Below are 54,117 nucleotides of genomic sequence, written 5' to 3'. Positions count from 1 at the left end.
ATGTGGACCGGGCGGCGGCGGCCTATCGCCAGCTGTTGGAGAGCGACCCCGCCAATGCCGACGCCCTGCATCTGCTAGGTCTGACGGAGCGGCAGGCGGGGCGGCTGGATCAGGGGCTGGCACTGGTCCGCCACGCCCTGACCCATGCGCCGGACAAGGTGGAAGCACGCCTGAACCTGGGCAACATGCTGGCCGCCAAGGGCGACGCCGAAGCCGCACAGGCACAATGGCGCGCCGTGCTGGCACTGGACCCGTCATATGCGGCTGCCTGGCACGCGCTGGGAGCGGCATCGGCTGGCCATGGCGGGGCGGGGCGACCGGCCGCCATCCGCGCCCTGCGCCGTGCGGCGGCGCTGACCCCCGATCAGGCGGAAATCCACCATGATCTGGGCCTGCTGCTGCGCCAGGATGACCGCAACGATGAGGCCATCGCCTGCCAGCGCCGGGCCCTGTCGATCCAGCCCGGCCTGCTGGGCGCCTGGATGAGCCTGGGCAACGCGCTGCTGGAACAGGGCGAGACCACAGAGGCCGACGCCGCCCTGAAGCGGGCCATCAGCCTGTCGCCCGGACGGCCGGAGATCTGGTTCAATCTGGGCAATCTGCGCTACCGGATGGCCGACCTTGAGGCTGCGCTAGCCTGCTACCGCCGTTCCGCCCAGCTGGGTCTGGCGGCGGCGCGGGCGCGGGTGGTGGCCGTGCTGGTCGATCAGGGCCAGGATGCCGATGCGGAAGCCGCCCTCGTCTCCTATCTGCCGCTGGATGGCACGGATGTCTCCGCCTGCCTGGAAATGCTCTATCTGCTGCTGGTGCGCGGTGGACGGCGGATGGAGGCGCGGGCGATCTTCACCCGGCTGGAAACCGCACCGCTGGCCGGCCGCATCTATCCGGTGGAATGCCGCACGGCCCTGTCGGCCCTGGACCTGGAAGATGGTGATCCGGCCACGGCCGCCGCCCGGCTGGAAGGCCTGCAGAGCGACAATTGCTGGATGTTCACAATCCGCTCGCTGGCGGCCCTGGAGCGCACGCGCCGGCAGCAGGGCTGGCACTGGCAGCGTCCGGCCAATCCCGATCCCGCCCGGCCGCGTCTGGCGTCCAGCACGCTCGGCAACCGGGGACGCTTTGCCCATAATGTCCTGGAATATGTGCTGCTGCGGCTTTACGCGGAAAAGCATGGCGGTGTGCTGGAGACGCCGGACTGGGTCGGTGGCGCCTATTTCGAGCTGGATGACCCGGCACCCAGCGGCCCGTTGCCGCCCTGGCCCTTCGGCAGGCGGGTGCTGAACGGCTTCGTCACCGGCGAGCGGCAAGGGGATGCGCCGTTGGACCGCGACGCGTTGTCGCCACTGTTCCTCTATGATTATCCAGTGGAATTGCGCGACCGGGTGCGTTCCTGGCTGCGCCCACGCCCGCAATGGGCCCCGTGGATCGATCCGCCGGTGGATGCGCTGCGGGCGGTGGGCAATACCGTCGTCGCCATCCATATCAGGCGTGGCGATTTCCTGCGTTACGGCTATCCGATCACCGAGACCCAGACCTATGTGGACTGGCTGCGCGATCTGTGGCCGACCCTGGACAAGCCGGTGCTGTATCTGGCCAGCGACGATATTCCGGGGGTGCGCGCCGCCTTCCGCGAATTCCGGCCCGTGACCCTGCATGATGCCGGGCCGGCCTGGCCGGGGCTGGAATTCCTGCAGGATTTCCATGTGCTGACCCAGGCCGATATCGTGGGCATCAGTGCTGCCAGCGGCTTCAGCCAGCTGGCCGCCCGCCTGAACGAGCGTGCCCGCCTGTGCGTGGAACCCGACATGGAAACGGGCGGTATCAAGCCGTTTGTGGCGTGGACGTAACCGTCAGGGCTTCCACGACGCGGCCAACCACCGGCCCCCAGTCGCCCCGCGCATCCTGACGGAACAGGCGCATGGTCGGATACCAGAAGGTCTCCTCCCCCCAGGCCAGCCAGCGCCAATCGGGGGAGAAGGGCAGCACCGTCCAGGTCGGCCGGCCCAGCCCGCCAGCCAGATGCGCCGGGCCGGTGCAGGACGTGATGACCAGATCCAGATTGGTCATGATGGCGGCGGTATCGGCGAAATCCCCGATCTGCGGCCCCAGATCGGTGAAGCTGTCCGGCAGCGACCCGATATTGTCCAGGTCCTTGCGCCCCGGCCCCTTCTGCAGCCCGAAGAAGGACACGCCCGGCACGTCCAGCAGCGGGCGGAAGGATTTCAGGCCGGGGGAGCGCAGCCGGTCGGCCTTGAATTCCGGATTGCCGGCCCAGACCAGCCCGACCTTCAGCCCGGAAAACGCCGACAGCCTGTCGGCCCACCGTGCCTGCAAATCCGGCTCCGTCCCCAGATAGGGGACCTGGGCCGGGACATTGTCGATGCGCGCGCCCAGGATATGGGGCAGGGACAGCAGCGACACATGCGCGTCATGGGGCGGCAGCGGCTGGAACCGGCTGACCACCCGGCCCACGCCCGGCATGCTGCCCAGCAGCCGGACCAGCTGGCTGTTGCATTCCAGCACGACATCGATGCCGCGTGCCTGCAAAACCGGGATGTAGCGCATGAATTGCAGCGCGTCGCCCACCCCCTGTTCGTCATGCACGACCAGGGTGCGGCCACTCAGGTCCGACCCGTCCCAGGCCGGCGAGGTGAAGTCCCGCCGGGGAGAGGGGAAGTCGGCCATGCGGCTGCGCCATTCATATTCGGCCAGCCCCTCGGCATAATCGCCCTGCATCAGCAGGCCCACGGCAAGCGCGGTGTGCGCGGCGGCCAGGGCCGGATCGTGGCGCACGGCTTCCCGCGCACTGGCCACGGATTCGGTGATCTTCATCTCCTCCCGATAGGCGACGGAGAGGTTCAGATGGGTGGTGGCGCTGTCCGGCTGGCGGGCGAGCGCCCGCAGGAAGCAGTCCATGGCTTCCGGATAGCGATCCTGATCCTGCAAAACGATGCCCAGATTGGACAGCAGGCCGCCATCGTCGGGCGCGAAACCCAGGGCCGTACGATATGCGGCGATGGCATCGTCCAGCCGCCCCAGCCGCCGCAAGGCCACGCCCATGTTGGTATAGGCATGCACCGACAGCGGCTGCATGCCCAGCAGGTCGTACAGCGCATCGACCGCCGCCTCGGCCTGGTTATCCAGGATCAGCAGCCTTGCCAGTTGCAACCGCGCCTCCCCGGCATGGGGACGCAGTGCGATCAGCTGGCGCTGTACGGCGATGGCGTCGCCATAGCGCTGCATCTGGTCCAGAATATTGACGAGGTTCAGATAGCCATCGGCGAAATCGGGGGCCAGGCGCAGAGCCTGCATTGCGGCGGCCAGCGCATCGGGCAGCCTGCCCAGGCGGCGCAGCGCACTGGCCAGGTTGGAATGATGGACGGCCCAGTCCGGTTCGGCCTTCACCGCCGCCTCCAGCGACTGCGCCGCCGCCGCATAATCACCCGCCTGCAGGCGCAGCACGCCCAGCCGGTGCAGCGCCTCCCCATTGGCCGGGGCCTGTGCCAGCACGGAACGGAACCCGGCTTCGGCTTCCTTGGCGCGACCCGCGTCTTGCTGCGCGATGGCGGCGTTCAACTGGTCGGCAAGGGTGGGCATGGACCGGTTCCGTTGTTGATTCATTGGGATAGGTCATCCTTTCGCGCCGATTATCCTGGCCCGGATCGGGTGCCGACATCCTATATACCCAGTATCCGCATCGGCACTCCCGATGCCATCGCAATCGTCGGATCGGATCGATGGGTGAGAAATTTGGCACAAGCGGTCCGCGGGCGCTGATCACCGGCATCACCAGCCAGGACGGCGCCTATCTGGCATCGCTGCTGCTGGACAAGGGATATCGGGTGACGGGCACGCTGCGCCCCGGCGGCACGATGCTGAACCGTGCCTGGCGGCTGGAGACTATGGGGCTGGCGGGACGGGTGACCACGGTGACCGTGGATCTGACCGATGCCCGCGCCGTCTCCTGGCTGTTGGATGATCATGCGCCGGACGAGGTTTATCACCTGTCGGCGCACAGCTCCGTCCATTCCTCCTTCCATATTCCGGCGGAAACCTTCGCCAGCAACGCGGTGGCCACGACCAACCTGCTGGAGGTGATCCGCACCCGCCATCCCAGGACCCGCTTCTATCACGCCTCCACCTCCGAAATGTTCGGTGAGGCGCCGGAGGTGCCGCAGACGGAAAAGACCTTGTTCCGGCCCCGCAGCCCCTATGCCGTGGCCAAGGTGGCGGCCCACCAGATGACGACGCTGTACCGCATCGCCTATGGGTTGTTCTGCGTGAACGGCATCCTGTTCAACCACGAATCGCCCCTGCGCGGCCCGGAATTCGTCACCGCCAAGATCGTGCGCGGGCTGGTGCGCTGGCAGGCGGGGCTGGAAGATGCGCCCATGGCGCTGGGCCGGCTGGACGCGCGGCGCGACTGGGGCTTCGCCGGGGATTATGTGCGCGGCATGTGGTCGATGCTGCAGGCCGAGGGGCCCGACGATTATGTCCTGGCCAGCGGCCGGACCTGGAGCGTGCGCGACTTCGTCTCCCTGACCGCCAATGCGCTGGACATGCGTCTGCTCTGGCAGGGCGAAGGAGTGGGAGAGGTCGCCATCGAGCTGGATAGCGGCCGCACCTGCGTCACGGTCGATCCCGCCCTGTTCCGTCCCGCCGAAGTGGGCGAACTGCGCGGCGATAGCAGCCGGGCCCGCGAACGGCTGGACTGGACACCGCGTGTGGACCTGCCGGAACTGGTGGCGATGATGGTGGCCGCGGAAAAGGTGCGGCAGGGGCTGGCTTAAGCCTGTCGTGCGATTCACGCTTCAAATGAAGGCATTTGAAGCGACCGCACTTTAAAACCAGACTTAAACAGCGCCCGATATGGTGGGGGTCGATACCGCTATCCGGGTGGGCCCCATGCAGCTTCTCTCGCTCCTGTCATCCGCCACGCCGGCAACCCCGGCGATCCAGGCCAGGGCCGCAACCATGCCTGCCGTCCCGATGGCCGGCTTCGGCCTGCTGGTCGAAGGCATGGTCCGTCCGTTGGAGCCGGTTACCGCCCGCCCCACGACACCGGGTGAGGCCGCCCCACAGGGCCAGACCTCCGACGATGCCGCCCTGGCCGGTTTGATGCAGGCCATGGGTCTGACCACGCCCGTGGCCAGCCCACCGCCGGCCGTACCCACCGCCATCGCTGTGCCTGTGGGTGACGGGGGTGGGGAGATTGCCGCCGCCCCCGTCGTACCGGCAGGGCTGGTGCCCGCCCTCCCTACGGCTGCCGGTGCGCCATCGCCCGCCGCCACCCCGCAGACCCGTTCACCCGTTCCGGCAAACGGCCCTGCGCTGGCGCAGGGGGTGAATGGCCCCACGCCGGTACCCGCTGTCGCCACCGACCCGCAGGCGGCGGCAGCGCCGGATATCATATCGTCCCCCGTTGCAACGGCACCCACGCCGGGCATCGTCGCCATCGCCATACCCGCCGAATTGCAGACCATGGCCGCCGTGCAGGCCGGCGCCGTCGCGCAGCCGGCGGTGAAGCCGACGGCGGTGAAGCCGACCGAGGGCAAGCCGACACCGGTCGCTGATATCGCTGCGAGCCGCTCAGCCCCCCGCACGCGGTCGGCTGCCATGGCGACGACCGACGCCGCCCCCACATCCTCAGCCGTTACGACCGGTGATGCCAAACCGGCTGCCTTGCGTCTGCCGGTGGGTGAGGTCAATGCGGGCGGTGGAGAGGCGGCCCCGGCCACCATCCCCGCCACGCCGCCGGACAATTTCACCCTGCCGGCCACCACACTCAGCAGCCAGGCAATCGGCCGCGATCTCACCGCCCATGCGGTGGCCGGCGCCCGTCCGACGGTCGCCACCCATGCCACCCCCGGCCTGCAGCTGGTCGGGCGGATCGAACAGGCGGTGGCGCAGGAACAGACGACGCTGACCGTCCAACTCGACCCCGAACATCTGGGCCGGGTGGAGGTGAAGCTGGAAATGCAGGATGGCCGCGTCACCGCGATGATCGCGGCGGAGAAGCCGGCGACGCTGGACCTGCTGCAACGCGATGTCCGCCTGATCGAACGCGCCCTGCAGCAGGGCGGCATGCAGGTACAGCCCGACGGCCTGCACTTCTCCCTGCGGGAAGGGGCCGGCCAATGGACCCAGGCCGACCAGGGGCGGCGCGGTGCGCAGCTTTACGGCCAGCAGGCCCAGGCCGATCCGGCCGCCGATCCGCTGGCGCCCCCCGCCATTATCCGCACCGACAGCCTTGTCGATATCCAGATCTGAAAGGTTCGCCCCATGACTACCATTTCCGGCGTCGACGCCAATGGCAATGTGGCGGCCAGCGCCGCCCAGGCCCGCCTTACCACCGACACCCAGTCCTTCCTGCGCCTGCTGACCGCGCAGCTGACCAACCAGGACCCGTTGCAGCCCGTCGATCCGACGCAATGGGTGACGCAGTTGGCGCAGTTCTCCTCCGTTGAACAGCAAGTCTCCTCCAACAACATGCTGACCCAGGTGCTGGGCGAACTGCGCATCGGCAGCGACCGCGCCGACATGGGCTATATCGGCCGCACGGTGGAGATCGTCAGCAATCTGGTCGGCGTGAAGGGCGGCCAGCTGGATGCCAGCTACACCGTTTCGGCCGGGGCCAGCAGCGTCGATGTCCGGCTGCTGGACAGCGACGGCAACCTTGTCCACAGCTTCACCGCCGACAAGTCGGCCGGCACCCATGCCATCACCTGGAACGGGGTGAAGGCCGATGGCAGCATCGCCGCCGACGGCACCTATACCCTGGCGGTGGAAGCCCGGAACGAGAAGGGCGACGCGCTGGAAAGCGAAGTCACCTACCGTTCCAAGGTCACGCGCGTCCGCCGGGAAGAGGCCGACACGCTGTTCGAACTGGAAAACGGCGCCACGGTCGGCCGCTATGACATCGTCTCGGCGGCTTGATAATGAAGGCCGGCGACCGCCGGCCCGGCGCTCATGCGCCGTAAGCCAAGCCGCCGGATGGCGGCGCCCGGCGTCTGAGGGAACAGCATAGCAAAAAAGGGCCGGTGGAACGGGATCGCTCCGTTCCACCGGCCCTTTTCGTTTGCTCAAACACCCTTGCGGCGGTTTTCCTGCAGGATCAGCTTGGTCAGCACCAGATTGCGGGCATTGCCGCCCGTCGCCTCGCCGGCGGCCAGCAGCAGGCGGGCCTGCAAGGCGGCGGGATCGATGATGCCAGGCTGCATGCCACCCTGTGCCCCGATATCATAGAGATCGCCCAGCAGCCGGTCGCGCACACCGGGCAGCAACAGATCGCCGTCACTGCCGGGCGCCAGTTCCACCGCCATCTCCACGGCGACGAAGCCGGTGATGCGCCCCTGGCCCCAAACCGGGACGATCATCGGCGCCACGGCGACGGTGACAGGCCCCATGGCGGGGATGGCTTCCTGTGACGCGGGCAGGGCGGTGCCGGCGGCATAGCCCCCGGCGAAGGCGGTGATGCCTGCGGCGAAAGCCAGACCGGTCAGCTTCCATCTGTTCATGGGGCCACTCCCTAGAAGGGCAGGATCACGTCCAGCACCTGCTGGCCGATGCGGGGCTGCTGCATGTCCATGATCTGGCCGCGCCCGCCATAGGCGATGCGGGCCTCGGCGATCTTCTCGTACGACACGGTGTTGCGGGTGGTGATGTCCTGCGGGCGGATGACGCCGGCGATGCGCAGTTCCCGCAGCTCGTAATTCACCCGCATCTCCTGCCGCCCGGCGATCACCAGATTACCGTTGGGCAGGATGTCGGTGACCACGGCTGCCACCTTCAAACTGATATTCTCCTGCCGGTTCACGGCACCGGTGCCGGTGCTGCTGCCGCTGGAATTCAGGTTGACCAGGTTTTCCGGATCGACGCTGTTGGGCAGGGCGGTTTCCAGCCCGAACAGGTTGGGCACGCCCATGCTTTCACCGGCGCCGCGCGCGCGGGAGGTCTGGTTGCTGATCCGCGCCTGTTCGGCCATGTCGACCTCCACCGTGACGATGTCGCCGACCTTGCTGGCCCGCATGTCGCGCAGGAAGCCGCGCGCATCCGCCTCCCACAGCGAGGCGGCCTGACGCATCGTGTCGGAACGTTCCGGCATGGGCATGGTGACGCCCGTCGCTTCCGCCTGACGGCGCGGATTGTCGATTGGCGTCATGTCGGGCGCTTGGCCGATATGATCGAACCGGGCGCAGCCGGCGAGAAGCAATGGGGTGGCGACCAGCAATGAAGTGAAGCGGAGCTTGGACATCGGCTTTTCCTTCATCATTCAGCAGCAGAGACGGTGCCCGGCCCGGTGACCATCGCGGTCAGGGTGCGGTTGCTGTCCAGGTTCTGCACCCGCACCATTTCGCCGACGCTGCCATTGGCCAGTGCCCGGCCGCGCGCGGTGATCAGCAATGGGCCCTGTCGGTACTCCAGCGTCACCGGCTTGTTCCGCGCCACGGCGGCCTGGACGATGACCGAATTGTCGGGTACCGGCCGGCCGGGCGACAGCACGCGCCGTGCCTCCCGCCCCACCAGTTCCGTTTTGGCCGTGATGGTGCGCTGGCCGATCTGGTCGGAGCGCAGGCGGGCCAGGGTCAGGTCACCCTCTGCGATCACCTCTCCCGGGGAGACGCGGCGGGTGGGAACCGGGATCTGGATTTCCGTCCACAGCTCGCCCTCCACCCGCTGGCGCTTCTCCGGACCCACCAGGATGGCGGCGAAGCGCCTGCCGCTGCGGTCGACATTCAGCGCTTCCACCTGACTGACCGTGCCGGTGACCGGGGTGGCGATGCGTACTTGCAGCTCGCCTTCGCCCAGCGCCGGGCCCATCCGTTCCTGGATGGCGGTGCGCAACAGCGCTTCGGCCGCATCGGCCTGGGCGGCGACGGGCGGGGAGAAGGCCAGGGCAAGGCCCGTGGCCAGGGCCAGGGGGGAGAGCAGCTTGCGCATCATCGCCCTCACCGCATCTGGACCAGGGTGTTCAGCATCTGGTCGCCGGCCTCGACCGTGCGGCTGTTCATCTCATACGCCCGCTGGGCGGAGATGAGGTTGGTGATCTCCGCCACGATATTGACGTTGGATGCCTCGACATAACCCTGCTTGACCGTGCCGAAACCCAGCTGGCCCGGCATGCCCAGGATCGGCACGCCCGATGCCGGGGTTTCCAGATAGAGGTTGGAGCCCACGGCCTCCAGCCCGGCCTCGTTCACGAACATGGCCATGTCGAACTGGCCGACATTCTGCGGCTCGATCTGGCCCTCGATATAGGCCAGCACTTCGCCATTGGCGTTGATCATCACGTCGCGGGTGTTTTCCGGCACGGTGATGCCGGGGCTGACCTCGTGCCCGTCGATGGTGACGATGGTGCCTTCCGGCGACAGCTTGAAATTGCCGGCGCGGGTATAGGCGGTCTCGCCCGTGGGCAGATCGACCAGGAAATAGCCGCGTCCGTCCAGCGCCACGTCGTAATCGCCCTCGGTCTTGGTCAGCGTGCCCTGCACATGCTGACGCGCCACCGTGCCCGGCTTCACGCCCAGGCCCAGCTGGATGCCGGTGGGCACGATGTCGCCCTGGTCGGATGCCGTGGCACCGGGCCGCAGCTGCGACTGGTACATCAGATCCTGGAATTCCGCGCGGGAGCGCTTGAAGGCGACGGTATTGATGTTGGCGATGTTGTTGGAGATGACCTCCACATTCATCTGCTGGGCCATCATGCCGCTGGCGGCGATGTCGAGCGTGCGCATGAGTTTTCTCCTTTTGCTGTTCCCTCAGGCGCCGGGCGCCGCCATCCGGCGGCTTGGCTTACGCGCCACGTGGCGCGGGCCGGCAGTCGCCGGCCTGGGGGGGCGGGCGGTGGCGATCAGGTTGCCGGCCCGCCGATCTTGTTGATGGCGCCGCGCTGGCGGTCATTCTCCGCCTCGGTCAGTTTTGTGGCTTGGCCGTAGGCGCGGGTAAGGTCGATCAGCCGCACCATCTCCACGATGGGCTGGACGTTGGAACCTTCGACGGCGCCCTGAACGATGGTGACGCCGATGGCGGGCAGCGGGTCGCCCGTGGCGGTGACCAGACCGTCGCCGCCCCGCTGCAACCCTTCGGCACCGGGCAGGGAGTAAAGCCCGATACGGCCCAGTTCCACCGACTGGATCTCCTGGCCATTGCCCTCCACCGTATAGGACAGCGTGCCGTCGCTGCTGAAGGTCAGCGGTCCCACATCCTCCGGCACGGTGATGCGGTTGCCGGCATCGTCCAGCACGGGCCGGCCATCGACGGTGACCAGATCACCCTCCGCCGATCGGCCCAGCCGCCCGTCGCGGGTATAACGCGGGCCGGCTGGTGTCTCCACCTGCAGCCAGGCATCGCCGCGGATGGCGATGTCGAAGGGGTTGCCGGTGGTGGTCAGCGATCCTTCGCGCGTGTCGGTATAGGTAGCGCGGTCGATGACGAAGGCGGTGGGGTCGGCCCCACGCCCGGTCCGGCTGACGAAATCGTCGAAGACCGGCCGTTCGGCGCGGAACGCCATGGTGTTCATGTTCGCCACATTGTTGGCGGTGACGTCCAGCATGCGGCGCAGCGCCATCTGCTGCGACAGCCCTACATAGAGCGCGTTTTCCAAGGGCGATATCTCCGGCTTCGCTAGGGCGCTGCCCGTCCGGGGCGCCGCTTTGAACCGGCTTTAATGTGCAGGGGCTAGGTTAAATCCGCGTTCAAGATCGGCTGCGGATGGGGTCATGAGACAGTTTCTGCGCATTCTGCTGACATCGGTACCCGCCGGGCTGTGCATCGCCGCCCCGGCCCTGGCCGACCCGGTGCCCGTTTCCATCCGCGTGGCGGGCGGGGTGACGGAGCTGCTGATCGACAGCGGCGACCTGAAGCCCGACCGCTTCCGCCTGGACCAGTGCGGGGCCACGCTTGCCATGCCGCTGGATCAGGGAATGGATATCAGCGCCGCCAGCGTCGGCGCCGGCCGCATCAAGGGCGTGACGCTGACCAATCCCCACACCCTGGCGGTGGCCACCGATTGCAGCGCCGCCATCTCCATCAAGCGGCGCAACGGCCAGATGGTGATGCGCGTCGCCGCCCCGGTGACACCCGGCCGCAAGCCGACCACACCCCCGCCGCCCACGCAGCTGACCCCGGAAGAAGCGGAATTCGCCCGCAAGGCCGTGGCCGACGGTGCCCGCGATGCCGCCACCCCACCCGCGCGGGAACCGACACCGACGTTGGCGCAGGATCCTCGCCGCCCCGATCCGGCCTGGGGCAGCGCCGCACCCCTGGTCGATCTGGCCGCCTGGCGCCAGGAACCCTATCTGGACAACCGCGACCGGCTGCGTCAGGCCCTGGCCGCATCCGACCATGCCCCGGCCGCCCTGCGCGATCTGGTCCGTTTCCAGCTGGCCTGGAACCGCGCACCGGAGGCCCTGGTCAGTCTGGAGGGAAGTGCCGAGACGGAGGAAGACCAGACATTGCTCGCCATCGCCGCCCTGCTGGCCGATCCGGATGACAGCCGGGCCGACCGGCTGCTGAGCAACCAGTCTTTGCGGGCATCCGACGGCCCGTTCTGGGCGGCATTGCTGCTGCAGCGGCGCGGGCAGGGGCGCGATGGCGTCCGTTATCTGCCGGCCGCGTCGCGGGCCTTGTCCTCCCTGCCGGCCGATCTGCGCCGCGAACTGGGGCTGGACCTGCTGTCGATCGCCGCCGATGCGCGGCTGGACGGCATGGCACGGGCCATCGCACGCGCCATCGAGGCCGATGCCGGCGATCCGGTAGCCCAGGCACAGCTGCATGAGGTGGTGGGGCGGCTGCATGCCGCCGCCGGCCGCGTCTCCCTGGCGCTGGCGCAATGGGATCAGGCGGCGGCCCTTGAAGGTGCGGCGGCCACCCGCGCCGGGCTGGCCGCCCTGGCGATGCGGGTGGAACGCGGGGAACGGGCGGAGGCGGAGCGGATGACGGCACTGGACGCGGCGATCCGCGACTGGCCGGGCACGGCGCTGGAAGCCGACAGCCTGTGGCAGCTGGCATTGCTGGCCCAAAAGCGGGGGGAGCCGGTGACGGCGCTGGAGAAGCTGCGACTGCTCAGCCTGCGCTTCCCCGACCAGCCGCCGCCGGAAATGGCCGCCCGTGCCGATATGGCCGTGCACCTGTTCGACGGGTTGATGGAGACATCCATTTCCCTTCCCGACCGCATCACCGCCTTCCAGCGCCACCGCGACCTGCTGCCATCTGAACCCGCCGGCTGGGCCGTGCGGCAGCGCTTTGCCATGATGCTGGCCGATGCCGGGGTGGAACGCATCGCGCGGGAGGAATTGCAGGCCCTGGTCGTGCAGCTTCCGGCACCGGACCGCCCCGCCATCATCCATGATCTGGCCGTGATGGAACTGGCGGTGGGCGACGCAGCGGCGGCGCTCGCCACCCTGGATGGGGCGGAGGAGGCCACGCCGGACGATGTGAAACGCGGCAAGGAGTTGCGTGCCCGCGCCCTGCTGCTAGCTGGCGACAGCGCCGGGGCCATGGCGATGGCCGGTGACGGCAATGACGGCCTGGCCGTGCGTGCCGACGGGCTGTGGCGGCAGGGCAAATGGGGGGAGGCAGCCAAGAGCTACAAGGCGCTGGCCGCCGGCGGTCCCCTGCCGCCAGCCGATGCCGCCCGCTATGCCCTGGCCGCCATGCTGTCGGGTGATCCGACGGCGGATAGTGTGGTGCAGGGACAGGGCACTGCCTTCGCTGGACGCAAGCTGGGGGCTGACCTGACCCTGCTGGCCCGGCCTGTGCCGGCTGCGGATGCGGGTGAGCGTGACCTGCGCGGTTTGTTGGAAGACGCGGCGGCGGTGAGCAAATTGGCTCGACCAGTCCCCGCCAACTGAAAACCGGGTTTAATCGCGCCTTGTCAGGATGAAGCCTTCTGATCGTCGCCTTGCCCTGGAGATATCGCGATGAACCTGCTCATCGGTGCCGCCATCGTCTTCGCCTCCGTCCTGGGCGGGTTCTTCGCCCTGGGCGGCCATATGAACGTGCTGTGGCAGCCTTTCGAGGTGCTGATCGTCTGTGGCGCGGCGCTGGGCGCCTTCGTGATCGCCAATCCCTGGCAGATCATCAAGGATACCGGCAACAGCCTGCGCGCCCTGTTCCGCGGCACGGCCCATCGAAGGGCGGATTACCTGGAACTGCTGGCCCTGCTCTATACCGTGCTGCGCACCGCCCGCACCAAGGGGCTGATGGGGCTGGAAAAGGATATCGAGAAGCCGGCCGACAGCACGCTGTTCCAGCAATTCCCCCGCACCCTGGAACAGGACCGGGCCGTCATCTTCCTCACCGATTATCTGCGCCTGATGTCGCTGGGTGCCGATCGCGCCATGGAGATGGAGGCGCTGATGGATGAGGAGCTGGTAACGCTCAACAAGGAATTCCACCGCGCGCCCCGCAGCCTGCACACGATGGCGGAGGCGCTGCCGGCATTGGGCATCGTCGCCGCCGTGCTGGGCATGATCAAGGCCATGGGTGCGATTTCCGAATCGCCGGAAATCCTGGGCCAGCTGATCGCCGGTGCCATGGTCGGCACCTTCCTGGGCGTGCTGCTGTCCTATGGAGTGGTCGGACCGCTGGCCAATGCCATGAATCGCATGCGCGACGAGGAGATGAAATTCTTCCATTGCATCAAGGCAGCCCTGGTCGCCCATCTGCACGGATCGGCCCCGGCCGTGGCCGTGGAGCATGCGCGCAAGGTGCTCTATACCGAGGTGCAGCCGACCTTCCATGAAGTGGAGAACGTGACCACCAATGCTGCCCAGCGTCTGGGCGAGCGGCAGAAGGCGGCCTGACCATGGCGACCACCGGACGTCTCAACCGCGCCAGCATCATCATCCGCCGCCGCCGTCATAGCGACGATGAGTGGGATCAGGAAAACGGGTCGTGGAAGATCGCCTATGCCGACTTCACGACCATGATGATGGCCTTCTTCATGCTGCTCTGGCTGGTGAACATCACCTCCCCGGAACAGAAGGAAGGCATCGCCGACTATTTCAACCCGATCAGCGTTTCCAGCAGCAATTCCGGCGCCGACGGGCAGTTGGCGGGGCAGAGCGTGGCCATGGCCAGCGGTGCCTTGACCAGCAGCGCCAGCAGTGCCTGGGAAACCATCCCCGCCGCCCGCGTTCCGGCCCTGTCGCCGCCCGGTCCTGACCCGGTGGTGGTGGATGGCGATCCCGGCGACAATGACGGGCACCAGCCCGTCAACGGCCCCGGCAAGGGCGATCTGACCCTGGGGGAGGTGGCGGCAGGCGATATTCCCGCCGGCCCCGTCCTCGATCCCGGTCTGGCCGAACAGATGGCGCGGGTGGCGGCCGAACAGGCGGCGTTCGAACGGATCGAGGCGGAACTGAAGGCATCGCTGGCCATCGGCGGCGATCTGGCGGAACTATCGGAAAACCTGATCTTCGACATCACGCCGGAGGGATTGCGCATCCAGATCACCGACCGGCCGCATTTCTCCATGTTCGATGTGGCGTCGGTGGATTTGAACGGCCGGGCCGCTTCCCTGTTGCAGGTCGTGGCGCAGGCCCTGGCCACCGTGCCCAACCCCGTGGCCGTGGCCGGCCATACCGATGGCCGCGCCTTCGCCGCCAGTGCCCGCTACGGCAATTGGGAACTGTCGTCCGACCGCGCCAATGCCGCCCGCCGCATCCTGGCCGGCAACGGCATCGCGGCGAACCGGCTGGCACGGGTGGAGGGGTTGGCGGATACGCTGCATTTGTTCCCCGACGCACCGGAAGACCCGCGCAACCGCCGTATCTCCATCACCCTGCTGCGTCAGGTGCCGCTGCCGACGGGTGTGCGCTGATTTTATCCGGTTTTAAGCGTCACCCTTTATTGTTGTCCGTGGTGGGAGAACCCATCGGGCGGAATGATGGCGCCGAAGCGCCCCCGGCCCAGTTGCAAGGACCCTGCTTCAAGCGGTCATCGCAGCGGACAAGATCCCCGAGCCCCGGCCTTTTCAACCGATCAGCCAAGCGGAGTCCGTTCCCATGAGCATTTACAGCGCAATGAATTCGGGTGTCAGCGGTCTGGCGGCGCAGAGTGCGAAATTCAGCGCCATCTCCGACAATATCTCGAACTCCGGCACGGTCGGGTACAAGCGCACCAACGTGCAGTTCTCCACCCTGGTGACCAACAATTCCAGCGCCGGCACCTATTCGGCCGGTGGTGTCGAGGCGTCGCTGCGCACCGAAGTGTCGCGCGCCGGCATCATCACCCGGTCCACGGTGGCCACCGATCTGGCCATTTCCGGCAATGGCTTCTTCGTGGTCGGCACCAATGCCGATGCCCAGAATGTCCAGGGCACCACCCACATGCTGACGCGCGGCGGTTCCTTTCGCCCCGATAGCAGCGGCAACCTGGTGAATACCGGCGGCTATTACCTGCAAGGCTGGGCACTGGACACCAATGGCAATGTCAGCGGCGGCAGCCCGTCGCGCACCAGCTTCGATGGGCTGGAAACGGTCAGCCTGGGCAAGATCACCGGTCTGGCCAAGGCCACCGGCAACATCAATTTCGCCGCCAACCTGCCGGCCAGCATGACCGGCCAGACCCCGGCGGCGGCCCCGTTCTCCACCTCCATCGATTACTATTCGCCGCTGGGCTTCACCAACAAGCTGACGCTGGAATGGCAGCCCTCCACGGTGGCCAACCAATGGACGCTGAACATCCGGGACGGCAACAATGCCAGCCTGGGCACGGTGAACATGGCGTTCAGCAACGGCATCGCCACCACGGTTCCGGCTGGCACCCTGTCCTCCATGACCGCGGGCGGTGGCGTAACGGTGAACAATGGCACCATCAACCTGACCGTCGCCGGCCAGCCGATCAAGCTGTCGATGGGGGAGATCGGGGCCAATGGCGGCTTGACCCAGTGGGGCGACCAGTATGTGCCGGGCGCCTTCGGCAAGGATGGCGCCGGCTATGCGCCCCTGGACCGGGTGGAGATCGGCGATGACGGCATCATGACCGCCATCTATCGTAACGGGTTGCGCCAGGCGGTCTATCAGATCCCCGTGGCCAACGTGACCAATCCCGACGGGCTGCGCCGCATGGATGGCAACGCCTTCCAGGTCAGCCGCGAGAGCGGTGATTTCTATCTCTGGGACGGCGGGGCGGGTTCGGCCGGCACCATCGATGATGGCGCCCTGGAAGCCTCCAATGTCGATATCGCGGAGGAGCTGACCAGCATCATCGAGACGCAGCGCGCCTATTCGTCGAACGCCAAGATCATCCAGACCGCCGACGAGATGATGGACGAGATCACGCGCCTCATGCGCTGATTTTTATTCGATGCCCTCAGGCGCCGGGCGCCGCCATCCGGCGGCTTGGCTCACGCCGCACGTGCGGCGCGGCGGCAGTCGCCGCCGATATGAGAATGGCTGCCGGAAACCGTTTCGGCGCTTGAAGAAAAAGTCCAATCAGAAAGGCAGCGATCATGAGCATCGGCCTCGCCCTGCAGACGGCGCTGAGTGGCCTGCAGGCCAATCAGACCAAGTCGGCGATCCTGTCCCGCAACATCGCCAACGCCACCACCCCCGGCTATACCCGCAAGGAGGCCGTGCTGACGTCGGTTTCCATCGGCGGGGAGGGCAGGGGCGTCCAGGTCAGCGATTTCCGGCGCAGCGCCGATGCCTCCCTGGCGCGGGAAACACGCGTGCAGGCGTCGGCCAGTGCGGCCCAAACCTCACGCGCGCAAATCCTGTCCGTCTATACGCAGACCATCGGCCAGCCGCAGGAGGAACGCAGCTTCAGCGCGGCCTTGGCCACCCTGGAACGCGCCTTCTACGGGCTGGAGGACCTGCCCGAAAGCCCGACGCAGCAGCGCGCCGTGGTCGATGCCGCCATCAATCTGGCCAGCCGGCTGGGCGATGCCAACAAGGCCATCGCCAATGCCCGCGAACAGGCCGATGCCGGCATCGGCGATGCGGTGACCAGCATCAATGGTGCTTTGAAGCGGCTGGAAGATCTGAACCGCCAGGTGGCGGTGCGCACCGGCAGCGGCCAGGACATCTCCGAGCTGGAGGATGAGCGCGACCGGCTGCTGGATGGCTTGTCGGAACAGATCGGCATCCAGTATTTCACCCGCGACGCCAACGCCATCGTGGTGATGACCACGGGCGGGGTGACCCTGCTGGACGAGAATGCGCGGGAGATCGAGTTCACCCGCACCCCCGTCATCGGCGCCACCGCCAGCTATGCCGGCGGCGGCCTGTCGGGCCTGACGGTCGACGGGGTCGATATCGCCCCCGGCAGTGGCTATCCCAACCCGGTCAAGGGTGGGCGGCTGGAAGGTTTCTTCGCCGTGCGCGATCAGGCGATGCCGGAAATGCAGCGCCAGATCGACGAGGTGGCAAGCGTGCTGGCCGACCGGTTCCAGCAGGCCGATGCCTCGGCCGGCACCACCGGCACCGGCCTGTTCACCGAAAACGGCGCGCGGCACAACCGGGCGGCGGGCAACATCACCGGCATGGCCGGCCGCATCCAGGTCAACGACCTGGTCCGGCTGGATGCCGGCGGCGACCCGGCCCGGGTGCGCACCGGCCTGCATGCGGCGGGCGGTGATGTCGGCGACACGACGCAGGTCCGCGCCTTCCTGGGCGTGTTCTCCACCAGCGTCAGTTTCAGCGTATCCGCCGGCCTGATGACCAGCGGCACGGTGAGGGATTTCGCCAACGCCGCCATCGGTCAGCAGCATGCCGTCCGCGCCTCGGCCGAGAACAGCGCCAAGTCGCTGGACATCCAGTTGGAGACGGTGCGCGCCACCCGCGAGGGGCGGGAGGGCGTGAATATCGATGAGGAATTGCAGGAACTGATCGTGCTGGAACGCAGCTATGCCGCCAATGCCCAGATCATGCAGGTGGCCAGCCGCATGCTCGACAAGCTGTTGGAGATCTGATCATGACGCTCAGCACCGTTTCCACCCTGTCGCTGGCCCGCCAGACCCGCAACAATGTGCGGGTCACGCAGACCGAGATGCAGACCTTGCAGCAGGAACTGTCCACCGGCCGCAAGATCGACGTCGCCGGCAGCCTGGGCAGCCGCGCCGCCGCCTTGCTGGACCTGCGCAATGTGCGCAGCGAGATCGACCAGTTCCAGACGGCGATGTCGTCGCAGGCCGCCCGGATGACGGCGATGCAGGACGCGATGAGTGCCATGCGCGAGGCCACGACCAAGGTCCGCGATCTGGCCCTGACCGCGTCGGGCGGCGGATCGGACACCACCAATGCCGTCATCGACGACGCGGCCAAGGATGCGCTGCGCACCGTCACCAACATGCTGAACGGATCGATGAGCGGGCGCTTCCTGTTCGGCGGCACCCGCTTCGACCGTACGCCCATCCAGGCGGCCGACCAGGCGGCCCCGTCCGGCCTGTCGCCCAACGCCGCCATCCAGCAGGTGCTGACCGCTGCCGGGCCGCTTAACTCCGCCGCCGCCGTGGACGCGATGATCGACGGGCCGAACGGGCTTTCGGCCCTGTTCAACGACACGCGTGTGCCGGCGGCAGGCAATTTCTCCAACACCTTCTTCCATGGCTCCACCGATCCGGTGGTGGCGCGGGCGGAAGGGTCGGTCACCGTCACCTATGGTGCCACCGCCGGCGATCAGGCGGTGCGCGACCTGCTGAAGGGCCTGCATCTGCTGAGTGCCGTGCCGGCCGAAAGCATTCCCGATGCCGCCTATCAAAGGCTGGCGGAGCGGGCCTGGAGCATGGTCGGCAACGCCATGGAGCAACTGACGGAGACGCAGAGCATCCTGGGCCTGGAGGAACAGACCATCGGGCGCATGCAGGACCGGCTGGAGGTGGAACAGACGCTCGTCTCCACCCAGATCGTCAAGCTGGAGGAGGCGGACCCGTACGACGCGACCCTGCGCCTGGACGTGCTGCGCAACCAGCTGGAGGCGACCTTCGCCGTGACCAGCAGCCTGGGCAAGCTGTCGCTGGCGAATTATCTGTAGGGGCTGCCAGGATCATCTCTTAATCCCTTCCCCGCGAAAGCGGGGACCCAGGGGTCACAGGCTCAAACATCCACGCTGCATCGATGTACGCGGCCGCCAGGTTGGGCTTGTGATCCTCGGCCCCGGTTTCGGCCGGGGAGGCGACAGAGGCAATTCCGATACCCTCGTCCTCAATCTTCGCCATCCACGACCGGCGGGGGCTGCAGCCAGCTCGCGAACCAAGTTGGCAGCAGCACGCTGATCCCCTGGACGCCGAACCCGAGATTAATCCAGTCGATCGGAGGGTTCGGATGCCAAAACCAGGGAAGGCCGGCCGTGGTCATGTAGAAGCAGCCCAGCATGGCCGCGATCGTCATCGTGACGCCCGACATGGCATGGGCGCGGGCCTTCACCATAAGTTCCCGCTCATCCAGGGGATGATGCACGGTCGCGGTGAAGCGCGGGCCGAACACCCGGAACATATGCGCGGCAATGATCGCGCCATAGAAGGAAAGCCAGCCGATCCAGAAGCCGGGCACCAGGACGTTGGGTACCATGGCCATCAGCACATAGCCCACAGCCAGCGCCGCAATCACCAGTAACGGTGTCCAGCGGAACGCTCGCGGCTGCATCTTCATGAAGATGATGCGGTCGAGCCTGATCGCATAGACGAGGTGATCCATTTTCTGCAACAGGGTGGTCATGGCGATCCTTCTCCCGCCGCGGCGGCGCGGCGCAGGGTGTCGGCAACGGACTCGAAGGGACGAAAGGAAAAAAGCATTTCGACCGGCACACCGAAATAGGCGGCGATCTTCATCGCCAATTCCAGGCTGGGCTTGTAATCGCCCCGCTCCAAATAGCCGATCGTCTGGTTGTTCACGCCCACCGCTTCGGCCAGGGCACGGCGCGTGACCCCGCGCTCGGCCCGGAAGACGGCAATGCGATTATACAGATCATCCACAGGAATATCATTCATCAATGTCGATCTGTTGTGTTTACACAACGATTCGCATTGACGTCAACATGTTTGTGAACTGGCTATCGGCTCCCTCAAACACTGAGAAGGGGCCGCCCCGTAGGTCGGCCCCTCTTCTACCACCCAGCGACAAGCCGTCTGGGAATTCAACTCGTCAATGATGATCCCTTGACCAGATCATTGATCTCCAGCATCGACCATCCGATCAGCAGGGTTTTGTCCGGCAGTGCCAGTTCCCAGGCTCGCTTGATCATGCGGCGTTGATCGGCCGGCAAGTGATCCTAGAAATGGTCGGCAATGCTATGGAGCAGTTGACGGAAGCGCAGAGCATCCTGGGCCTGGAGGAACAGACCATCCAGCGCATGCAGGACCGGCTGGAGGTGGAACAGACGCTTGTCTCCACCCAGATCGTCAAGCTGGTAGAGGCCGACCCGTACGACGCGACCCTGCGCCTGGACGTGCTGCGCAACCAGTTGGAAGCGACCTTCGCGGTGACCAGTAGCCTGGGCAAGCTTTCGCTGGCCAATTACCTATGATTGGTCCTGTCCGTTCCTGGCTTCCGCTCATCGTCGCGCAACGTCAGGACCGACACGCCGGTCGCCGTCACCGCAACCGTATGTTCGAACTGCGCCGACAGCGATCCGTCCTGGGTCCTGACGGTCCAGCCATCCTCCTCCGTCCGCACGCCCCGCCGGCCGCGGTTCAGCATCGGTTCGATGGTGAAGACCATGCCCTCGCGCAAGGTCAGGCCGGTGCCCGGCCGGCCGAAATGCAGTATCTGCGGTTCCTCATGCATTTCCCGGCCGATGCCATGGCCGCAATATTCCCGTACCACGGAATAGCCGGCTTTCTTGGCATGCCGTTCGATGGCATGGCCGATATCGCCCAGCTTCGCACCCGGCCGGACGGTCTTTATCCCCGTCCACAGCGCATCATAGGTGGTCTGGACCAGCCGCCTGGTAGCGGGATCGACAGCGCCGACCAGATAGGTCTTGCTGCTGTCGGTGATATAGCCGCCCTTTTCCAGGGTGATGTCGAAATTGACGATGTCGCCATCGCGCAGCACGGTCGATGCCGACGGCACGCCATGGCAGACCACGTCGTTGACCGATGAATTCAGCACGAAGCCATAGCCATACTGGCCCTTGCTGGCGGGCCGTGCCTGCAAATCAACAATGATGAAGCGTTCGACCAGATCGTTGATCTCCAGCGTCGAGCGGCCGATCAGCGGCGTCCTGTCCAGCAGGGCGAACACCGATGCCAGCAGCCGGCCGGATTGGGCCAGCAGCGCCAGTTCCCAGGCTTCCTTGATCATGCCGCATCGACGGCCAGTGACGGGGCCGACACGCCAGCGGCATTCAGTTCCCGCTGCATGATCTCGGTGAAGCTCAGCGTGGGATTGGTCTCGCACAGCATGCCGATCTTGATCCAGAAGGCGGCCTGGGCGTTGATCGACCGGCAGGTGACCTTGCTGACCCGGCGCAGCTGTTCGTGCAGGTCATCCTCGATATTCACGATGCCCATCGCAGGTCCCTTATATGAAACATATATGGACCATATATAGACCGCTCGCAAGAATGCCAAGCGCCGCGTCGGGCCGGGGGAGGATTCTGCCGTCACCCCGGCCCTTTCCACGGGTGCGAACCGGCGGTTCTACCGGCCGGTTTCCATGATCCTGGACGCAAACCGCCATGGAAAGGTTGAACGCCGCCGATGGGAGCCCGGTGGAGGGCGGCCCCATCGATCAATTCGCTTGTCAGGCGCTGGCACCTGCAACCGTGCGAACACCCGCGCGGATCAGTGCGGCGGGGATCGCGGGAACGGACTTGATCATCGCCGGCTCTGCGGCATCGCGCTCATCCTCCGGCGGGGCTTCGAACTTGTAGCCGCGGCCATAGACGGTCTCGATATATTTGTCACCGCCCGTGGCCTCCGCGATCTTCTTGCGAAGCTTGCAGATATAGACGTCGATGACCTTGTCCAGCGGGTCGGACCCGGACAGGGTGTACACCGTCTCGTAGATCTTCTCCTTCGACACGACGCGGCCGACATTCAGCGCCAGGACGCTGAAGATCGCATGCTCGCGGTGCGACAGGCGCAGGCGCTGCCCATCCACCGCCGGATCGCGGCCGTCCAGGAAGACGGTCAGGCGGCCCACCGTCAACTCGGGCGAGCTGTGGCCATGGGCGCGCCGGCGCACGGCATGCAGCCGCGCCTCGATCTCCTGCGGATTGATCGGCTTTACCAGCACGTCATCGGCACCGGCCCGCAGATGCTGGATGGTGGACGTGACGCAGCGGTGACCCAGCAGGCTGACGATGATCACCTGACCCACCACCGCCCGCAGCCGGGCGATGAAGGCTTCGGGACCGGCCGCACTGCTGACCAGGATCGCGTCGTAGTTCTCCAGGGAGCCATCCTTCTCGGCAACCAGTGTCTCCACGCTGTCCTGCGTCTGCTGTTCGCAGCGGACGCCGACGCGGCCGATGGCGCGGGAGATTGCTCCGGCGATGGTCTGATCGTTCTCGATCAACAAGACTCGCATTGCCCCAACTCCTGATTTGAGTAAAATTCTACAGGAATTTTACAAGATCGACGGAAGCAGAAGAAAAACTTCTAATTTATTTGTATTTCCGTACCATATTCGCCTTTCATTCTGCTCACAAAGAGCAATGACTACCCACAACGGCGCAGTCAAGACGAGATCGACTCAGATAATTAAATGGATATTAACGCGCCCCTTGGGTAAGTCTTGGAAAAGCCGCTTTAACCCTGTCGTGCCATGATCCCTCCGTTCACTAATCTTAAGGGGTCGGAAATGGTTGAGCGCCGCCATATCCGTGGCTTTCTCGCCTTGATTGTCGCCGGGTTCGTGGCCCTGCCGGGGGCCGCCCAGGCCCAGATGCGCATCAAGGATCTCGTCGAGGTGGAGGGGGTGCGCGGAAACCAACTTCTGGGCTATGGGCTGGTCGTCGGGCTGAACGGCACGGGTGATCGCCTGCAGAACTCGCCCTTCACGCAGCAGAGCCTGGAAGGCATGCTGGAACGGCTGGGCGTCAATATCACCGGCCTGAATGTGAAGACCCGCAACGTCGCGGCGGTGATGGTCATGGCGGAACTGCCGCCCTTTCCCCGCCAGGGTACCCGCGTGGATGTGTCGATTTCCACCATGGGCGATGCCAAGAGCCTGGCCGGCGGCAACCTGATCGCCACGCCGCTGATGGGGGCGGACGGGAAGATCTATGCCGTGGCCCAGGGTCCCGTCGCCACGTCGGGCTATTCGGTTGAGGGTGCGGCGGCCAGCGTCACCAAGGGCGTGCCGACCTCCGGCCGCGTGGCAAATGGCGCCATCGTCGAACGCGAAGTGGATTTCGATCTGGACAGCCTGGCGCGTGTCCGGCTGGCCCTGCGCAACCCGGATTTCCTGACCGCCAACCGCATCGCAGCCGCCGTGAACCAGAGCCTGGGCGGCAGCGTCGCCCGCGCCACCGACCCGACGACGGTCGATGTGATGGTGCCGGTGGCTTACCAGGGGGACATTGCCGGCCTGCTGACCCGGATCGAAACCATCCAAGTGACGCCCGATCAGGTGGCCCGTGTGGTCATCGATGAACAGTCGGGCACCATCGTCATGGGCGAGAATGTCCGGATCAGCACCGTCGCCATCGCCCAGGGCAATCTGACGGTGCGGGTGCAGGAAACCCCGCAGGTCTCCCAACCCGCCCCCTTCACCCAGCAGGGCCAGACGGTGGTCGTTCCCCGCACCCAGATCGCCGTGGACGAGGGGGAGGGCAAGCGCCTGAACGTGCTGGAGGGCGGGGTATCGCTGAATGAACTGGTCAATGGGCTGAACCGGCTGGGCGCCACGCCGCGCGACATCATCGTCATCTTGCAGGCGATCAAGGCGGCCGGTGCCCTTCATGCCGAACTGGAGGTGATGTGATGGAAATAGCTGAAATCCAGCCGCCCGCCCGGCCCCTGCCGGCCGCCGGTCCCCTGACGGGCACGGCCGCGACCGAGGCGGCACGGAAATTCGAAGCATTGCTGCTGAGCCAGGCGTTGAATTCCATGTTCGAAGGCGTATCGACCGAGGGCATGTTCGGCGGGGGTTATGCGGAGGAAGTGTTCCGCGGCATGATGCTGGACAGCGTCGCCGAGAGCATGGCGTCCAGCCCCGGCGGCTTCGGCATTGCCGGCCACGTCCGCGCCCAGATCGCCCAGTATGACCAGTCGCGGGAGGGCTGAGGCATGAATGTCGGTTCACTGTCGCCGGACATGCGCCGGCATCTGGCCGAGGCGTTCGAGGTGTTGACCGCCTTGCTGGAGGAGGAAACCAGCCTGGTATCCAAGGCCCAGTCCGATGGGCTGGAGCTGTATTTCAGCACCAAGCGCAAATTGTTCGAACAGCTGGGCATCCTGCTGCGCGAGGCCAACCGCGCCCCGCCACTGCCGGTGTTCGCCGCCGATGGTGACGAGGGGGAGGCGGAGCCGGTGGAAGACCCCGCCCCGCCGGAACGGGTGCGCACCGCCGCCGCCCGCCTGTGCGCCGCGACCCGCGCCAATACCATCGCCCTGCAGGCAGCCCAGGAGGCGGTGACCAATGTCGCCAAGCGCCTGGGCCGCGTCGCCGAACGCCAGCGCGCCGACGGCGTCTATGGCCGCAGCGGCAGCACCGCCCGGCGGGCCATGCCGGGGTATGGGCGGATCGATCATAATCTTTGAGGGCACCTTCGCTGCCGCACTCTCTACCGTCACCCCGGCGAAGGCCGGGGTGACGGTAGAGAGTGCGGAGACCCTCACAGCCCAAAACTGCGCGAGGATGAAAGCAGGGTAGGGAACAGTATGAGTTCACCCCACCCTAAAGATGTATACCCTTGTAACAGCACCGCTTTTTAAGCGGATTTAATCTCCCGCTGCCACAGTCGAGACAGCTCCCGGGCTTGGACCACAGATGTCCCTCAACCCCGGCAGCGGCTGCGTCAGAAGGCGCTAGATCCAAATCCATCCACGAAGGAGAATGATCATGGCTGCTTCTATTCTGACGAATGTCGGCGCGATGGTTGCGCTGCAGACCCTGAACAAGACCAGCAAGGACTTGCAGACGGTTCAGGATCGCATTTCCACCGGCATGAAGGTGGGCACCGCCAAGGACAATTCGTCCTACTGGGCCATCTCCACCGTCATGAAGTCCGACGTGTCGGCTCTGAAGGCGCTGAACGAGAACATCGCCATCAACGCCGCCACCGTGCAGACCGCCCGCGTCGGCTCCGAAAACATCCAGAAGCTGCTCAGCGAAGTGAAGAACCAGCTGGCCCTGGCCACGTCGGCTTCGGTCGATCACGCCAAGATCGGCGACGAGCTGACCAGCCTTGCCAGCAACATCCAGAACACCATCGACAGCGCCAGCTACAATGGTGAGAACCTGCTGGATAACGCCAACACCCGTACCTTGACGGTGTCGATCAATCGCGCCGGTGCCGCCATCACGGCCGTGACCGACACGATCGACGGCCAGGACATGACGGCGGTCCAGACCTTCGTCGCCGGCCTGTCCGCCGCCATCACCGCCGGTGCCGACGGTTCCGCCAACGCCGCCGTCGCCCAGACGCAGCTGCTGGCGCTGGAAGCCCACATGGATACGGTCATCAGCGCCGCCGCCGAGTTCGGTAACGTCGGCAAGCGTCTGGAACTCCAGGCCGATTTCACCAGCAAGCTGGTGGACAGCCTGAACGAAGGTATCGGCACCCTGGTCGATGCCAACCTGAACGAAGAGTCTGCCCGTCTGCAGGCCCTGCAGGTCCAGCAGCAGCTGGGCATCCAGGCTCTGTCGATCGCCAACCAGGCGCCGCAGAACATCCTGTCGCTGTTCCGTTAATCCTGTTCCCGGTGATCGTGACCGATCACCGGGCCTCAGGCGCCGGCGCCAACATCCGTTGGCTTGGCTTACGCCGCACGTGCGGCGCGGCGGCGGTCGCCGCCGTACAGAGCCCGATAAGTCAAATTATCGGGCTCTGTATAATAACGGCCCAGTGATTATCGGGGGTCGGCCTTACGGTCGACCCCCTTTATTTATATCTATATTTGCACGGTATTTTGTATTTCACCGCCGTTTAATCGCCCACTGATACTCTATGTTCCTCGCTTTTCTTCAAGGGGACAATTGTCAATGAGCGTCGCAGCCTATCGCCAGTCCGTTATGGACACGGCCAGCCCCCGACAATTGGAACGCAAGGTCTTTCAGCAGGTCACGATGGACCTGGAGACCGCGACCCGCAGCAACGACGCCCTGGCGCGCATCCGCGCCATCGACCGCAACCGACGGCTCTGGATGACCCTGGTGGCCGATGTGGCGGACCCGGGCAACCTGCTGCCGGACCCGTTGAAGGCCGGGTTGATCTCGCTGGGTCTCTGGGTTGATCGCTATTCGGGCCAGGCTTTGTCCACCGACCGGCCGCTCGGCCCCCTTGTCGATGTCAACCGTACCGTCATGCAGGGACTGGCTGCCGCTCCCGCCAGTTGATCTGGAAGGTGTTCCATGGGTCTGAAGCTGAAGCTGAAACCATTCGAGAAGTTCATCGTCAATGGCGTGGTCATTGAAAATGGCCGCCATCGCAATACCGTGACCGTGGCCAACCACGCGCAGGTGATGACCGGCCGCTCCATCCTCCAGCCGGAGGAAGCGACGACGCCGGTCAAGCGCACCTATTACGCCGTGCAGGCCATGCTGCTGGACCCCCCGAACGCGGCCCGCCAGAAGCTGCTCTATGACGCGCTGATCGCGCAGTTGCATACGGCGATCCTGGATCCGGCAATGACCTATCACCTGGGCGATGCCGACCGGCATGTGCGCGAGGGGGATTATTACAAGGCGCTGGCCGCATTGCGGCCGGTGATCAGTTACGAGGCGATATTGCTGCCGCCCGTCGGGGCGGTGGGTACGGCCGAACCGCTGCCAGAAAGGGCGGCTGGTGCGTAGGCGCTCCATGATTTGAGGGGTGCAAGGCCGACGTAACGCGGCAAGGTGGCCGCGGGAGGAGGGGGCATGAGTGATCGAAAGCAGGTCGAGGCGGTTTCCTCCTCGGAAAGTGCCGCCGCGCGCCGCCGCCTGGCGGAACCGGTGGCACCCATGGACCGGGCGGCCGACCGCGAGGCGGACAAGAATGTGAAGGTTCCACCGGTGGCCGTGAAGCCGCCGGTGGAGCCTTCGCCGGCTTTCCGGCCCTATCGCGTGCTGCTGGACCCGGAGACGCAGCGCCTGTTCACCGAGGTGCTGGATACAAGCACCGGTGACGTGCTGCTACGCATCCCCGCCGGCTATGTCCCGCCCGATGACGAGGCCGGCGAGGTCGGGCCGGAACGCCGGGAGGTGGAGCTATGAGCATCATCGGCTTCGGCGCCAGCACCGTGACGGGTGGCTTCGGTTCCTCCCTGCTGCAATGGCGGCTGCTGTCGCGCACGGAGGAACGGCAGAAGGCCATGATGATGGCCGATCCCGTCAACAGCGCCGACACCGCCTATGCCCGGTCCAGGCTGCCGCAGATTGGGTCGGTGGATGAGCTGATGTCCGACCGCCGCGCCTATACCTATGTGATGCGGGCCTTCGGGCTGGAGGATCAGATCAATTCCCAGGCGCTGGTGCGCAAGGTGCTGGAAAGCGACCTGTCGGATACGGCATCGGTCGCCAACCGCATGGGCGACCAGCGGTTTCGCGAGTTGGCCGGCGCCTTCAATTTCGGCCCGAACAGCGCCAAGACCGGCACCTCCTTCGCCGACCAGATCGGCGACCGCTATGTCACCGCCCTGTTCGAGCAGGAGATCGGCCAGCGCAACCAAGCGCTTTCCATGATGCTGGACTTCTCCCGCAAGCTGCCGACCAAGACCAGCTGGGCGGCGGTGATGGATGATCCGGACATGGCCGACGTGGTGCGCACCGTCTATGGCCTGTCCAAACCCATCGGCCCCGCCGATGCCAAAAGCCAGGCCGAGCAGCTGGAAAACACCATCCCGTTCGCGGAAATGAAGCTGGCGCCCACCCAGGTGGTGTTCCGCAACAATTTCCTGGATGTCTGGGACTATAACGGTAATCCGCGCGGCAGTTCGGTGCGTTCCAAGATCCAGTGGGAAATGATGGAAAGCACCTATGCCCGCGATAAGGCCGCTGTGGCCGCGCGGTATGAGGTCAAGCGGACCCTGCTGTCCCTGGAACAGAAGCTGCCGGGGCTGGAGGTGGGCAGCGACCTGCTGGCCGACCGCAGCCTGCTGAACACTGTCCTGAAGGCGTTCGACCTGGAGGACAAGGCCGGCGACACCAACTATCTGCGCAAGGTCCTGGCCAGCGATCCCGCCGATGCCAAAAGCTTCGCCGCCACGGCCGGGGAGCGGGAGAAGAACCTGGCCCTGGCCTTCAGCACCGCCAATACCGGCGCCAAGCGGCGCGGCAGCCCGGCATTCGTCAATGATGTCGTGAAGCGCTATGAGACGCAGAGCTTCGAGGTATCGGCCGGCAACGCCAACGAGGCGCTGCGCCTGGGCCTGTATTTCGAGCGCAAGTCGGCGGGCATCACCAGCTGGTACCAGGTACTGGCCGACAAGGCGCTGGCAGAATTCGCCCGCACGGCCCTGGGCCTGCCCGACCAGGCCGCCCAGATCGACCTGGACCGGCAAGTGGACATCCTGCAAAGCCGCTTCGACATCAAGAAGCTGAAGGACCCGGCCGAAGCGGGGAAACTCGTTGAACGCTTCATGATGATGTATGACGTGAACGGCAATAACCCCAGTGCCGCCGCCTCCAACCCCGCCGTACAGCTGCTGTCCGGCGGCGGGCGGACGACGATCGATGCGTCGACGTTGATGGCGCTGGCGACCACGCGGCGGTGGTGAGGGGAGGGCGGTAAAGCTCCTACCTGAAACCTCATATCCCTGCTTCCCCCGCGAGAGTGTTGGGCACCATCGTTGCCGCTCTCTCTACCGTCACCCCGGCGGAGGCCGGGGCCCAGGTCGTAGAGCGAAGCGCTTGTCACTTGGGCCCCGGCCTTCGCCGGGGTGACGGTGGATATTGAGGAAACCCTTACAGTCCAAACTTTTGCGTTAGGGGCAAGAAAGGGATTAAGGGAATTCCCCCCTCACCCCCTTCTCTTCACCGCCGCCCCCGGCTTCTTCGGCGGTTCCGGCGGGGGAGGGGGCGGCGGTGTCAGGTCCGCCTGGATCGCTTCCAGCACCGCGAAACCCTGCGCCGCTTCCGTCGCCTCACCCTTCTTCTGGCGCATGAATTCCTGCAAGGACGGCTGGGCCTTGATCGCCTGATCCACCTCGACATCGCTGCCAACGCGATAGGCGCCCAGGCGGATCATCTCCTCCATCGCCTCGTACCGCGACAGCAACCCCCGCGCCCCGGCAACGGTGGCGTTCTCCTCGGGCGAAAGGCACCCCGGCAGGGCGCGCGACACGCTTTTCAGCACATCAATGGCCGGATAGCGGCCGCGTTCGGCGATCTTGCGGTCCATGACGATATGGCCGTCCAGGATGCCGCGCACGGCATCGGCCAGCGGCTCGTCATGGTCGCCGCCATCGACCAGCACCGTGAACACGCCGGTAATGTCGCCCGTCCCCTCCGCCCCCGGCCCGGCGCGTTCCAGCAGGCGAGGCAGTTCGGCAAAGGTGCTGGGCGGATAGCCCTTGGTGGTCGGCGGCTCACCGGCCGACAGGCCGATCTCGCGCTGGGCCATGGCGAAGCGGGTGACGCTGTCCATCATGCACAGCACGTCGCGTCCGGCATCGCGAAAATGCTCGGCGACGCTCAGGGTCAGGTACGCCGCCTGACGCCGCGCCAGCGCCGGCTCGTCGCCCGTGGCCACGATGACCACGCTGCGCGCCAGTCCTTCCGGTCCCAGATCATCCTGGATGAATTCCTGCACCTCGCGCCCGCGCTCGCCGATCAGGCCGATGACATTGACATCGGCCGCACTGGACCGGGCCAGCATGGCCAGCAGGGTGGATTTGCCCACACCGGACCCGGCGAAGATGCCCAGGCGCTGGCCCCGGCACAGAGGCGTGAAGGCGTCGATGACGCGGATGCCCGTCTCCAGCCGCGCGCCCATGCGCCGCCGCTCGAATGCCGGCGGCGGATTGGCGCGCAGTGACCGGTTGGCATCGCCCAGTCCCAGATGGCCCTTGCCGTCGATGGGCTTGCCAAAGGCATTGATGACCCGGCCCAACCAGCGATCATCGGGCCGGACCATGCCCGTGGCCGCCCCGGCTTCCACCTTCGACCCCAGCCCGATCCCCTCCATCGACGCGAATGGCAGCAGCACGGCGCGACCCTGACGGAACCCTACCACCTCGCACGGCACGGGACGACCATCGCGGGTCATCGCCTTGCAGCCATCGCCCACGGACAGGCGACGTTCCACCCCCTCCACCTCCATGGACAGGCCCGAACAGGTGACAACCTGGCCATGGAAACGGGGGCCGGGCAATTGTTGGATATCGGCCAGAAGGCCGGCCAGGATGGTCATGGCGCAGGGATCCCGATGCAGGGTTTGGCTGGTCCCCATCCTTGGAAGGCCGCGATTAAAGCCGGTTAAAAGCCGGCGGGGACGGGCGGGCGCTTAAACGCTGCTTTAAGTCGCGCATGGAAGCATGCCCCCATATCCGGCCCCGTTGCCAGCCCCTGTTGGGAGTATCGCTGAGATGGATTTGACCTCCATCGGCCTGTTCAACCTGGCCAGCCATCGCATGGACTATCTGTCGGCCCGGCACAAGGTGCTGGCGGAAAACATCGCCAATGCCGACACGCCGGGCGTGAAGGCCCGCGACCTGAAGCCCTTCAGCTTCGCCCAGGCCCTGCAGGGCGCCGGCGTGCAGCAGGCCCGCACCAATGCAGCCCATCTGGAACCCCTGCATCAGGCGGCTGTCTTCCGTGAGGATCGCCGCGTCGATGTCTACGAGACCGCACCCGACGGCAATGGCGTGGTGCTGGAGGAACAGATGATGAAGACCGCCGAGGTGCGCCAGCAATACGACTTGGCCGCCAACCTGTTCCAGAAGAATGTCGGCATGCTGCGCTATGCTTTTATCGGCCGTTAAAGGGGAGCATCACAATGGCAACCGATAATCTCGCCGCTTCCTTCGGCATCGCCGCTTCCGGCATGAAGGCCCAGACGACGCGCCTGCGCGTGGTGGCGGAGAACATGGCCAACGCCAATTCCACCTCGGAAGTGGCCGGCGGCGATCCCTATCGCCGCAAGACGCTGGTCTTCTCCACCGAACTGGACCGGGTCCTGAAGGCCGACACGGTGGAGGTCAAGCGCATCGGCCATGACATGGGCGATTTCCGCCTGGAATATGATCCCGGCCACCCGGCAGCGGACGCGGACGGCTATGTCAAGCTGCCCAATGTCAACAGCCTGGTCGAGGCCATGGACATGCGCGAGGCCGGCCGGTCCTACGACGCCAACCTGAATGTGATACAGCAGGCCCGCTCCATGCTGGGCCGCACCATCGACATGCTGCGGGGGTGACGGTAGAGAAATGGTGCCCACGATTTTCACGAAGCCTCCACGACCAACTTGAGAGCCCCACAAGGCGACAGGAGCCCCCATCATGCAGGTCGTTCCCCTTTCCGGCGTTACCGGCGCCTATGCCGCCGGCAAGCTGCCCGGCATCACCGGTCCCGCCGACATCATGCAGACCGCCGCCCCGGCGCGCGGTTCCTTCCCGGAGATCGTGGGCAAGGCCGTCAAGGACGCCATCGCCACCATGCGCAATGGCGAGCAGGTGGCAGCATCCGGCCTGCAGGGGAAGGCCACCGCGCAGGAAGTGGTGCAGGCCACCATGTCGGCCGAACTGACCGTCCAGGCCGTCAGCGCCGTACGCGACAAGCTGGTGAACGCCTATCTCGACATCATGCGCATGCCGATCTGAGCAGCCACTTTCAAGTCCGGAGGGCTGTGAGGGTCTCCACACTCTCTACCGTCACCCCGGCGAAGGCCGGGGCCCAAGTCGTAGAGCAATGCGCTTGTCATCTGGGCCCCGGCCTTCGCCGGGGTGACGGTAGAGAGAACGCGAAGCCCAAGCCCCCCAACGGGAACCCACCATGACCCAAGCCGAAATCCTCGACCTGCTGCGCAGCGGCATCTGGACCGTGATCTGGGCGGCGACCCCGCCCCTGGTCGTGGCCCTGGTCGTCGGCTTCGGCATTTCCCTGATGCAGGCCCTGACCCAAGTGCAGGAGGCGACGCTCTCCTTTGTGCCCAAGATCGTGGCCATCATGGTCACGGTCGTCCTGGCCCTGCCCTTCATGTTCCATGTGCTGTCGACCTTCTGGGCGGAGATCGTCACCCGCATCGGCGGCGTGCCGCCATGAAAGGGCTGGCCCTGCTCCTGGCACTGTTCAGCGCCGCACCGGCCCTGGCAACGGATGCCAACAGCACCGCCTGCCTGGCCGCGATAAGGGGGGCGGAGAAGGAAATGCGCATGCCCGGCCGCCTGCTGATCGCCATCGGCGTCACGGAAGCAGGCCGCGAGGTGGAAGGCCGCCTCACCGTCTGGCCCTGGACGGTGAATGCCGAGGGTCAGGGGCGCTATTTCCCCGACAAGGCGTCGGCCCTGGCCCATGTGAAAAGCCTGCGCAGGAAGGGTGTGCGCTCCATCGATGTCGGCTGCATGCAGATCAATCTGCATTGGCATCCCAAGGCCTTCCCCGATCTGGAGACGGCCTTCGACGCGCAAGCCAATGTCGCCTATGCCGCCGGCATGCTGAAGGAGTTTCACGGCGACCTGCGCAACTGGACGCGGTCGGTGAAGCATTACCATTCGCGCACGCCCGACAAGGGCAACGCCTATTTCGACCGGGTGGCGGCGAACCTGCGGCTGGTACTGCTGCGCCGCAACGATCTGGCCGATATGCCGCCCCGCCCGCCGCGCCGGGGCACCGCCAACAGCGAACCCTGGGCCCTGCCGCCCCGCATGGGCTAGAGCGGTTTACCGCTCCGGCGGCGACTGCCGCCGCGCGCCTCGTGGCGCATAAGCCAAGCCGCGGATGCGGCGCCGGCGCCTGAGGAACTTAAAACCTTGAGCGTGTTTCCGGTTACCCGGAAGCACGCTCAAGGTTGGGGTTCAAGAGCGGGGGTTACCGTGAGCCCGCTCTTGAACCCCAGTTTTACCCGCACCTGCCTAATCTGGCCTGACATATCCCGGAGATCCCTAGCCTCATGTCTGCCGCCACCGCCCTGCCCGAAGGCCTGCGCCATCGTGACGTGTTCTTCGCGCTGGGGCTGGTCTTCATACTGACGGTCCTGATCCTGCCCGTCCCCACCTGGATGCTGGATATGGGCTTGGCCCTGTCCATGGCGATCAGCGTGCTGATCCTGATGGTGGCGCTGTGGATCAACAAGCCGCTGGATTTCTCCAGCTTCCCCACCGTGCTGCTGGTCGCCACCATGCTGCGGCTGGCGCTGAACCTGGCGTCGACCCGCCTGATCCTGTCGGGCGGGCACACGGGCACCGATGCGGCGGGCCATGTCATCATGGGCTTCGCCGATTTCGTCATGGGCGGCAATTTCGTCATCGGCCTGATCGTGTTCTGCATCCTGATGCTGGTGAATTTCATCGTCATCACCAAGGGTGCCAGCCGCATCGCCGAGGTCGGGGCCCGTTTCGCGCTCGACGCCATGCCCGGCAAGCAGATGGCCATCGACGCCGACCTGTCGTCGGGCCTGATCGACGAGACCGAGGCGCGCCGCCGCCGGTCGGAACTGGAACAGGAAAGCCAGTTCTTCGGTGCCATGGACGGTGCGTCCAAGTTCGTGCGCGGCGATGCCGTCGCCGGCTTGGTGATCACCGCCATCAATATCCTGGGCGGGCTGATCATCGGCGTGGCCCAGCACGATATGAACTTCGCCGACGCCGCCCATAACTACACGGTGCTGACCATCGGCGACGGTCTGGTGACGCAGATTCCCGCCCTCATCGTCTCGCTGGCCGCCGGCCTGCTGGTGTCCAAGGGCGGCAACCAGGGGTCCATCGATCAGGCGCTGCTGAACCAGTTGGGCGGCTATCCCAAGGCGTTGGGCGTGGCCGGCGGCCTGCTGCTGCTGCTGGGCGTCACGCCCGGCCTGCCGTTTTTGCCCTTCTTCATCCTGGCCGCCGCGTCGGGCGGGCTGGCCTGGTATCTGCCGCGCAACGCCGCCCGCGTGGCCGAGCAGAAGCGCCATGACGAGCTGCTGGCCGCCAAGGCCCCCACCGCGGAGGAGCCGGTGGCCGACATGCTGCGCGTCGATGATATCCGCGTGGAGCTGGGCGGCGGTCTGGTGCCGTTGATCCTGGACCCGGCCATGGGCCTGTCGGCCAAGGTGCGCCGCCTGCGCAAGCGTTTCGCCACCGAATTCGGCTTCCTCTTGCCCTCGGTCCGCCTGCGCGACAGCGCGTCGGTGGCGATGAACAGCTATGAGATTTCCATCCAGGGCGTAATGATCGCCAAGGGTGAGGTACAGGTGCGCAAGATGCTGGCCATCGACCCGCGCAACCAGGGCATCGACATCCCCGGCACCGACACGCGTGAGCCGACCTTTGGGCTTCCAGCGCGCTGGATCGAACCGGTGCAGGCCGAGGAAGCCGAGTTGAAGGGCTTCACCGTCGTCGATCCCGACAGCGTCATCACCACCCATCTGGCCGAGATCATCAAGGAGCATATGCCCACCCTGCTGGGCTATGCCGCCACCAAGCGCCTGCTGGACGAGTTGGACCGCGAGCATCAGAAGCTGGTCGCCGACCTGATCCCCGGACAGGTCAGCCTGTCGGTGGTGCAGCGCGTGCTCCAGGCATTGCTGGCCGAACGCGTCTCCATCCGCAACCTGCCTTTGATCCTGGAAGGCATCTCGGAGGCCGCGGCCTGGACCCGCAACGTCACCTTGATGACGGAGCATGTCCGCTCCCGCCTGGCGCTCCAGATCTGTCAGGCTTTGGCCACGCCCGACGGGTCCATCCCCGTCATCGTGGTCAGCCCGGAATGGGAGCAGGCCTTCCTGGATAATATCATCGAGCAGGGCGAGGACCGGCAATTCGTCATGCCGCCGTCGACCGTGCAGGATTTCCTGTTGGCCGCCCGCACCCGCATCCAGGCGCACGCGACCTCGGATTACTGGCCGGCCGTGCTGGTCACCCCCGCCGCCCGTCCCTTCGTGCGCTCGCTGCTGGAACGGGTCAGCCCGTCCACGCCCGTGATCTGCCATACCGAGCTGCACCGCAAGGCCCCCGTCACCACCATCGACCAGATATGAATCTGCCGCTCGCCCAATTGCTGAGTGCCGAACTGTACGGAATGCTGCTGGTGCTGGTCCGGACAGGCGCGGCGCTGTCGATGCTGCCCGGCTTCGGAGAGATGGCGGTGCCCATGCAGACGCGGCTGGCCGCCGCCTTGGGCCTGTCGCTGGCCCTGGCCGCCATCGTGCCGGACCTGCCGACGGCGGCCCCCGATGCCGTGTCCGACCTGCTGCGCCATGTGTTCGGGGAATTGATCGCCGGGGCCGTGCTGGGTGTCTGCGCCCGCATCCTGTTCGCGTGTTTGCAGATGGCGGGGCAGGTGATTTCCCAATCCATCGGCCTGTCCAACATCTTCGCCCTGCCCGGCACGGGGTTCGAGGGCGGGTCGGTGGCCGGCTCCTACCTGATGCTGGGCGGGCTGGTGCTGATCTTCGTCACCGACATGCATCATGTGATCATCCGCGCGCTGGTCGACAGCTACCGCCTGATGCCGGCCGCGAAAATCCCCGATATGGGGCTGCTGGCGCGGATGACGTCGGACGCGGTGACGCTGTCCTTCCGCATGGCCGCACAGTTCGCCGGGCCGTTCCTGGTGCTGGGCTTCGTCTATAATGTCGGGCTGGGCCTGATCAACCGCGCCATGCCGCAATTCGCGGTGTTCTTCATCGGCCTGCCCATCTCCATCCTGGGCGGCCTGTTCATCCTGTCCGCCACCATCGCCGCCATCCTGACCGGCTTTCTGGACGGGTTCGGCGGCTGGCTGCTTCGTTTCGGCGGGTGAGATGGCCGATCAGGGCGACGACAACCAGAAAACCGAAGAACCCACCCAGCGAAAACTGGACGAGGCAAGGCGGCGCGGCGATGTGCCGACCAGCCGCGAGGTGGGGGCGGCCCTGGCCATCCTGGCCGCCCTGATCATGGCCGGCGGCCTGGGCCCCGGCATGGCGGAGGGGCTGGCGGGGGAGTTCCTGCCGCTCGTGGAAAACCCCGGCGACATCATGCTGTCCAGCCCGGCCGACGCCTTCCACCTGATGGCGAAGCTTGCGGGCGGGGTGGGGTTGATCCTGCTGCCGGCGGCGTTGCTGCTGCTAGCCGCCGGCTTCCTGGGCGCGCTGGGGCAGGGAAGCATCGTGGTGTCGGGCGAGCGCATCCAGCCCAAGCTGAACCGCCTGTCACCCTTCGCCGGGCTGAAGCGGCTACTGTCCCTGCGCAATCTGGTGGAGTTCCTGAAGGGCCTGGGCAAGGTCGCGGCCGTCACCCTGGCCTTCGTCCTGGTGGTGACGCCGACCATCGATCAGGCCGAGGCCATGGTGCTAACCGATGCGGGCGTGCTGCCGCTGCTGCTGATCGACACGACGGTGGATTTGCTGCTGGGGGTGCTGGTGGCGGTGATCATCATCGCCGTGCTGGACCTGCTGTGGCAGCGTTTCTCCTGGCGCCGGCAGCAGCGGATGAGCATGCAGGAACTGAAGGAGGAATTCCGCCAGTCGGAAGGCGATCCGCACCTGAAGGCCAAGATCAAGCAGCTGCGCCGCGACCGGGCCCGCAACCGCATGTTCGCCGAACTGCCCGGCGCCACGGTGGTCATCACCAACCCGACCCACTTCGCCGTCGCCCTGCGCTACGACCTGTCCAAGGCGCCCGCACCCGTCTGCGTGGCCAAGGGCATGGATCTGGTGGCGCTGCGCATCCGCAAGGTCGCCACCGATCACGACGTGCCCATCGTGGAAAACCCGCCCCTGGCCCGCACGTTGCACGCCGGTCTGGAGATCGGTGAGGAAGTGCAGCCCGAGCACTATGTCATGGTGGCGGAACTGATCGCCTATGTCCTGAACCTGAAGGCGCAGAACACGGTGGTTTGACCAAAACACTGCTCTCCCTCCTGATGGGGGAGGGAGGGACCTGCCGCGAAGCGGTGGGAGGGCAGAAATCTCAGCAGCGCCCTTCCGCCGTGACCGTCAGCAGGCTCTGGGTCATCAAGGTGCGCTGCAGGGCCGGCACATGGCCCAGCCCGTCGGGCACATCCAGGTTGAAGCTGGCGATGGAGGCACCCTCCGCCAGACAGGTCAGAAGCTGATGCAGGCGGGCCAGCCCGCGCTCGTCACTGAGCTGGGCGGCCATGTCCAAAAGACGGTGAAGTTCGGTTTCCAGCGACGCGGCGACGAGCATTCGGTTCCTCCGTTCGTACAGTACCAAATCGGCTGTGCTCTATTCGGAATTCCTGTCCATAAGGCAAAGCCAGGCAGGAATTTTCCTAAAAATTGATACGAACGAGGTTAAACCAGCGTTAAAGATCACGCGTTACGTTCGCATGTCACACGCGCTCCATCCGGCATCAATTCCGCCATGAAAGGCCCGCGTCCCCAATGCAGACGCAGACTGGACCGCACCTCCAATCCGGCCAATGCCTTATCGACCACATGCTCGAAAAAGTCGCGCAGCGCCGGGGGAGGCAGCAGGGCGATCGACAGGTCCAGCATTACCCTATCGGGTAGGGATAGACCCCTCAACTGCACCGGTCCCAGGGCACTCAGGTCCATGCCCAGGGTGAAGGCGGTGGCCGTCACCTCTTCCCCCTCCTGTCCTTCAGGCCCCGAGTCCGGATCGGGCGGCAGGGAGAGGCCGGGATTGGTGGCCAGCAGCATCACCGATGGCCTGTCGCCTTCCAGAAACGGCACCAGCAGCGTCGTCCAGACCGACCCGTCGGATGCCATGCGCTTAACCGGCACCATGCCCTCCTCGATCTCCGCCAGGGCCGCCGCCTCGCTGCGCGTCAGGTGGCGCATCTGCTCCTCCCCCAGCCAGGCCCGCACCCCGCCATTGCGCGCCCCGAACAGGTAGAGCATAAGCGCGGCCCCCCCCAGCCGGTCGCCACGCGGCAGGAAGGCCGCCATGCGCGCCACCATGCCGGGATGGGCCAGCGCCTGGGCCAGCACCAGATCGGGCTGCGTTGCCGCCGCATCCTGGGGCAAGGGGGACAGCAGGTCGGGCAGGGGCAGCTCGGCCAGCGGTGCCACCCCTGCCTGCTTGGCCGACAGGGTGTCGCCCTGCTGCGCCAGAGCCGCCTGCTGCTGTAAATCCTGGGTGCCGGCGCGGGCACCCTTGGCAATGTCGGGAACGGCCTGGGCGCGCTGTGCGGCGGCGATGCCGGGGCCGGGCTCCTGGATGGGGGCCGCCGCGATGGCGGGACCGGGCCGGGGCGGCTGCATGGACCCGGCGCTGGCCAGCAACTGTGGGTTGGTGGACGGTGTGGTGGCTGCCTGAGGTTGGGCATTCGTGGCCACGGTGGCGGCCACCGCACTGCTGGTGGAGATGACGGGGCGGGGGGCGTTGGTCGTCTGCACGGTCGCATCGGTTCCGGCCGCCAGCAGCCCGCGCAATGCCACCTCCGCCCCACCCACGGGCGGGCGGGTGCCGGTGGCGACGGACGGTGCACGCTCCGGGGTGGCCAGGGCCTGGACATTGCTGGCCCGCGCGCCCGGGCCGATGGTGATGGAAACGCTGCTGCCCGGCGCCAGATCGGCCGGCCAGGCCCCCGGTACGGGACGCAGCAGGACAGGACCGGCGCTGGTGGCCAGCGGCAGGTCGCCTTCCGGCGTCGGGGCGCCCAGGGTGCCCGTCACATGGGTTGCAGTGCCCGCCAGCAGGTCGGGCGGACGCGACAGGATACCGGCCTGCATCGGCATGGTGGGCGAGCGCAAGGACGCCGCCAGCCCGGCCGCACCGGCCTGCGCTGCGGCACCCGCCGCCTTCACCGCACCGATCGCGGCGGGGCCGCCATACCTGTCCGTCGCCATGATGGTCGGTTCCTGGAATGCTGTCGATTTAAGCGACAATCCCGAGAGGGTTGAGCTGCCCGGCCTCCGCGTCTTCCACCGTCACCCCGGCGAAGGCCGGGGCCCAAATCGTAGAGCGAAGCGCTTGTCACTTGGGCCCCGGCCATCGCCGGGGTGACGGTAGTGAGAATGGCAGCGAAGGTGCAGAGCAGTTCCGCGCGGAAGCCGCCCCTCAATAAACCAGCGCGTTCGCCCCATCGCCGCGGTTGGAGATCAAAATCTCCCCTTCCTCCGCCAGCTGCTTGGCGGTGCGCAGGATGGACAGGCGCGCCTCTTCCACATCGCCGGCGCGCACCGCGCCCATCAACTCGATCTCGTCGCGGATCAGGTTGCCGGCGCGTTCGGACATGTTGGTCAGGAAATGCATCTGCATCTGGTCGTCCAGGCCCTTCAGGGCCAGCGCCAGGACATTGGTGTCGCAATTGCGGATCAGGGCCTGCAGCGCCTGCGGTTCCATCCGGGTCAAATCCTCGAAGGTGAACATCAGCTGCTTGATGCGCTGCGCGCTTTCCGGCATGCGGCGTTCCAGCGGCTCCATGATCGTGTCGAACAGCGACTTGTCGGTACGGTTCAGGATTTCCGCCATGATTGCGTGGCTGTCATGGCCCAGCGTGCGGACGTAATTGGCCATGAACTCGCTGCGCAGGGTCTTTTCCACATCCTCCAGCACGTCGCGGGGCACGGCTTCCATCTTGATGATGCGCGACACCACCATCTGCACCAGATTCTGCGGCAGCAGGCCCAGCACACGGGCGGCATGATCGGCGCGGATCTTGGTCAGGACGACGGCGATGGTCTGCGGATGCTCGTTGCGCAGATATGTCGCCAGCACCTGCTCGCTGACATTGCTCATTTTCTCCCACATGGTGCGGCCGGCGGGGCCACGGATGTCGGCCATGATCTCCGACACCCTGTCGCCGGTCATGAACTTGGACAGGAAGCGTTCGGTGGTGTCGAACGTGCCGGCCAGCTCGCCCGTGCCGGCGAAGCGCTCCGTGAAATCGCGGATCAGCCGTTCCACCACCTTGCCGGAAATGGTGCCCAGCCCGGCCATGGCGTAGCTGACCTCGCGGATCTCGTCATCCTCCAGCCGCTCCATCAGGCGCGACCCGCGCTCCTCCCCCAGGGCCAGCAGGATGCAGGCGGCCTTTTCCAGGCCGTTCAGGCTCTTATGGTCGGTGCGCACTTTCAGCATCGGGATTCTCCGCGAAGGGGTATCGGTCGTCAGGGGGCGGGCTGGGGGGCATCGCCGCCCAGCCGGTTGTTCAGGCGGTACAGGTGGCTCAGCACCTCGGCCACGGCCATCATCGCCTCCAGCGGGATGTCGGTGCCGGGTTCCACGGTGGCCAGCAATCCTGCCAGGTCGCTATCCTCGCGCACGGGCACACCATGCGCGAAGGCCAGCGCCACGATGCGCTCCGCCACCGCCCCACGCCCGCTGGCCGTGACGCGGGGCAGGGCATCGTCACCCCGGCGATAATTCAGGGCAGCGGCGCGGGCCTTCGGATCGGGGTGGCGGGGCTGGTCGTTCATCCCGTGCCCCCGTAGGACCGGATCAGGCTTTGCGCGACCAGCAGCCAGCCATCGACCAGCACGAAGAAGATGATCTTGAACGGCAGGGAGATAACCACTGGCGGCAGCATCATCATGCCCATGGCCATCAGCACGGCGGCCACGATCATGTCGACCACCAGGAAGGGCAGGAACAGCATGAAGCCGATCTCGAACGCCCGTCGCAGCTCCGAAATCACGAAGGCGGCGATCAGGGTGCGCAGGCCGGGTTCGGCATTGGCGGCCTGGACCTCCGCCACCGTCTGGCCCGGCGGGGTGCCGGCGACGCCGGCGAGCGACTGGAAGGCCGCCAGATCCTTGGGCCGCACATGCGCCTTCATGAAGGCGCGGAACGGCTCCACGGTGCGTTCCAGGGCCTGTTCCTCGGTGATCTGGCCATCGACCAGCGGCTGCACGCCCTCCACCCACGCCTTGTCCATGGTCGGGCCCATAATATAGGCGGTCAGCAGCAGGCCCAGCCCCACCAGCACCATGTTGGGCGGCGTCTGCTGCAGGCCCAGTGCCGAGCGCAGCAGCGACAGGACCACGACGATGCGGGTGAAGCTGGTGACCATGACCAGCAGGCCCGGCGCCACCGACAGCACCGTGACCAGCGCCATCACCTGCACCAGCCGGCCGGAGAAGGAGGAACCCCCGGCCCCGGCATCCAACGTGATCGACTGCGCCAGGGCGGGGCTGCCGATCAGCAGCATCGCGAGAAGCAGCAGGGGAAGAATGAGACGCGGCATGGAACGCCGTCCTTCTGAACGGGGGGCCAAGCTCAGATCAATCCCAGTTCGCTTTTGACGATCTCGGTCATGGTCACGCCCAGGTGACCCTTGTCGACGATCACCACCTCGCCCCGCGCGATCAGCCGGTCATTGACATAGACATCGACCGCCTCGCCCACCTTGCGGTCCAGTTCAACCACGGCACCGCGTCCCAGCTTCAGCAGCTGGCTGACCGGCATGGTGGTGCAGCCCAGGACGACCTGGACATTGACGGGAACGTTGAAGATCGCCTTCAACTCGTCCCGGTCCTGCACGGCGACGGGTTCATCCTCGGCGGGGGCGGCGCTGGCGCCGGGGAAGGTGGCCTGCGGATTTGCCATGGATCGGTTCCTTGGGGTCAGAGAGGATGGAGGGGGAAGGGGATCAGCCCTTGTTTCGGCTGCCCAATGTCAGGCGGCTGACGGCGATGGCGATGGCATCGCCCAGGGCGCGTTCCAGGGCGCGGGGGTCATGTTCGGCCCCGCCGGTGCCCCAGTCGGCGATGGCGGCCCCGACGGGCAGGGCGGCGTCGGCCGTCAGATGCACCTCACCCCGGAACCCGGCTTCGGCCGCCATCGCCTCGATCTCCGCCCGGACAGGGTCCAGCGACGCGGGCGCAAGCCGGATTTCCAGCCGGGGGCGGCCGATGGCGGCGCGCAGGATATCGCGCACCAGCAAATCCAGCTCCGCATCGGCGGCGGCATTCAGCAAAGGCGGGGCCAGCCGGGCAACAAGCGCGGTCACCACGCGCACCGCGTCATGTTCCAGCCGCCGGTGGAAACCCGACAGCTCGGCCAGGGCCGTGCGGATCGACGCGTCGATGGATGTAAGGGCCTGGGCATGCTGGGCCTCGGCCGACTGGCGGGCGGCCTGCTGGCCGCGTTCGAACCCGTCGCGTTCACCCAAATCCATGCCCTGCTTGTAGGCACGGTCGCGGACGGCGGCCAGATCCTCCTCCGTGAAGCCGCCCGTCTGAAAGACGGGTTCCGGGGCCATCGGCGGTTCGTCCAGGACATTGTCGCCGGGGAAATGCGTGTCGAACAGGAAGGGGCGCATGGTCACGGGTTGGCCTCATAGATCCAGCTGCGCAGCACGTTGATGCTGTCTTCGGGATGGGTGTCGACCATGGCGGCCAGCCGCCGCAGGGCGGACGCGCTGACCCCGCCTTCGACGGAGCGCAGGTCGATCAGCTCGTCGAAATCCATGTCCTGCTCATCCTCGTCCTCGCCGTCCCCGGCGCTGGACGTGGCGATGCCGGTGCCCGGCGTGGCGTCATGGCCCAGCTGCGGTGCATCCGTCGTGGCAAGGTCGGCGGCCAGTTGCGGGCCGGCGGTGCCGGCCGCACCGGCCAAAGCCGGTTCCGGATTGAGACCGGTGATGGTCCGGCCCAGCAGCGGACGCAGGGCGAGGGCGGCCAGCAGGGTGACGGCGATCGCCGCCACCGCCCAGGGCAGCCAGCCCCGGCCGAAGCCGCCATCGGCCACCATGATCGGTGCCCCGCCGCCCGAAGCCGGTTCGGCCAGGAACTGCAAATTCTCCACCGTCACTTGATCGCCGCGCGTCTGGGAAAAACCGATGGCGGTGCGCACCACATTTTCCACCTGCCGCAACTCTTCGGCACTGCGCGGCTGATAGCTGCTGGTGCCATCGGCGGCGGTGGCGTAGGTGCCGTTGACCACGACGGCCACGGCCAGGCGGCGGATATCGCCGGCATCCTGCACCCGCTCGCGCTGGCGGCTGCTGATCTCGTAATTGGTGGTCTCCTCGTCGCGCGCCGTCTCGCTGCGCGATCCGGTGGCGGCCCCCTGGTTGACATCCTCCAGCGGCAGGTTCTGTTCCACCGTGGTCGGGGTCTCCGTCTGCCGGTCCTGAGCGCTTTCGCGTTCGGCGACGTTCTGGACCGAGCGTTCGACACGGCCATTGGGATCGAACACCTGCTCGCGCAGCGTCTCCCGCCCCAGATCGATCTCCGCCGCCACCCGTACCCGGACATTGCCGGGTCCGAACTTGGGCACCAGGATTTCCTCCACGGCGCGGGCCAGCCTTTGTTCGGCCGCGGCGCGCAGTTCCTCGGCCCGCAGCAGGGCCAGACCGTCGGCGGCCTCACCCTCCGCCGCCAGGACGACGCCATTGGCATCCATCACCGTGACCGCACCCGGTCGCATGCCGGGCACGGCGGCGGCCACCAGATGGCGCACGGCCAGCGCCTGCGACCGGTCCAGGCCGGCGGCGACGGAGCGGACGACGACAGAGGCCGCCGGTGCCGTGGCATTGGGCTGGAAACTGTCACTGTCGGGCACGGACAGATGGACGCGCGCCGATTTCACGCCGTTCAGCGTCTGGATGGTGCGCGCCAGCTCACCCTCCGTCGCCCGCAGCTTGTTCACCTTCTGCATGAAGGAGGTGAGGCCAAGCGCCCCCTGGCTGTCGAACAGCTCATACCCCACGCCGCCGGCACTGGGCAGGCCCTGCTGGGCCAGCTGCATGCGGATGCGGGGGATGGCATCCACCGGCACGCGGATGGCGCCGCCGGCACCGTCCACCTCGTGCGGGACGTCCATGGTCTGCAACTGGGCCAGAATGCGCCCGGCCTCCGCATCGTCCAGCCCGGCATAGAGTATGCCCAGGCTGGGCCGTGAAACGGAGTAGGCGATGATGCCCACCGATGCCAGCACCGCCACCGCGATCGCGCCCAGCATCACCAGACGCCGCGGTCCAAGTGCCATCAGGTTCTGAAGGAGGTTCGCCACCCTGGTGCCTCGGCTCTTTAACGTTTCTGGAAACCAGCCCCGGTATGTTTCAACCCGTGGACTGATCGCCACCTTAGCCGAGGCTCTTTTAACGGGCGTAAAAACGGCGACAGGTGGAGATCTGAAAAATCCGAATAAAATGCACCCGATTTCGGGTAATGATCTTTGGTGGGGTCAAGAATGACTGACAGTACATTTGACCGGCTGGAGAAGCGCTTGCCGCCACCGGGGCCGAATACCCGCAAGCATCTCTATATTATCGCGGGCGTATTCATCATCGGCCTTGGCGCCGGCCTGATCGCCGGGCGCATGCAGACGCAGGATGCTGTGGATGAAGTGGCAGCCGCCGCCGCTGCCGCCGCATCGGCCGACCGTTTCGTCGTGCTGCCGGAACTGACGGTCAATCTGCGGTCCACCGCGACGGTGAAGCTGATGAAGATCGGCGTCACCCTGCGCACCGTCCCCGATCAGCGGCAGAAGCTGGCGGAACTGGAACCGCTGCTGGTGGATGAGATGCAGCAATATCTGCGCGCCCTGGACGAGAACGACCTGGAGGGCCGCCTGGGCGTGGAAACGCTTCGGGCCGAACTGCTGCGCCGCGTGCGCACCATCGCCGGCCCGGTGCCGGTCGACGCGGTGCTGCTGCGCACCCTGATCCTGCAATAGGGAGGTTTGGGCGATGAGCGATCCGACCATGGGCGAGGACGAGGATGTCCATTCCGCCTGGGAGAACATGCTGGCCGGTGAAGGCGACAAGATGCTGAACCAGTCGGAAATCGACCGGCTGATGCAGTTCGAGGAGACCAACGGCACGGCTCCGCGCAGCGTCATCGACCAGATCGTCAATTCCAGCTTCGTGAATTACGACCGGCTGCCCATGCTGGACGTGATCTTCGACCGGCTGGTGCGGATGATGAGTTCCAGCTTTCGCAACCTCACCTCGGGCAATGTCGAGGTGACGGGGGTGGCCCCGGCCGCCGTGCGCTTCGGTGATTTCCTGTCCTCCATCCCGCTGCCCTCGTTGATCACCGTGGTCAAGGCGGAGGAATGGGACAGTACCTTGTTGCTGACCGTGGATAGCGAGCTGATCTATTCCATCGTCGACATCCTGCTGGGCGGACGGCGCAGCGAGCCGGCCCCCATCGATGGCCGCCCCTATACGGTAATCGAACGCGCGCTGGCCGAACGCGTGATCAAGATGGTGCTGCGCGATCTGGGCTCCGCCTTCGCACCGCTGACGGAGGTGCGCTTCCTGGCGGAACGGATCGAGACCAATCCGCTGTTCGCCACCATCGCCCGGTCCAACAATGCCGCCGTGCAGGTGACATTCAACGCCCAGCTGGACGGGCGCACGGGCTCCATAAGCCTGCTGATCCCCTATGCAGCCCTGGAACCGGTGCGCAATGTCCTGCTGCAGCAGTTCATGGGGGAGAAGTTCGGCCGCGACAGCATGTGGGAAAACCACCTGAAGAGCGAGCTGCGCCGGACCAATGTCGATCTTTCCGCCGTGCTGGGGCAGGCGACGGTCAATCTGGCCGATATCCTGAACTGGAAGCCCGGCACGCAGCTGACCCTGGATGCCCGCACCGATGCGCGCGCCACGCTCAGTTGCGGGCATGTGGCGATGTTCCAGGGGGAGATGGGCCAGCGCAATGGCCGCATTGCCATCCGCATCGAAACCGACCTGGGCGGCCAGGACGAGGTGATCCATGGCCTTACCCAGCGTTGAGGCTTTGGCGCCGCTGGTCAACCTGACCCTGGCGGTGCTGTTCGCCGGCACCCTGTTCATGCTGGCCCGCCTGCATGGCCGCGTGGCGGCGATGCGCGGTGCACAGGCGGAACTGCGCGGCCTGCTTCGCGCCTGTTCGGACGCGGTGGATGGGGCGGAACGCTCCGTCACCAGCCTGCGCCAGGCGGCCCAGAACCTGGCCGGCGATTTGGGCCGGACGATGGACGAAGCGGAAAGCCTGCGCGTGGAGATCGACCGCACCTGTGCGGCGGCCAGCCAGGCTTTGGAACGGCTGGGGCCGCTGGTGCGGGAGGAGGTGGCCTCGCCACCACCGGCCCCGCCCGCACCCACACAAAGAACCCAGGCCGGCCCGGTGGAACGTGCCGCCATGCGCCTGTTCAGGGAGACCATCCGTGGCCTTTGACAAAGCCAAACTGGCAAAGCTGCTGACAGGCCGTCCGCGCCTGCTGCCCACCGCCGCCGCCGTCGCGGCCCTGGCCGTCCCGCTCTATGCCGCCGCCATGGTGGCCCGCGTCAATGGTGCTGCGGCGGAGGTGGCCAGCGCCGAACCGGCACCGCCACCCGCCGCCGCACCCCTGGCCCAGGGTTACACCGACCTGCTGGCCACCAAGCCGGCGGCGGCCACCGACGCACCGCCCCCCGCCCGCTGCGACCCGGCCCTGGCCGACCTGCTGGCGGCGGAACGGCAATCGCTGGTCGACCGGCAGACGGAACTGGACCTGCGGGCACAGATGCTGGCGGCGGCGGAGAAGAAGGCCGGCGAACAGCTGGCCCGGCTGGATCAGGCGCGCCAGGATGTGTCCACCCTGCTGGACCGCCGCGCCGCCATGGCCAAGGCCGACCTGCAACGGCTGGTCGCCATCTATGAAAGCATGAAGCCCAAGGACGCCGCCCGTCTGCTGAACGAGACGGATGTGGAAATCCTGGTCGACCTGCTGGACCTGATGCAGGAACGCCGCTCCGCCCCCATCCTGGCGGAAATGGAGGCTGCGAAGGTCAACCAGCTGACGCGGACATTGGCATTGCGCCGCGTCCTGCCCGCCGACCGGCCGGTCAAGGCGCGGTAAGGGGCATTACTTGGACGGCACCGTCAACGCCACTGCCCCCCAATGTCGGCGACCAGATGATATAGGCAGCACCCCCCGATGCCATCATGGCCAGCAGGGCCATAACGGTCATGACCGTGCGGCGGCGTCCCCGGACGGGGTTATCGTCGGGCTTGGTTTGCATGGGCCGGTTCCTGCAGGGGTGGGAAAGGGTCGGGCAGGTGACACCATTCCGCACCATCGGTGCCGGGCTTATGCGGGGTACCTGCAACGGGGTCCGCCAATGGGACATGCGGAACCGATTGCGACGCGCCCGTGTTCTCTTCACGGAGAGCATGGAGCCCGTGATGATTGCTCACAACCAAACCCCCATCCTGGCCGGCCGCCGCGCCGCCATCACCGGCGGCACCACCGGCATCGGCCGGGCCATCGCCCTGCGGCTGGCCGGAGAGGGGGCCACGGTGTTCATCTGCGGCCGCACGCAGGCGCATCTGGACGATGCGCTGCAGGCGGTGCGGCAGGTGGGGACCGGCGATGGCATGACCATCGATCTGGCCGGCGCCAGCAATCCCGCAAAATTCTTCGCCAAAGCCGCCGAATATCTGGGCGGGATGGACATCGCCATCATTAATGCCGCGGTCCCCGTGGGCGGCCTGACGGAGGTGACGGCGGATGAGCTGCACTATGCCATCGCCATCAATTTCACCGCCTGCGTCACCAGTTGCCATGCCGCCTGGAAACATATGGGCAAGGCGGGGCATATCGTTCTGATCGGATCGACCAGCGCCCATTCCCTGGCGCCCGGTTCCACCATCTATGCCGGCATGAAGGCGGGTATCGCTGGCTTTTCCGAGGCGCTGACCAAGGAACTGGGACCCAAGGGCATCAGGGTATCGCTGGTGGAACCCGGCCGGACCAGCGCCGACTTGCATGAAGGCGAACTGACGGACGCCGAACAGCGCGAACAGGTCCGGCAGGGCCGGATGCTGCAGGCCGACGATATCGCCGCCGGCGTGCGCTACCTGCTGACCCAGCCCGACCACACCATCGTGCAGCAGCTGACTATCGTGCCACGCCGTCAGGAGGATTAAGCACCGACCGGTCGATCGACGCGATATCCCGGCATCCGGTCAGCGCCATGGCCAGTTCCAGTTCCGCCCGCAGGATGCGGATGACATGGGCCACACCGGGCGCCCCCGCCGCCGCCAGGGCGAAGATATAGGGCCTTCCAATCAGCACCGCCTTCGCCCCCAGCGCCAGGGCGCGCAGCACGTCGGTCCCCCGCCGGATGCCGCCATCCATCAGCACCGGGATGGCCCCATCCACCGCCGTCGCAATGGGCGGCAGCAGGTCGATGCCGGCCGGCACCCCGTCCAGCGTGCGCCCGCCATGGTTGGACACGATCAGCCCATCCATGCCGGCCTCCACGGTGCGGCTTGCATCGTCGGGGTCGGTGATGCCCTTCAGGATGATGGGCAGGCGCGTCAGCCCGCGCAACCAAGCCAAGTCCGCCCAGGTCGGCGCCAAATCCAGCAGCGGCGTGCCGAACAGCAGGGCACCGCGCGGGCTCGGCGGGGGCGGCTGCATGCCGGCCAGATTGACCGGGCCGATGCCCGGCGGCAGGGCGAAGCCCGCCCGCTGTTCCCGGTTGCGCAAGCCGTTCACGGGTGCGTCCACCGTCACCACCAGCGCCTTGTACCCTGCCGCCTCCGCCCGGCGGACCAGATCGGCGGTGAAGGCACGGTCGGGCTGGATATAGAGCTGGAACCACAGGGGTGCGCTGGCATGGGCGGCGATATCCTCGATCCGCACGCTGGCCTGGGTGCTGACCACCATGGCGGTGTCCAAGGCACCCGCCGCCATCACCGTGGCTAGTTCCCCATCCGGATTCAACAGCTTCTGAAAGGCCACGGGCGCCAGCAGGATGGGGGCTGCCAGATCGGCACCGAACAGGGTGATGCCGGTGCCGCCGCCCTTCAGGTCACGCAGCACACGCGGGCGAAGGCGGTGGCGGGCGAAGGCGGCGACATTCTCCCCCAAGGTCCATTCATCCCCGGCCCCGCCCGAAAAATAGGCCCAGGCGGACGGTGTCATCCGTTCCCTGGCCAGCGGCTCGTAATCGGCCAGGGCCGCCACATCCGGTGGAATGGCGGCCAGGGGGGGCAGGGGATCGCTCATCTCGTCAAAGCCGTGCAGCAGGTTGGACCGCCGGCATTCTAGCAGGGTCGCACCGCTTGCGAACTGATTTGACGCAACGGTCAGGTCAGGGTGCGCAATGCCTGGAACAGCTTCTCCACCGCCAGCTCCACCTCCGCTTCCCCGATGATCAGGGGCGGCAGCAGGCGGACGGTATTATCACCGGCCCCGACCAGCAGCAGGCGCTGCGCCAGGGCGGCACGCACCAGATCGGGCGGCGGCACGATCAGGCGCAGGCCGCGCATCAGGCCACGCCCCCGCACCTCCTGGATCAGCGCCGGAAAGGCCGCCTGCAAGTTGCGCAGGCGACGTTCCAGCAGTTCCCCCACCTCCTGCACCCGCGTCAGGAAACCGGGCGCCAGCACCTGATCCAGCACCGCCCCCGCGACCGCCATGGCCAGCGGATTGCCGCCGAAGGTGGTGCCATGCACACCGGGGGTGAAGGCGGTGGCGGCCGGCCCCACCGCCAGACAGGCGCCGACGGGAAAGCCCGCCCCCAGCCCCTTGGCCGTGGCGACGATGTCAGGCCGCATGCCGGTGCCGGCGAACTGTCCCTCATGGGCGAACAGCCGGCCGGTGCGGCCGATGCCCGTCTGCACCTCGTCCAGGATCAGCAGTAGCCCGTGCCGGTCGCACAAGCCCCGCAGCCCCTGCATGAAGGCGGGTTCGGCCACCCGCACCCCGCCTTCACCCATGATCGGCTCCAGCATGATGGCGGCGGTCTGCGGGCCGATCAGCGCCTCCACCGATGCAAGATCGTTGAAGCGCGCCCGGTCGAACCCATCGACCAGCGGTTCGAACCCACCGGTATATTTGGGCTGACCGCCCGCCGTCACCGTGGCCAGGGTACGGCCATGGAAGGCGCCTTCGAACACGATGGTGCGCCAGCGATCCGGATTTCCCAGCTTCTTCTGGGTATAGCGGGCCAGCTTCAGGGCGGCTTCCATCGCCTCCCCGCCGGAATTGCAGAAGAACACTTTCTCGGCGAAGGAGTGATCGACCAGCCGGCGGGCCGCCAGTTCCTGCAACGGAATGCGGACATTGTTGGAACAGTGCCAGAGGCGGCCCGCCTGTTCCATCAGCGCCCCGACCACCGCCGGATGGCCATGGCCCAGACTGGTGACCCCGATGCCCGACGAGAAATCCAGATATCGCTCCCCGCGCTCATCCACCAGCCAGGCGCCTTCACCACCCGTGAAGGCCACATCCTGGCGGGCATAGGTGTTCATCAGGGCGCTGTCGGTGATCATTGTCGGCTCCGGGTGGGATGGGATTACCAGCGGACGCGGCCCAGCATTCCGGCCGGGTCCAGATGGGTCTGGATCAGGCGGGAAAGATGCTGCTGGATTGGGTCGGCGAAGGTCTGATGATAGGACAGGTTGACGGGGCCGATGCCATGCTCGGCGCTATAGGAACCGCTGAAATCCTCCACCAGCAGCCGATACAGCCCCTGGCGGATGGCGGACACGGTGTTGGCCGGGAAGGCAGCGTCACGGTCCTTTGGGATGACCAGATTGAAATGGTCGCCCCCGTCGCCGCGATGGCCGAAACCGCAGATCAGCAGGTCGGGATGGTGCGTGCGCACCCAATCCGTCGCGGCCCGGCGGAATGAAGTCATCCGGCCGCGCGGCAGCGACACGTCCAGCCCGATGACCCGGCCCAGCCCACGCAACCCTTCTGAAATGGCATGGCGCAGGGCCCAGAGATCGGCCGGCGGACCGGGTATGGCGTCGACAATCACGCCGGTCTCGTACCCCTGTTCCAGCAAGCCCAGCAGCAGCGCCTCCAGGTCCAGCCCGCTGTCGCGGCCGGTGGCCGACATCAGCTCCACTAGGATGCATTCATCGGGCACGGTGCCGCCGAACGGGTTGCGCAGTTGCGGCCGGTGATGCAGGGCGGCCGACAGGGCCGGTCCCGTCATGCTCTCGAACGCCGACAGGAATTCACCCGCCCGATCCTCGCACAGGGCCAGCAGATCGCCCACCCCGTCACCGCCGCGCGGCACGACCAGGGCGGTGGCCGTCTGGCGCGGGCGGGGGAGCAGGTTCAGCACGGCACCGGTGACGATGCCGAAGCTGCCGCCCGTGCCGATGAACAGCTGTTTCAGGTCCAGCCCGGCGCTGTTCTTGCGCAGGCCCCGCAGGTCGGCCGTGATGGTGCCGTCGGGCAGCACCACCTCCACCCCCAGCACATTATGGCGCACGTCCCCGTACCGCAGCACGCGCGACCCGCCGGCATTGGTGGAAATCATGCCGCCGACGCTGGGGCTGGCGGAAATATCGATGGGAAACCACAGCCCGTCGGCCTCCAGCCGTTCGTTCAGCCGGTCCAGGTCCCAGCCGGCATCCAGCGTGACGGCGCGGTTGGCCCGGTCCAGGTCGAACCGCCCGATCAGGCGCTTCAGGCTCAGCACCACCTGACTGCCGGAACCGTCGGGTACCGACGCGCCGGCCAGCCCGGTATTGGCACCCTGCGGCACCACCCGCACGCCGGCACCATGGCAATGGCGCAGGATCGCCGCGACCTGAGCCGTATCCGCCGGCAGCACCACCAGCCCCGCCCGCCCGCCGCCATAGCGGAAGGCGCTGACATAGGGTTCCATGTCGCCTTCATCGGTCAGGACATGACGGTCGCCGACGATAGCGGCCAGGGCACCGACCAGCCCGGCGTCAGGCCCGGCCATTGCCGGTCCCGGCGGCGGTCATCTTGAAGATGCCCTGGGCGTTGGCACTGTCGAACCGCAGGTCCAGGCCCTTGGGGGCCGCATCATTGGCCACGGTGACGGCATCGCGGGAAATGAACTCGTAGAAGCTGCCCGGCACGGCGCGGGTAATGACGGACCCGTCGGCCGCCATGAAATGCCGCTGCACCTGGGCGGCACGGATGGCGGTCTGACGCACGGTACCGCCAGCGGAAATCTCCACCGCCTCCTTCATCGGGAAGCCGCGGGATTTCAGTTCGTCGGCATGGGCGATGACGTCGGGCACGCGGTCAGTGGCGTGGTTGAAACGGTTGCCCTCCGTCGAAATCCAGGCCAGCTCGGCGGATTCCGCCAGCACCGTCTCATAATCCGCCAGACGCGGGGTCGGGTGATGGCGATCGAACGCGTGGGCCAACTGCGGCAGCAGGGCGATGGCTTCGGACAAAGGCAGGCTGTGGCGGCGCGACAGCCGGTCCAGCAACGCCTTGACCCAGCCATCCAGCGGATCGGACGACCGGCCGAAAATGGCGCGGGCCGCGTCCTGGGCCTTGGGCGTGAACCGCTCCACATGGATTTCGCTGACGAAATACTGGGCGATATCCTCGGGGAAGTCGCGATGGGCATAGGCCCGGCCGGTCATGCGCAGCCGTTCCAGCGGATAGACGCCGGCCACGGCATAGCCCAGCGGTTCCAGGATGCGGCCGAAGGCGGCGGTGCCGCCCGGCAGGTCGCCCAGATTGGCAGCCACGGTACGCAGCGCGCCATGGTCGAACACCAGCTTGGCCTTGGGCGCCTGTTCACGCACATAACGTGCGCCCTCCGGCACCTCGTCCAGCAGACGCTGGAACAGCACGATGGTCAACGCCTTGGCAATCACCGCCCGCGGCACCTCCGCCCCCTCCGTGTCGCGCAGGGCCGGGCGGATGTCGAACAGGTCCAGCAGGCGTGTCGCATTATCCGCGCCCAGAATGGCAGCGGTCAGCGCGTGCAGATGGCTCATCGGAAATCTCCCCAGTCGGCGGAGGGCGCCGGGCGTGGCTTTGCGTTGGAATTGCAAGGGCATGGTGCCCCTCATTCCAGCCGGGGAGAAGTCGGCGAACGGACAATATGCAGGCAAAATCGCGGCGAAGCGCCGTCATTCGGCGGCGAAACGGCAGGTACCGGGGCGGTGTATCACCGCCCCGGCATAAGGTCAGTTCCCAGCAGTCAGTTCCCGGTGGCCAGCGCCCCCGGCCGGCTGCGGATGGCCTGGCCCAGCAGGGATGCCGTCTGGCGGGCGGCATGTTCCGCCTCCCCGATGACGCCGGACCAGTTGAGGAAGCTGTGGGTCAGGGAGCCGTAATTCAGATAGGTGACGCTGACCCCATCCTCCTCCAGCCGGCGGGCGAAGCGCCGCCCCTGGTCGCGCAGCGGGTCGAAGCCGGCGGTGACCAGGATGGTGGCCGGCATACCCTTCAGGCTGTGGGCGTTCAGCGGACTGCCTTCCGGGCTGGCGCGGGTGGCGGGATCGGGGAACGCCATCCCGATCACCGCATCGATGAAGGGTCGGTCCAGCCCGTAACCCTTGCTGAACAGTCTGTAGGAACCGTCATCGGTTTCCATGGTCAGGGCCGGATAATAGAGCAACTGGTAAAGCGGCCCTGGCCGTCCGGCGGCAACCTGGCGCAGCGAGGTGACCGCCGTCAGGTGCCCGCCGGCGCTGTCGCCGCCCATGGCCAGGCGTTCGGGATCGCCGCCTAAGCTGGCGGCATTGGCCCTGACCCACAGCCATGCATCCTCCGCATCGTCATGGGCGGCGGGATAGGGGGTTTCCGGGGCCAGCCGGTAATCGACGGAAACGACGATCATCCCCGCCTCGTTGGCCATCAGGCGCACGGCCCGGTCCATGGCCTTGATACTGGCGAAGACGAAGCCGCCCCCATGGAAATAGACCAGGACGGGCAGGGCACCGGCGTCGGCGACCTTCGGCCTGTAGATACGGATGGGAATGTCGTTGCCGCCACGACCCTTGACGGTCCTATCCTCCACCGACGCCATGTCGGACGACAGGGCGGTGCGCACGGTCCAGCGGCGGTCGGTGCCGCTGCGGATGGCGGCCCGCCCCTCCGCCGTTGCGAACAGCGCCATCTCGCTCTTGAACGTCTCCGCCGAAGCGGCGGGGCGGGTCTGTTCGAACAGGAATTGCAGCTTGGGGTCCAGCGGATCGCCGTCCAGCTTCTCGCGCGGGCCCTTCAGCTGCCCCAGGAACCAGCTTTCCGGCTTCAGACCGGCAGCCAGCTCCGTCTTTTCCTGGTCGGTCAGGGTGATGTCGGGCGGGGCCAGC

Annotated in this window: 57 protein-coding genes (2 of these 57 running past the window's edge); 32 read left to right on the top strand and 25 right to left on the bottom strand. The window is 66.6% G+C overall.

Translation table 11 applies throughout. The features are described 5' to 3' along the window. Positions 1 to 1,847, top strand: the 3' portion of a protein-coding gene (locus ACM9HJ_RS02375; protein WP_416570072.1) for a tetratricopeptide repeat protein. The gene continues 55 nt to the left of window position 1, outside the view; only the last 1,847 of its 1,902 coding nucleotides appear in the window; its start codon lies off the left edge, out of view; its stop codon occupies positions 1,845 to 1,847. On the opposite strand, the gene ACM9HJ_RS02370 is transcribed toward ACM9HJ_RS02375, so the two are convergent. Further along, a complete protein-coding gene (locus ACM9HJ_RS02370; protein WP_416570071.1) occupies positions 1,822 to 3,597 on the bottom strand; it encodes a tetratricopeptide repeat protein in 1,776 nt (591 codons plus the stop codon). The genes ACM9HJ_RS02375 and ACM9HJ_RS02370 overlap by 26 nt on opposite strands. Before the next feature lie 140 nt (positions 3,598 to 3,737). Between ACM9HJ_RS02370 and ACM9HJ_RS02365 the strand changes: the two genes are divergently transcribed. The 3 genes from ACM9HJ_RS02365 (at position 3,738) to ACM9HJ_RS02355 (ending at position 6,936) form a co-directional block, all read left to right on the top strand. Continuing rightward, positions 3,738 to 4,790 carry a GDP-mannose 4,6-dehydratase gene (locus tag ACM9HJ_RS02365; protein ID WP_416570070.1) on the top strand — a complete coding sequence of 351 codons (1,053 nt, stop codon included), beginning with the start codon at positions 3,738 to 3,740 and terminating at the stop codon, positions 4,788 to 4,790. 115 nt (positions 4,791 to 4,905) lie between these two features. Beyond that, positions 4,906 to 6,270, top strand: a complete 1,365-nt coding sequence (locus ACM9HJ_RS02360; protein WP_416570069.1) for a flagellar hook-length control protein FliK — start codon at positions 4,906 to 4,908, stop codon at positions 6,268 to 6,270. 12 nt (positions 6,271 to 6,282) lie between these two features. Beyond that, on the top strand, positions 6,283 to 6,936 hold the full coding sequence (locus tag ACM9HJ_RS02355; RefSeq protein WP_416570068.1) for a flagellar hook assembly protein FlgD: 654 nt from the start codon (positions 6,283 to 6,285) through the stop codon (positions 6,934 to 6,936). Positions 6,937 to 7,082: 146 nt separating this feature from the next. Here ACM9HJ_RS02355 and ACM9HJ_RS02350 read toward each other — a convergent pair whose 3' ends face one another. The 5 genes from ACM9HJ_RS02350 to flgF form a co-directional block, all read right to left on the bottom strand. Beyond that, a complete protein-coding gene (locus tag ACM9HJ_RS02350; protein WP_416570067.1) occupies positions 7,083 to 7,517 on the bottom strand; it encodes a hypothetical protein in 435 nt (144 codons plus the stop codon). Positions 7,518 to 7,528: 11 nt separating this feature from the next. Beyond that, positions 7,529 to 8,254, bottom strand: coding sequence for a flagellar basal body L-ring protein FlgH (gene flgH / locus ACM9HJ_RS02345; RefSeq protein WP_416570066.1), 726 nt, complete (start codon positions 8,252 to 8,254; stop codon positions 7,529 to 7,531). A 14-nt stretch (positions 8,255 to 8,268) separates the two neighbouring features. After that, positions 8,269 to 8,943, bottom strand: a complete 675-nt coding sequence (gene flgA, locus ACM9HJ_RS02340) for a flagellar basal body P-ring formation chaperone FlgA (RefSeq protein WP_416570065.1) — start codon at positions 8,941 to 8,943, stop codon at positions 8,269 to 8,271. A gap of 5 nt (positions 8,944 to 8,948) precedes the next feature. Next, positions 8,949 to 9,734, bottom strand: a complete 786-nt coding sequence (gene flgG / locus ACM9HJ_RS02335; RefSeq protein WP_416570064.1) for a flagellar basal-body rod protein FlgG — start codon at positions 9,732 to 9,734, stop codon at positions 8,949 to 8,951. Positions 9,735 to 9,850: 116 nt separating this feature from the next. Further along, positions 9,851 to 10,603 (bottom strand): flagellar basal-body rod protein FlgF, encoded by a 753-nt coding sequence (gene flgF, locus ACM9HJ_RS02330; RefSeq protein WP_416570063.1) that lies wholly within the window; start codon positions 10,601 to 10,603, stop codon positions 9,851 to 9,853. A gap of 115 nt (positions 10,604 to 10,718) precedes the next feature. Between flgF and ACM9HJ_RS02325 the strand changes: the two genes are divergently transcribed. The 6 genes from ACM9HJ_RS02325 to ACM9HJ_RS02300 all read left to right on the top strand — a co-directional run bounded on the left by ACM9HJ_RS02325 (position 10,719) and on the right by ACM9HJ_RS02300 (position 18,978). Further along, positions 10,719 to 12,851 (top strand): hypothetical protein, encoded by a 2,133-nt coding sequence (locus ACM9HJ_RS02325; RefSeq protein WP_416570062.1) that lies wholly within the window; start codon positions 10,719 to 10,721, stop codon positions 12,849 to 12,851. Positions 12,852 to 12,920: 69 nt separating this feature from the next. Next, a complete protein-coding gene (gene motA, locus ACM9HJ_RS02320) occupies positions 12,921 to 13,805 on the top strand; it encodes a flagellar motor stator protein MotA (protein ID WP_416570061.1) in 885 nt (294 codons plus the stop codon). 2 nt (positions 13,806 to 13,807) lie between these two features. Next, positions 13,808 to 14,824, top strand: a complete 1,017-nt coding sequence (locus ACM9HJ_RS02315) for a flagellar motor protein MotB (protein WP_416570060.1) — start codon at positions 13,808 to 13,810, stop codon at positions 14,822 to 14,824. Positions 14,825 to 15,008: 184 nt separating this feature from the next. Then, entirely contained in the window at positions 15,009 to 16,301 is a 1,293-nt protein-coding gene (locus tag ACM9HJ_RS02310; RefSeq protein WP_416570059.1) for a flagellar hook protein FlgE, read from the top strand. Positions 16,302 to 16,456: 155 nt separating this feature from the next. Next, positions 16,457 to 17,917: a flagellar hook-associated protein FlgK gene (gene flgK / locus ACM9HJ_RS02305; protein ID WP_416570058.1), complete on the top strand. Its 1,461-nt coding sequence runs from the start codon at positions 16,457 to 16,459 to the stop codon at positions 17,915 to 17,917. Positions 17,918 to 17,919: 2 nt separating this feature from the next. Next, positions 17,920 to 18,978: a flagellin gene (locus ACM9HJ_RS02300; RefSeq protein ID WP_416570057.1), complete on the top strand. Its 1,059-nt coding sequence runs from the start codon at positions 17,920 to 17,922 to the stop codon at positions 18,976 to 18,978. A 170-nt stretch (positions 18,979 to 19,148) separates the two neighbouring features. Here ACM9HJ_RS02300 and ACM9HJ_RS02295 read toward each other — a convergent pair whose 3' ends face one another. Both ACM9HJ_RS02295 and ACM9HJ_RS02290 read right to left on the bottom strand, forming a co-directional pair. Then, a complete protein-coding gene (locus ACM9HJ_RS02295) occupies positions 19,149 to 19,661 on the bottom strand; it encodes a hypothetical protein (protein ID WP_416570056.1) in 513 nt (170 codons plus the stop codon). After that, positions 19,658 to 19,918, bottom strand: a complete 261-nt coding sequence (locus ACM9HJ_RS02290; protein WP_416570055.1) for a helix-turn-helix transcriptional regulator — start codon at positions 19,916 to 19,918, stop codon at positions 19,658 to 19,660. Before ACM9HJ_RS02290 ends, ACM9HJ_RS02295 begins: the two co-directional genes overlap by 4 nt. Before the next feature lie 302 nt (positions 19,919 to 20,220). Here ACM9HJ_RS02290 and ACM9HJ_RS02285 point away from each other — a divergent pair, with 302 nt between their 5' ends. Next, entirely contained in the window at positions 20,221 to 20,469 is a 249-nt protein-coding gene (locus tag ACM9HJ_RS02285) for a flagellin (protein WP_416570054.1), read from the top strand. Here the strand turns inward: ACM9HJ_RS02285 and map are convergent. From map to ACM9HJ_RS02270, 3 genes are all read right to left on the bottom strand, one after another. Next, positions 20,460 to 21,248 carry a type I methionyl aminopeptidase gene (map, locus tag ACM9HJ_RS02280; protein ID WP_416570053.1) on the bottom strand — a complete coding sequence of 263 codons (789 nt, stop codon included), beginning with the start codon at positions 21,246 to 21,248 and terminating at the stop codon, positions 20,460 to 20,462. The genes ACM9HJ_RS02285 and map overlap by 10 nt on opposite strands. After that, positions 21,245 to 21,457, bottom strand: coding sequence for a ParD-like family protein (locus tag ACM9HJ_RS02275; RefSeq protein WP_416570052.1), 213 nt, complete (start codon positions 21,455 to 21,457; stop codon positions 21,245 to 21,247). The genes map and ACM9HJ_RS02275 overlap by 4 nt, the downstream gene beginning before the upstream one ends. 232 nt (positions 21,458 to 21,689) lie before the next feature. Further along, entirely contained in the window at positions 21,690 to 22,478 is a 789-nt protein-coding gene (locus tag ACM9HJ_RS02270; RefSeq protein WP_416570051.1) for a response regulator transcription factor, read from the bottom strand. 273 nt (positions 22,479 to 22,751) lie between these two features. Here ACM9HJ_RS02270 and ACM9HJ_RS02265 point away from each other — a divergent pair, with 273 nt between their 5' ends. The 8 genes from ACM9HJ_RS02265 (at position 22,752) to ACM9HJ_RS02230 (ending at position 28,813) form a co-directional block, all read left to right on the top strand. Then, on the top strand, positions 22,752 to 23,876 hold the full coding sequence (locus ACM9HJ_RS02265) for a flagellar basal body P-ring protein FlgI (RefSeq protein ID WP_416570050.1): 1,125 nt from the start codon (positions 22,752 to 22,754) through the stop codon (positions 23,874 to 23,876). Beyond that, positions 23,876 to 24,178: a rod-binding protein gene (locus tag ACM9HJ_RS02260; protein WP_416570049.1), complete on the top strand. Its 303-nt coding sequence runs from the start codon at positions 23,876 to 23,878 to the stop codon at positions 24,176 to 24,178. Before ACM9HJ_RS02265 ends, ACM9HJ_RS02260 begins: the two co-directional genes overlap by 1 nt. A 3-nt stretch (positions 24,179 to 24,181) precedes the next feature. Further along, a complete protein-coding gene (locus tag ACM9HJ_RS02255) occupies positions 24,182 to 24,655 on the top strand; it encodes a hypothetical protein (protein ID WP_416570048.1) in 474 nt (157 codons plus the stop codon). A 301-nt stretch (positions 24,656 to 24,956) separates the two neighbouring features. Then, positions 24,957 to 25,808, top strand: coding sequence for a flagellin (locus tag ACM9HJ_RS02250; protein WP_416570047.1), 852 nt, complete (start codon positions 24,957 to 24,959; stop codon positions 25,806 to 25,808). Between the two features lie 291 nt (positions 25,809 to 26,099). Continuing rightward, entirely contained in the window at positions 26,100 to 26,453 is a 354-nt protein-coding gene (gene flaF / locus ACM9HJ_RS02245) for a flagellar biosynthesis regulator FlaF (RefSeq protein ID WP_416570046.1), read from the top strand. 15 nt (positions 26,454 to 26,468) lie between these two features. Further along, positions 26,469 to 26,909, top strand: a complete 441-nt coding sequence (locus ACM9HJ_RS02240; RefSeq protein ID WP_416570045.1) for a flagellar biosynthesis repressor FlbT — start codon at positions 26,469 to 26,471, stop codon at positions 26,907 to 26,909. A 66-nt stretch (positions 26,910 to 26,975) separates the two neighbouring features. Beyond that, entirely contained in the window at positions 26,976 to 27,311 is a 336-nt protein-coding gene (locus ACM9HJ_RS02235; protein WP_416570044.1) for a hypothetical protein, read from the top strand. After that, positions 27,308 to 28,813 (top strand): DUF1217 domain-containing protein, encoded by a 1,506-nt coding sequence (locus ACM9HJ_RS02230; protein WP_416570043.1) that lies wholly within the window; start codon positions 27,308 to 27,310, stop codon positions 28,811 to 28,813. The genes ACM9HJ_RS02235 and ACM9HJ_RS02230 overlap by 4 nt, the downstream gene beginning before the upstream one ends. Before the next feature lie 242 nt (positions 28,814 to 29,055). Here the strand turns inward: ACM9HJ_RS02230 and fliI are convergent, their stop codons facing one another. Then, positions 29,056 to 30,447 carry a flagellar protein export ATPase FliI gene (fliI, locus tag ACM9HJ_RS02225; RefSeq protein WP_416570042.1) on the bottom strand — a complete coding sequence of 464 codons (1,392 nt, stop codon included), beginning with the start codon at positions 30,445 to 30,447 and terminating at the stop codon, positions 29,056 to 29,058. 175 nt (positions 30,448 to 30,622) lie between these two features. On the opposite strand from fliI, the gene ACM9HJ_RS02220 reads away from it, so the two are divergent. The 8 genes from ACM9HJ_RS02220 to ACM9HJ_RS02185 all read left to right on the top strand — a co-directional run bounded on the left by ACM9HJ_RS02220 (position 30,623) and on the right by ACM9HJ_RS02185 (position 37,056). Beyond that, positions 30,623 to 31,018, top strand: a complete 396-nt coding sequence (locus ACM9HJ_RS02220; RefSeq protein WP_416570041.1) for a flagellar basal body protein — start codon at positions 30,623 to 30,625, stop codon at positions 31,016 to 31,018. A gap of 14 nt (positions 31,019 to 31,032) precedes the next feature. Beyond that, positions 31,033 to 31,452, top strand: a complete 420-nt coding sequence (flgC, locus tag ACM9HJ_RS02215; RefSeq protein WP_416570040.1) for a flagellar basal body rod protein FlgC — start codon at positions 31,033 to 31,035, stop codon at positions 31,450 to 31,452. Between the two features lie 82 nt (positions 31,453 to 31,534). Continuing rightward, positions 31,535 to 31,855 (top strand): flagellar hook-basal body complex protein FliE, encoded by a 321-nt coding sequence (locus ACM9HJ_RS02210; protein WP_416570039.1) that lies wholly within the window; start codon positions 31,535 to 31,537, stop codon positions 31,853 to 31,855. Between the two features lie 172 nt (positions 31,856 to 32,027). Beyond that, positions 32,028 to 32,297 carry a flagellar biosynthesis protein FliQ gene (gene fliQ / locus ACM9HJ_RS02205; RefSeq protein WP_416570038.1) on the top strand — a complete coding sequence of 90 codons (270 nt, stop codon included), beginning with the start codon at positions 32,028 to 32,030 and terminating at the stop codon, positions 32,295 to 32,297. Next, positions 32,294 to 32,908 carry a hypothetical protein gene (locus ACM9HJ_RS02200; protein WP_416570037.1) on the top strand — a complete coding sequence of 205 codons (615 nt, stop codon included), beginning with the start codon at positions 32,294 to 32,296 and terminating at the stop codon, positions 32,906 to 32,908. Before fliQ ends, ACM9HJ_RS02200 begins: the two co-directional genes overlap by 4 nt. A 236-nt stretch (positions 32,909 to 33,144) precedes the next feature. Next, a complete protein-coding gene (gene flhA, locus ACM9HJ_RS02195; protein ID WP_416570036.1) occupies positions 33,145 to 35,211 on the top strand; it encodes a flagellar biosynthesis protein FlhA in 2,067 nt (688 codons plus the stop codon). Further along, positions 35,208 to 35,975, top strand: coding sequence for a flagellar biosynthetic protein FliR (locus tag ACM9HJ_RS02190; protein ID WP_416570035.1), 768 nt, complete (start codon positions 35,208 to 35,210; stop codon positions 35,973 to 35,975). The genes flhA and ACM9HJ_RS02190 overlap by 4 nt, the downstream gene beginning before the upstream one ends. 1 nt (position 35,976) lies before the next feature. Further along, positions 35,977 to 37,056, top strand: a complete 1,080-nt coding sequence (locus ACM9HJ_RS02185) for an EscU/YscU/HrcU family type III secretion system export apparatus switch protein (RefSeq protein WP_416570034.1) — start codon at positions 35,977 to 35,979, stop codon at positions 37,054 to 37,056. A 70-nt stretch (positions 37,057 to 37,126) separates the two neighbouring features. Here the strand turns inward: ACM9HJ_RS02185 and ACM9HJ_RS02180 are convergent, their stop codons facing one another. The 8 genes from ACM9HJ_RS02180 to fliF all read right to left on the bottom strand — a co-directional run bounded on the left by ACM9HJ_RS02180 (position 37,127) and on the right by fliF (position 44,050). Next, complete coding sequence (locus ACM9HJ_RS02180) at positions 37,127 to 37,363, bottom strand: hypothetical protein (RefSeq protein ID WP_416570033.1); 237 nt, start codon at positions 37,361 to 37,363, stop codon at positions 37,127 to 37,129. Positions 37,364 to 37,488: 125 nt separating this feature from the next. Further along, positions 37,489 to 38,991, bottom strand: coding sequence for a hypothetical protein (locus ACM9HJ_RS02175; RefSeq protein WP_416570032.1), 1,503 nt, complete (start codon positions 38,989 to 38,991; stop codon positions 37,489 to 37,491). Between the two features lie 211 nt (positions 38,992 to 39,202). Then, entirely contained in the window at positions 39,203 to 40,225 is a 1,023-nt protein-coding gene (locus ACM9HJ_RS02170; RefSeq protein WP_416570031.1) for a flagellar motor switch protein FliG, read from the bottom strand. A 29-nt stretch (positions 40,226 to 40,254) separates the two neighbouring features. Beyond that, positions 40,255 to 40,563: an EscU/YscU/HrcU family type III secretion system export apparatus switch protein gene (locus ACM9HJ_RS02165; protein WP_416570030.1), complete on the bottom strand. Its 309-nt coding sequence runs from the start codon at positions 40,561 to 40,563 to the stop codon at positions 40,255 to 40,257. After that, on the bottom strand, positions 40,560 to 41,330 hold the full coding sequence (gene fliP, locus ACM9HJ_RS02160) for a flagellar type III secretion system pore protein FliP (protein ID WP_416570029.1): 771 nt from the start codon (positions 41,328 to 41,330) through the stop codon (positions 40,560 to 40,562). The genes ACM9HJ_RS02165 and fliP overlap by 4 nt, the downstream gene beginning before the upstream one ends. Before the next feature lie 32 nt (positions 41,331 to 41,362). Then, positions 41,363 to 41,692 (bottom strand): flagellar motor switch protein FliN, encoded by a 330-nt coding sequence (gene fliN, locus ACM9HJ_RS02155; protein WP_416570028.1) that lies wholly within the window; start codon positions 41,690 to 41,692, stop codon positions 41,363 to 41,365. Positions 41,693 to 41,735: 43 nt separating this feature from the next. After that, entirely contained in the window at positions 41,736 to 42,413 is a 678-nt protein-coding gene (locus ACM9HJ_RS02150) for a hypothetical protein (protein ID WP_416570027.1), read from the bottom strand. Next, positions 42,410 to 44,050, bottom strand: coding sequence for a flagellar basal-body MS-ring/collar protein FliF (gene fliF, locus ACM9HJ_RS02145; protein WP_416570026.1), 1,641 nt, complete (start codon positions 44,048 to 44,050; stop codon positions 42,410 to 42,412). The genes ACM9HJ_RS02150 and fliF overlap by 4 nt, the downstream gene beginning before the upstream one ends. 231 nt (positions 44,051 to 44,281) lie before the next feature. Here fliF and ACM9HJ_RS02140 point away from each other — a divergent pair, with 231 nt between their 5' ends. The 5 genes from ACM9HJ_RS02140 (at position 44,282) to ACM9HJ_RS02120 (ending at position 47,988) form a co-directional block, all read left to right on the top strand. Then, positions 44,282 to 44,767: a flagellar basal body-associated FliL family protein gene (locus tag ACM9HJ_RS02140; protein ID WP_416570025.1), complete on the top strand. Its 486-nt coding sequence runs from the start codon at positions 44,282 to 44,284 to the stop codon at positions 44,765 to 44,767. A gap of 13 nt (positions 44,768 to 44,780) precedes the next feature. Next, entirely contained in the window at positions 44,781 to 45,830 is a 1,050-nt protein-coding gene (gene fliM, locus ACM9HJ_RS02135) for a flagellar motor switch protein FliM (RefSeq protein WP_416570024.1), read from the top strand. Beyond that, positions 45,811 to 46,254: a DUF6468 domain-containing protein gene (locus ACM9HJ_RS02130; protein ID WP_416570023.1), complete on the top strand. Its 444-nt coding sequence runs from the start codon at positions 45,811 to 45,813 to the stop codon at positions 46,252 to 46,254. The genes fliM and ACM9HJ_RS02130 overlap by 20 nt, the downstream gene beginning before the upstream one ends. Next, positions 46,244 to 46,918: a MotE family protein gene (locus ACM9HJ_RS02125; protein WP_416570022.1), complete on the top strand. Its 675-nt coding sequence runs from the start codon at positions 46,244 to 46,246 to the stop codon at positions 46,916 to 46,918. Before ACM9HJ_RS02130 ends, ACM9HJ_RS02125 begins: the two co-directional genes overlap by 11 nt. 326 nt (positions 46,919 to 47,244) lie before the next feature. Further along, positions 47,245 to 47,988 (top strand): SDR family NAD(P)-dependent oxidoreductase, encoded by a 744-nt coding sequence (locus tag ACM9HJ_RS02120; RefSeq protein ID WP_416570021.1) that lies wholly within the window; start codon positions 47,245 to 47,247, stop codon positions 47,986 to 47,988. Here ACM9HJ_RS02120 and ACM9HJ_RS02115 read toward each other — a convergent pair. From ACM9HJ_RS02115 to ACM9HJ_RS02095, 5 genes are all read right to left on the bottom strand, one after another. Then, positions 47,960 to 49,075: an alpha-hydroxy acid oxidase gene (locus tag ACM9HJ_RS02115; protein ID WP_416570020.1), complete on the bottom strand. Its 1,116-nt coding sequence runs from the start codon at positions 49,073 to 49,075 to the stop codon at positions 47,960 to 47,962. The two genes, ACM9HJ_RS02120 and ACM9HJ_RS02115, sit on opposite strands and share 29 nt — an antisense overlap. An 80-nt stretch (positions 49,076 to 49,155) precedes the next feature. Next, a complete protein-coding gene (locus tag ACM9HJ_RS02110) occupies positions 49,156 to 50,343 on the bottom strand; it encodes an aspartate aminotransferase family protein (RefSeq protein ID WP_416570019.1) in 1,188 nt (395 codons plus the stop codon). A gap of 23 nt (positions 50,344 to 50,366) precedes the next feature. Then, the gene (locus ACM9HJ_RS02105; RefSeq protein ID WP_416570018.1) at positions 50,367 to 51,776 is read right to left on the bottom strand and encodes an FAD-binding oxidoreductase; all 1,410 of its coding nucleotides are present in this window, start codon (positions 51,774 to 51,776) and stop codon (positions 50,367 to 50,369) included. Then, the gene (locus tag ACM9HJ_RS02100) at positions 51,763 to 52,794 is read right to left on the bottom strand and encodes a 2-oxoadipate dioxygenase/decarboxylase family protein (RefSeq protein WP_416570017.1); all 1,032 of its coding nucleotides are present in this window, start codon (positions 52,792 to 52,794) and stop codon (positions 51,763 to 51,765) included. The genes ACM9HJ_RS02105 and ACM9HJ_RS02100 overlap by 14 nt, the downstream gene beginning before the upstream one ends. A gap of 206 nt (positions 52,795 to 53,000) precedes the next feature. Then, positions 53,001 to 54,117, bottom strand: the 3' portion of a protein-coding gene (locus tag ACM9HJ_RS02095; RefSeq protein ID WP_416570016.1) for an alpha/beta hydrolase. The gene runs 56 nt beyond the window's last position; the window shows 1,117 of its 1,173 coding nt (coding positions 57-1,173); its start codon lies off the right edge, out of view; its stop codon occupies positions 53,001 to 53,003.

The organism is Niveispirillum sp. KHB5.9, from assembly GCF_048066115.1.
GTDB lineage: Bacteria > Pseudomonadota > Alphaproteobacteria > Azospirillales > Azospirillaceae > Niveispirillum.
This window is presented reverse-complemented; position numbering and strand designations above follow the sequence as displayed.

What these genes read in the sequence shown, in the direction of transcription:
- ACM9HJ_RS02270 (WP_416570051.1), bottom strand. Translation starts at nt 22,478, where the DNA reads ATGCGAGTCTTGTTGATCGAGAACGATCAGACCATCGCCGGAGCAATC.
- ACM9HJ_RS02325 (WP_416570062.1), top strand. Translation starts at nt 10,719, where the DNA reads ATGAGACAGTTTCTGCGCATTCTGCTGACATCGGTACCCGCCGGGCTG.
- ACM9HJ_RS02200 (WP_416570037.1), top strand. Translation starts at nt 32,294, where the DNA reads ATGAAAGGGCTGGCCCTGCTCCTGGCACTGTTCAGCGCCGCACCGGCC.
- ACM9HJ_RS02355 (WP_416570068.1), top strand. Translation starts at nt 6,283, where the DNA reads ATGACTACCATTTCCGGCGTCGACGCCAATGGCAATGTGGCGGCCAGC.
- fliI (WP_416570042.1), bottom strand. Translation starts at nt 30,447, where the DNA reads ATGACCATCCTGGCCGGCCTTCTGGCCGATATCCAACAATTGCCCGGC.
- ACM9HJ_RS02255 (WP_416570048.1), top strand. Translation starts at nt 24,182, where the DNA reads ATGAATGTCGGTTCACTGTCGCCGGACATGCGCCGGCATCTGGCCGAG.
- ACM9HJ_RS02350 (WP_416570067.1), bottom strand. Translation starts at nt 7,517, where the DNA reads ATGAACAGATGGAAGCTGACCGGTCTGGCTTTCGCCGCAGGCATCACC.
- ACM9HJ_RS02180 (WP_416570033.1), bottom strand. Translation starts at nt 37,363, where the DNA reads ATGCTCGTCGCCGCGTCGCTGGAAACCGAACTTCACCGTCTTTTGGAC.
- flgC (WP_416570040.1), top strand. Translation starts at nt 31,033, where the DNA reads ATGGCAACCGATAATCTCGCCGCTTCCTTCGGCATCGCCGCTTCCGGC.
- fliN (WP_416570028.1), bottom strand. Translation starts at nt 41,692, where the DNA reads ATGGCAAATCCGCAGGCCACCTTCCCCGGCGCCAGCGCCGCCCCCGCC.
- ACM9HJ_RS02265 (WP_416570050.1), top strand. Translation starts at nt 22,752, where the DNA reads ATGGTTGAGCGCCGCCATATCCGTGGCTTTCTCGCCTTGATTGTCGCC.
- ACM9HJ_RS02360 (WP_416570069.1), top strand. Translation starts at nt 4,906, where the DNA reads ATGCAGCTTCTCTCGCTCCTGTCATCCGCCACGCCGGCAACCCCGGCG.
- flaF (WP_416570046.1), top strand. Translation starts at nt 26,100, where the DNA reads ATGAGCGTCGCAGCCTATCGCCAGTCCGTTATGGACACGGCCAGCCCC.
- ACM9HJ_RS02190 (WP_416570035.1), top strand. Translation starts at nt 35,208, where the DNA reads ATGAATCTGCCGCTCGCCCAATTGCTGAGTGCCGAACTGTACGGAATG.
- ACM9HJ_RS02235 (WP_416570044.1), top strand. Translation starts at nt 26,976, where the DNA reads ATGAGTGATCGAAAGCAGGTCGAGGCGGTTTCCTCCTCGGAAAGTGCC.
- ACM9HJ_RS02175 (WP_416570032.1), bottom strand. Translation starts at nt 38,991, where the DNA reads ATGGCGACGGACAGGTATGGCGGCCCCGCCGCGATCGGTGCGGTGAAG.
- ACM9HJ_RS02240 (WP_416570045.1), top strand. Translation starts at nt 26,469, where the DNA reads ATGGGTCTGAAGCTGAAGCTGAAACCATTCGAGAAGTTCATCGTCAAT.
- ACM9HJ_RS02210 (WP_416570039.1), top strand. Translation starts at nt 31,535, where the DNA reads ATGCAGGTCGTTCCCCTTTCCGGCGTTACCGGCGCCTATGCCGCCGGC.
- ACM9HJ_RS02275 (WP_416570052.1), bottom strand. Translation starts at nt 21,457, where the DNA reads ATGGGCATCGTGAATATCGAGGATGACCTGCACGAACAGCTGCGCCGG.
- ACM9HJ_RS02120 (WP_416570021.1), top strand. Translation starts at nt 47,245, where the DNA reads ATGATTGCTCACAACCAAACCCCCATCCTGGCCGGCCGCCGCGCCGCC.
- ACM9HJ_RS02300 (WP_416570057.1), top strand. Translation starts at nt 17,920, where the DNA reads ATGACGCTCAGCACCGTTTCCACCCTGTCGCTGGCCCGCCAGACCCGC.
- ACM9HJ_RS02130 (WP_416570023.1), top strand. Translation starts at nt 45,811, where the DNA reads ATGGCCTTACCCAGCGTTGAGGCTTTGGCGCCGCTGGTCAACCTGACC.
- fliM (WP_416570024.1), top strand. Translation starts at nt 44,781, where the DNA reads ATGAGCGATCCGACCATGGGCGAGGACGAGGATGTCCATTCCGCCTGG.
- fliQ (WP_416570038.1), top strand. Translation starts at nt 32,028, where the DNA reads ATGACCCAAGCCGAAATCCTCGACCTGCTGCGCAGCGGCATCTGGACC.
- ACM9HJ_RS02165 (WP_416570030.1), bottom strand. Translation starts at nt 40,563, where the DNA reads ATGAACGACCAGCCCCGCCACCCCGATCCGAAGGCCCGCGCCGCTGCC.
- flgH (WP_416570066.1), bottom strand. Translation starts at nt 8,254, where the DNA reads ATGTCCAAGCTCCGCTTCACTTCATTGCTGGTCGCCACCCCATTGCTT.
- ACM9HJ_RS02310 (WP_416570059.1), top strand. Translation starts at nt 15,009, where the DNA reads ATGAGCATTTACAGCGCAATGAATTCGGGTGTCAGCGGTCTGGCGGCG.
- fliP (WP_416570029.1), bottom strand. Translation starts at nt 41,330, where the DNA reads ATGCCGCGTCTCATTCTTCCCCTGCTGCTTCTCGCGATGCTGCTGATC.
- ACM9HJ_RS02315 (WP_416570060.1), top strand. Translation starts at nt 13,808, where the DNA reads ATGGCGACCACCGGACGTCTCAACCGCGCCAGCATCATCATCCGCCGC.
- ACM9HJ_RS02220 (WP_416570041.1), top strand. Translation starts at nt 30,623, where the DNA reads ATGGATTTGACCTCCATCGGCCTGTTCAACCTGGCCAGCCATCGCATG.
- ACM9HJ_RS02140 (WP_416570025.1), top strand. Translation starts at nt 44,282, where the DNA reads ATGACTGACAGTACATTTGACCGGCTGGAGAAGCGCTTGCCGCCACCG.
- fliF (WP_416570026.1), bottom strand. Translation starts at nt 44,050, where the DNA reads ATGCTGGGCGCGATCGCGGTGGCGGTGCTGGCATCGGTGGGCATCATC.
- ACM9HJ_RS02100 (WP_416570017.1), bottom strand. Translation starts at nt 52,794, where the DNA reads ATGAGCCATCTGCACGCGCTGACCGCTGCCATTCTGGGCGCGGATAAT.
- ACM9HJ_RS02295 (WP_416570056.1), bottom strand. Translation starts at nt 19,661, where the DNA reads ATGACCACCCTGTTGCAGAAAATGGATCACCTCGTCTATGCGATCAGG.
- ACM9HJ_RS02250 (WP_416570047.1), top strand. Translation starts at nt 24,957, where the DNA reads ATGGCTGCTTCTATTCTGACGAATGTCGGCGCGATGGTTGCGCTGCAG.
- flgA (WP_416570065.1), bottom strand. Translation starts at nt 8,943, where the DNA reads ATGATGCGCAAGCTGCTCTCCCCCCTGGCCCTGGCCACGGGCCTTGCC.
- ACM9HJ_RS02365 (WP_416570070.1), top strand. Translation starts at nt 3,738, where the DNA reads ATGGGTGAGAAATTTGGCACAAGCGGTCCGCGGGCGCTGATCACCGGC.
- ACM9HJ_RS02370 (WP_416570071.1), bottom strand. Translation starts at nt 3,597, where the DNA reads ATGCCCACCCTTGCCGACCAGTTGAACGCCGCCATCGCGCAGCAAGAC.
- ACM9HJ_RS02230 (WP_416570043.1), top strand. Translation starts at nt 27,308, where the DNA reads ATGAGCATCATCGGCTTCGGCGCCAGCACCGTGACGGGTGGCTTCGGT.
- ACM9HJ_RS02260 (WP_416570049.1), top strand. Translation starts at nt 23,876, where the DNA reads ATGGAAATAGCTGAAATCCAGCCGCCCGCCCGGCCCCTGCCGGCCGCC.
- flgG (WP_416570064.1), bottom strand. Translation starts at nt 9,734, where the DNA reads ATGCGCACGCTCGACATCGCCGCCAGCGGCATGATGGCCCAGCAGATG.
- ACM9HJ_RS02115 (WP_416570020.1), bottom strand. Translation starts at nt 49,075, where the DNA reads ATGAGCGATCCCCTGCCCCCCCTGGCCGCCATTCCACCGGATGTGGCG.
- ACM9HJ_RS02285 (WP_416570054.1), top strand. Translation starts at nt 20,221, where the DNA reads ATGGTCGGCAATGCTATGGAGCAGTTGACGGAAGCGCAGAGCATCCTG.
- flhA (WP_416570036.1), top strand. Translation starts at nt 33,145, where the DNA reads ATGTCTGCCGCCACCGCCCTGCCCGAAGGCCTGCGCCATCGTGACGTG.
- ACM9HJ_RS02185 (WP_416570034.1), top strand. Translation starts at nt 35,977, where the DNA reads ATGGCCGATCAGGGCGACGACAACCAGAAAACCGAAGAACCCACCCAG.
- motA (WP_416570061.1), top strand. Translation starts at nt 12,921, where the DNA reads ATGAACCTGCTCATCGGTGCCGCCATCGTCTTCGCCTCCGTCCTGGGC.
- flgK (WP_416570058.1), top strand. Translation starts at nt 16,457, where the DNA reads ATGAGCATCGGCCTCGCCCTGCAGACGGCGCTGAGTGGCCTGCAGGCC.
- map (WP_416570053.1), bottom strand. Translation starts at nt 21,248, where the DNA reads ATGATCAAGGAAGCCTGGGAACTGGCGCTGCTGGCCCAATCCGGCCGG.
- ACM9HJ_RS02170 (WP_416570031.1), bottom strand. Translation starts at nt 40,225, where the DNA reads ATGCTGAAAGTGCGCACCGACCATAAGAGCCTGAACGGCCTGGAAAAG.
- ACM9HJ_RS02110 (WP_416570019.1), bottom strand. Translation starts at nt 50,343, where the DNA reads ATGATCACCGACAGCGCCCTGATGAACACCTATGCCCGCCAGGATGTG.
- ACM9HJ_RS02105 (WP_416570018.1), bottom strand. Translation starts at nt 51,776, where the DNA reads ATGGCCGGGCCTGACGCCGGGCTGGTCGGTGCCCTGGCCGCTATCGTC.